Origin of the sequence: Photobacterium sanguinicancri (assembly GCF_024346675.1) — a bacterium.
Classification (GTDB): domain Bacteria; phylum Pseudomonadota; class Gammaproteobacteria; order Enterobacterales; family Vibrionaceae; genus Photobacterium; species Photobacterium sanguinicancri.
Window position 1 is genome coordinate 1,038,088 of the sequence record NZ_AP024850.1, and the last position, 57,671, is coordinate 1,095,758.

General features: G+C 43.7%; 58 protein-coding genes, 2 tRNA genes, 1 riboswitch and 1 other annotated feature (2 of these 62 only partly in view). Of the genes, 31 read left to right on the forward strand and 29 right to left on the reverse strand.

Going from position 1 to position 57,671, the window contains the following annotated elements; genetic code table 11:
• The 11 genes from hisIE to OCU87_RS05175 form a co-directional block, all read right to left on the reverse strand.
• Positions 1-64 carry the 5' portion of a bifunctional phosphoribosyl-AMP cyclohydrolase/phosphoribosyl-ATP diphosphatase HisIE gene (gene hisIE, locus OCU87_RS05125; RefSeq protein WP_062689955.1) on the reverse strand. Its footprint begins 578 nt before the window's first position, so the window shows 64 of its 642 coding nt (coding positions 1-64); its start codon is at positions 62-64; its stop codon lies beyond the left edge, outside the window.
• The gene (gene hisF, locus OCU87_RS05130) at positions 61-834 is read right to left on the reverse strand and encodes an imidazole glycerol phosphate synthase subunit HisF (protein WP_062689957.1); all 774 of its coding nucleotides are present in this window, start codon (positions 832-834) and stop codon (positions 61-63) included. Before hisF ends, hisIE begins: the two co-directional genes overlap by 4 nt.
• Positions 835-849: 15 nt before the next feature.
• Positions 850-1,584: a 1-(5-phosphoribosyl)-5-[(5-phosphoribosylamino)methylideneamino]imidazole-4-carboxamide isomerase gene (hisA, locus tag OCU87_RS05135; protein WP_062689959.1), complete on the reverse strand. Its 735-nt coding sequence runs from the start codon at positions 1,582-1,584 to the stop codon at positions 850-852.
• A 41-nt stretch (positions 1,585-1,625) separates the two neighbouring features.
• Positions 1,626-2,258 carry an imidazole glycerol phosphate synthase subunit HisH gene (gene hisH, locus OCU87_RS05140; protein ID WP_062689960.1) on the reverse strand — a complete coding sequence of 211 codons (633 nt, stop codon included), beginning with the start codon at positions 2,256-2,258 and terminating at the stop codon, positions 1,626-1,628.
• Entirely contained in the window at positions 2,258-3,343 is a 1,086-nt protein-coding gene (gene hisB, locus OCU87_RS05145) for a bifunctional histidinol-phosphatase/imidazoleglycerol-phosphate dehydratase HisB (protein WP_261857939.1), read from the reverse strand. The genes hisH and hisB overlap by 1 nt, the downstream gene beginning before the upstream one ends.
• Positions 3,344-3,357: 14 nt before the next feature.
• Positions 3,358-4,413, reverse strand: coding sequence for a histidinol-phosphate transaminase (gene hisC, locus OCU87_RS05150; protein WP_261857940.1), 1,056 nt, complete (start codon positions 4,411-4,413; stop codon positions 3,358-3,360).
• Complete coding sequence (gene hisD, locus OCU87_RS05155) at positions 4,410-5,747, reverse strand: histidinol dehydrogenase (protein ID WP_261857941.1); 1,338 nt, start codon at positions 5,745-5,747, stop codon at positions 4,410-4,412. Before hisD ends, hisC begins: the two co-directional genes overlap by 4 nt.
• Positions 5,748-5,752: 5 nt before the next feature.
• On the reverse strand, positions 5,753-6,649 hold the full coding sequence (gene hisG / locus OCU87_RS05160; protein ID WP_261857942.1) for an ATP phosphoribosyltransferase: 897 nt from the start codon (positions 6,647-6,649) through the stop codon (positions 5,753-5,755).
• Between the two features lie 62 nt (positions 6,650-6,711).
• Positions 6,712-6,849 (reverse strand) — a sequence feature (His leader region).
• 175 nt (positions 6,850-7,024) lie between these two features.
• Complete coding sequence (locus OCU87_RS05165; protein ID WP_062689964.1) at positions 7,025-7,210, reverse strand: hypothetical protein; 186 nt, start codon at positions 7,208-7,210, stop codon at positions 7,025-7,027.
• A gap of 185 nt (positions 7,211-7,395) precedes the next feature.
• The gene (locus OCU87_RS05170; RefSeq protein ID WP_261857943.1) at positions 7,396-7,932 is read right to left on the reverse strand and encodes a YchJ family metal-binding protein; all 537 of its coding nucleotides are present in this window, start codon (positions 7,930-7,932) and stop codon (positions 7,396-7,398) included.
• Positions 7,925-9,154, reverse strand: coding sequence for an EAL and HDOD domain-containing protein (locus OCU87_RS05175; protein WP_062689966.1), 1,230 nt, complete (start codon positions 9,152-9,154; stop codon positions 7,925-7,927). The genes OCU87_RS05170 and OCU87_RS05175 overlap by 8 nt, the downstream gene beginning before the upstream one ends.
• A gap of 208 nt (positions 9,155-9,362) precedes the next feature.
• Here OCU87_RS05175 and OCU87_RS05180 point away from each other — a divergent pair, with 208 nt between their 5' ends.
• The gene (locus OCU87_RS05180) at positions 9,363-10,244 is read left to right on the forward strand and encodes a sulfite exporter TauE/SafE family protein (RefSeq protein WP_062689967.1); all 882 of its coding nucleotides are present in this window, start codon (positions 9,363-9,365) and stop codon (positions 10,242-10,244) included.
• A 114-nt stretch (positions 10,245-10,358) separates the two neighbouring features.
• Here the strand turns inward: OCU87_RS05180 and lpxH are convergent, their stop codons facing one another.
• The gene (gene lpxH, locus OCU87_RS05185; protein WP_261857944.1) at positions 10,359-11,084 is read right to left on the reverse strand and encodes a UDP-2,3-diacylglucosamine diphosphatase; all 726 of its coding nucleotides are present in this window, start codon (positions 11,082-11,084) and stop codon (positions 10,359-10,361) included.
• A 41-nt stretch (positions 11,085-11,125) separates the two neighbouring features.
• Positions 11,126-11,623: a peptidylprolyl isomerase gene (locus tag OCU87_RS05190; protein WP_062689970.1), complete on the reverse strand. Its 498-nt coding sequence runs from the start codon at positions 11,621-11,623 to the stop codon at positions 11,126-11,128.
• A 393-nt stretch (positions 11,624-12,016) separates the two neighbouring features.
• On the opposite strand from OCU87_RS05190, the gene cysS reads away from it, so the two are divergent.
• Both cysS and glpQ read left to right on the forward strand, forming a co-directional pair.
• Positions 12,017-13,399, forward strand: coding sequence for a cysteine--tRNA ligase (gene cysS / locus OCU87_RS05195; RefSeq protein WP_062689972.1), 1,383 nt, complete (start codon positions 12,017-12,019; stop codon positions 13,397-13,399).
• Positions 13,400-13,706: 307 nt separating this feature from the next.
• Positions 13,707-14,780: a glycerophosphodiester phosphodiesterase gene (gene glpQ, locus OCU87_RS05200; protein ID WP_261857945.1), complete on the forward strand. Its 1,074-nt coding sequence runs from the start codon at positions 13,707-13,709 to the stop codon at positions 14,778-14,780.
• Positions 14,781-14,931: 151 nt separating this feature from the next.
• On the opposite strand, the gene OCU87_RS05205 is transcribed toward glpQ, so the two are convergent.
• Positions 14,932-15,750, reverse strand: coding sequence for an ion transporter (locus OCU87_RS05205; RefSeq protein ID WP_062689976.1), 819 nt, complete (start codon positions 15,748-15,750; stop codon positions 14,932-14,934).
• Between the two features lie 251 nt (positions 15,751-16,001).
• Positions 16,002-16,643, reverse strand: a complete 642-nt coding sequence (locus tag OCU87_RS05210) for a YchE family NAAT transporter (RefSeq protein ID WP_062689978.1) — start codon at positions 16,641-16,643, stop codon at positions 16,002-16,004.
• Positions 16,644-17,342: 699 nt separating this feature from the next.
• Between OCU87_RS05210 and adhE the strand changes: the two genes are divergently transcribed.
• Complete coding sequence (gene adhE / locus OCU87_RS05215) at positions 17,343-20,054, forward strand: bifunctional acetaldehyde-CoA/alcohol dehydrogenase (protein ID WP_261857946.1); 2,712 nt, start codon at positions 17,343-17,345, stop codon at positions 20,052-20,054.
• 106 nt (positions 20,055-20,160) lie between these two features.
• On the opposite strand, the gene OCU87_RS05220 is transcribed toward adhE, so the two are convergent.
• The 9 genes from OCU87_RS05220 to OCU87_RS05260 form a co-directional block, all read right to left on the reverse strand.
• A complete protein-coding gene (locus tag OCU87_RS05220; protein WP_261857947.1) occupies positions 20,161-20,853 on the reverse strand; it encodes an SDR family oxidoreductase in 693 nt (230 codons plus the stop codon).
• A 310-nt stretch (positions 20,854-21,163) separates the two neighbouring features.
• On the reverse strand, positions 21,164-21,673 hold the full coding sequence (locus tag OCU87_RS05225) for a VC2046/SO_2500 family protein (RefSeq protein ID WP_062689982.1): 510 nt from the start codon (positions 21,671-21,673) through the stop codon (positions 21,164-21,166).
• Positions 21,674-21,775: 102 nt separating this feature from the next.
• Entirely contained in the window at positions 21,776-22,942 is a 1,167-nt protein-coding gene (locus tag OCU87_RS05230; protein ID WP_261857948.1) for a MalY/PatB family protein, read from the reverse strand.
• Between the two features lie 112 nt (positions 22,943-23,054).
• A complete protein-coding gene (locus OCU87_RS05235) occupies positions 23,055-24,032 on the reverse strand; it encodes an alpha-L-glutamate ligase-like protein (RefSeq protein ID WP_062689984.1) in 978 nt (325 codons plus the stop codon).
• Positions 24,033-24,035: 3 nt separating this feature from the next.
• Positions 24,036-25,541 carry an inactive transglutaminase family protein gene (locus OCU87_RS05240; RefSeq protein ID WP_261857949.1) on the reverse strand — a complete coding sequence of 502 codons (1,506 nt, stop codon included), beginning with the start codon at positions 25,539-25,541 and terminating at the stop codon, positions 24,036-24,038.
• Positions 25,542-25,554: 13 nt separating this feature from the next.
• Positions 25,555-26,325: an ATP-dependent zinc protease family protein gene (locus OCU87_RS05245; RefSeq protein WP_261858345.1), complete on the reverse strand. Its 771-nt coding sequence runs from the start codon at positions 26,323-26,325 to the stop codon at positions 25,555-25,557.
• 168 nt (positions 26,326-26,493) lie between these two features.
• Entirely contained in the window at positions 26,494-27,468 is a 975-nt protein-coding gene (gene cmoB, locus OCU87_RS05250; protein WP_062689988.1) for a tRNA 5-methoxyuridine(34)/uridine 5-oxyacetic acid(34) synthase CmoB, read from the reverse strand.
• 14 nt (positions 27,469-27,482) lie between these two features.
• Positions 27,483-28,211 (reverse strand): carboxy-S-adenosyl-L-methionine synthase CmoA, encoded by a 729-nt coding sequence (cmoA, locus tag OCU87_RS05255; protein WP_062689990.1) that lies wholly within the window; start codon positions 28,209-28,211, stop codon positions 27,483-27,485.
• A gap of 253 nt (positions 28,212-28,464) precedes the next feature.
• Positions 28,465-29,310 carry a DUF72 domain-containing protein gene (locus OCU87_RS05260; protein ID WP_261857950.1) on the reverse strand — a complete coding sequence of 282 codons (846 nt, stop codon included), beginning with the start codon at positions 29,308-29,310 and terminating at the stop codon, positions 28,465-28,467.
• Positions 29,311-29,696: 386 nt separating this feature from the next.
• Here OCU87_RS05260 and aspS point away from each other — a divergent pair, with 386 nt between their 5' ends.
• From aspS to OCU87_RS05355, 19 genes are all read left to right on the forward strand, one after another.
• Positions 29,697-31,493 (forward strand): aspartate--tRNA ligase, encoded by a 1,797-nt coding sequence (aspS, locus tag OCU87_RS05265; protein WP_261857951.1) that lies wholly within the window; start codon positions 29,697-29,699, stop codon positions 31,491-31,493.
• Between the two features lie 123 nt (positions 31,494-31,616).
• Positions 31,617-32,360, forward strand: a complete 744-nt coding sequence (locus OCU87_RS05270) for a YebC/PmpR family DNA-binding transcriptional regulator (protein WP_261857952.1) — start codon at positions 31,617-31,619, stop codon at positions 32,358-32,360.
• A gap of 22 nt (positions 32,361-32,382) precedes the next feature.
• Positions 32,383-32,904 carry a crossover junction endodeoxyribonuclease RuvC gene (ruvC, locus tag OCU87_RS05275; RefSeq protein ID WP_062689998.1) on the forward strand — a complete coding sequence of 174 codons (522 nt, stop codon included), beginning with the start codon at positions 32,383-32,385 and terminating at the stop codon, positions 32,902-32,904.
• Positions 32,905-33,028: 124 nt separating this feature from the next.
• Complete coding sequence (locus OCU87_RS05280; protein ID WP_261857953.1) at positions 33,029-34,102, forward strand: glycosyltransferase family 4 protein; 1,074 nt, start codon at positions 33,029-33,031, stop codon at positions 34,100-34,102.
• 110 nt (positions 34,103-34,212) lie between these two features.
• A complete protein-coding gene (gene ruvA / locus OCU87_RS05285; protein ID WP_062690004.1) occupies positions 34,213-34,830 on the forward strand; it encodes a Holliday junction branch migration protein RuvA in 618 nt (205 codons plus the stop codon).
• Positions 34,831-34,849: 19 nt separating this feature from the next.
• Positions 34,850-35,863 (forward strand): Holliday junction branch migration DNA helicase RuvB, encoded by a 1,014-nt coding sequence (ruvB, locus tag OCU87_RS05290; protein WP_062690006.1) that lies wholly within the window; start codon positions 34,850-34,852, stop codon positions 35,861-35,863.
• Between the two features lie 1,067 nt (positions 35,864-36,930).
• Positions 36,931-38,517, forward strand: coding sequence for a cytochrome ubiquinol oxidase subunit I (gene cydA, locus OCU87_RS05295; RefSeq protein ID WP_062690008.1), 1,587 nt, complete (start codon positions 36,931-36,933; stop codon positions 38,515-38,517).
• A 15-nt stretch (positions 38,518-38,532) separates the two neighbouring features.
• Positions 38,533-39,669 (forward strand): cytochrome d ubiquinol oxidase subunit II, encoded by a 1,137-nt coding sequence (gene cydB / locus OCU87_RS05300; protein ID WP_261857954.1) that lies wholly within the window; start codon positions 38,533-38,535, stop codon positions 39,667-39,669.
• 12 nt (positions 39,670-39,681) lie between these two features.
• Entirely contained in the window at positions 39,682-39,789 is a 108-nt protein-coding gene (gene cydX / locus OCU87_RS05305; RefSeq protein ID WP_048898756.1) for a cytochrome bd-I oxidase subunit CydX, read from the forward strand.
• Complete coding sequence (locus tag OCU87_RS05310; protein WP_239928898.1) at positions 39,773-40,084, forward strand: cyd operon YbgE family protein; 312 nt, start codon at positions 39,773-39,775, stop codon at positions 40,082-40,084. The genes cydX and OCU87_RS05310 overlap by 17 nt, the downstream gene beginning before the upstream one ends.
• Positions 40,085-40,331: 247 nt before the next feature.
• A complete protein-coding gene (gene ybgC / locus OCU87_RS05315; RefSeq protein ID WP_094957341.1) occupies positions 40,332-40,745 on the forward strand; it encodes a tol-pal system-associated acyl-CoA thioesterase in 414 nt (137 codons plus the stop codon).
• Complete coding sequence (gene tolQ, locus OCU87_RS05320; RefSeq protein WP_062690013.1) at positions 40,735-41,424, forward strand: protein TolQ; 690 nt, start codon at positions 40,735-40,737, stop codon at positions 41,422-41,424. The genes ybgC and tolQ overlap by 11 nt, the downstream gene beginning before the upstream one ends.
• A gap of 3 nt (positions 41,425-41,427) precedes the next feature.
• Positions 41,428-41,871: a protein TolR gene (tolR, locus tag OCU87_RS05325; protein WP_062690015.1), complete on the forward strand. Its 444-nt coding sequence runs from the start codon at positions 41,428-41,430 to the stop codon at positions 41,869-41,871.
• Between the two features lie 14 nt (positions 41,872-41,885).
• Positions 41,886-42,908, forward strand: coding sequence for a cell envelope integrity protein TolA (tolA, locus tag OCU87_RS05330; protein ID WP_261857955.1), 1,023 nt, complete (start codon positions 41,886-41,888; stop codon positions 42,906-42,908).
• A gap of 8 nt (positions 42,909-42,916) precedes the next feature.
• Entirely contained in the window at positions 42,917-44,266 is a 1,350-nt protein-coding gene (gene tolB, locus OCU87_RS05335) for a Tol-Pal system beta propeller repeat protein TolB (RefSeq protein WP_062690016.1), read from the forward strand.
• A 32-nt stretch (positions 44,267-44,298) separates the two neighbouring features.
• On the forward strand, positions 44,299-44,826 hold the full coding sequence (pal, locus tag OCU87_RS05340; RefSeq protein ID WP_094957344.1) for a peptidoglycan-associated lipoprotein Pal: 528 nt from the start codon (positions 44,299-44,301) through the stop codon (positions 44,824-44,826).
• Between the two features lie 12 nt (positions 44,827-44,838).
• Positions 44,839-45,591 carry a tol-pal system protein YbgF gene (gene ybgF / locus OCU87_RS05345; RefSeq protein WP_261857956.1) on the forward strand — a complete coding sequence of 251 codons (753 nt, stop codon included), beginning with the start codon at positions 44,839-44,841 and terminating at the stop codon, positions 45,589-45,591.
• Between the two features lie 173 nt (positions 45,592-45,764).
• The gene (gene nadA, locus OCU87_RS05350; protein ID WP_261857957.1) at positions 45,765-46,826 is read left to right on the forward strand and encodes a quinolinate synthase NadA; all 1,062 of its coding nucleotides are present in this window, start codon (positions 45,765-45,767) and stop codon (positions 46,824-46,826) included.
• A gap of 138 nt (positions 46,827-46,964) precedes the next feature.
• A complete protein-coding gene (locus tag OCU87_RS05355) occupies positions 46,965-47,822 on the forward strand; it encodes a bile acid:sodium symporter family protein (protein WP_261857958.1) in 858 nt (285 codons plus the stop codon).
• 131 nt (positions 47,823-47,953) lie between these two features.
• Here OCU87_RS05355 and OCU87_RS05360 read toward each other — a convergent pair whose 3' ends face one another.
• A complete protein-coding gene (locus tag OCU87_RS05360) occupies positions 47,954-48,526 on the reverse strand; it encodes a UPF0149 family protein (protein ID WP_062690022.1) in 573 nt (190 codons plus the stop codon).
• Positions 48,527-48,764: 238 nt separating this feature from the next.
• On the opposite strand from OCU87_RS05360, the gene OCU87_RS05365 reads away from it, so the two are divergent.
• The 3 genes from OCU87_RS05365 to OCU87_RS05375 all read left to right on the forward strand — a co-directional run bounded on the left by OCU87_RS05365 (position 48,765) and on the right by OCU87_RS05375 (position 49,686).
• Positions 48,765-48,852 (forward strand) — tRNA-Ser (locus OCU87_RS05365).
• A gap of 24 nt (positions 48,853-48,876) precedes the next feature.
• Positions 48,877-48,966, forward strand: a tRNA-Ser gene (locus tag OCU87_RS05370).
• A 489-nt stretch (positions 48,967-49,455) separates the two neighbouring features.
• Positions 49,456-49,686, forward strand: coding sequence for a DUF6500 family protein (locus OCU87_RS05375; protein ID WP_261857959.1), 231 nt, complete (start codon positions 49,456-49,458; stop codon positions 49,684-49,686).
• On the opposite strand, the gene OCU87_RS05380 is transcribed toward OCU87_RS05375, so the two are convergent.
• Positions 49,673-50,179: a M48 metallopeptidase family protein gene (locus OCU87_RS05380; RefSeq protein ID WP_062688464.1), complete on the reverse strand. Its 507-nt coding sequence runs from the start codon at positions 50,177-50,179 to the stop codon at positions 49,673-49,675. The two genes, OCU87_RS05375 and OCU87_RS05380, sit on opposite strands and share 14 nt — an antisense overlap.
• A 513-nt stretch (positions 50,180-50,692) precedes the next feature.
• Between OCU87_RS05380 and OCU87_RS05385 the strand changes: the two genes are divergently transcribed.
• From OCU87_RS05385 to OCU87_RS05400, 4 genes are all read left to right on the forward strand, one after another.
• Positions 50,693-50,935 carry a hypothetical protein gene (locus tag OCU87_RS05385; protein ID WP_062688466.1) on the forward strand — a complete coding sequence of 81 codons (243 nt, stop codon included), beginning with the start codon at positions 50,693-50,695 and terminating at the stop codon, positions 50,933-50,935.
• On the forward strand, positions 50,928-52,943 hold the full coding sequence (gene uvrB, locus OCU87_RS05390) for an excinuclease ABC subunit UvrB (protein ID WP_062688468.1): 2,016 nt from the start codon (positions 50,928-50,930) through the stop codon (positions 52,941-52,943). The genes OCU87_RS05385 and uvrB overlap by 8 nt, the downstream gene beginning before the upstream one ends.
• Positions 52,944-53,420: 477 nt before the next feature.
• A complete protein-coding gene (luxO, locus tag OCU87_RS05395; RefSeq protein ID WP_439126486.1) occupies positions 53,421-54,818 on the forward strand; it encodes a quorum-sensing sigma-54 dependent transcriptional regulator LuxO in 1,398 nt (465 codons plus the stop codon).
• Between the two features lie 10 nt (positions 54,819-54,828).
• The gene (locus tag OCU87_RS05400; RefSeq protein ID WP_062688472.1) at positions 54,829-55,188 is read left to right on the forward strand and encodes an Hpt domain-containing protein; all 360 of its coding nucleotides are present in this window, start codon (positions 54,829-54,831) and stop codon (positions 55,186-55,188) included.
• On the opposite strand, the gene yvcK is transcribed toward OCU87_RS05400, so the two are convergent.
• The 3 genes from yvcK to OCU87_RS05415 all read right to left on the reverse strand — a co-directional run bounded on the left by yvcK (position 55,150) and on the right by OCU87_RS05415 (position 57,232).
• Positions 55,150-56,049, reverse strand: coding sequence for a uridine diphosphate-N-acetylglucosamine-binding protein YvcK (gene yvcK, locus OCU87_RS05405; RefSeq protein ID WP_062688845.1), 900 nt, complete (start codon positions 56,047-56,049; stop codon positions 55,150-55,152). The two genes, OCU87_RS05400 and yvcK, sit on opposite strands and share 39 nt — an antisense overlap.
• Before the next feature lie 211 nt (positions 56,050-56,260).
• Positions 56,261-56,836 carry an LON peptidase substrate-binding domain-containing protein gene (locus tag OCU87_RS05410; RefSeq protein WP_062688474.1) on the reverse strand — a complete coding sequence of 192 codons (576 nt, stop codon included), beginning with the start codon at positions 56,834-56,836 and terminating at the stop codon, positions 56,261-56,263.
• 168 nt (positions 56,837-57,004) lie between these two features.
• Positions 57,005-57,232, reverse strand: a complete 228-nt coding sequence (locus OCU87_RS05415) for a hypothetical protein (RefSeq protein ID WP_062688476.1) — start codon at positions 57,230-57,232, stop codon at positions 57,005-57,007.
• A gap of 202 nt (positions 57,233-57,434) precedes the next feature.
• Positions 57,435-57,606, forward strand: a riboswitch (molybdenum cofactor riboswitch).
• Between OCU87_RS05415 and moaA the strand changes: the two genes are divergently transcribed.
• Positions 57,596-57,671, forward strand: partial view of a GTP 3',8-cyclase MoaA gene (gene moaA / locus OCU87_RS05420; protein ID WP_062688478.1) — the 5' portion only. The gene runs 914 nt beyond the window's last position; only the first 76 of its 990 coding nucleotides appear in the window; its start codon is at positions 57,596-57,598; its stop codon lies off the right edge, out of view. Its footprint overlaps the riboswitch before it by 11 nt.

A 57,671-nucleotide genomic window follows, 5' to 3' on the forward strand; every position in this document is an offset into this window, starting at 1 on the left:
TTAAGCCGTCTACTTTTTCCCAGTTAATTTCGGTATTTAAATCTAAAGTCGGGGCTGCACTCATAGTCGGATCTCCACATTTTGCTCTTTAAGGTACTGCTTTAGTTCACCAATATTGATGATTTGTTTGTGGAAGACAGAAGCAGCAAGCGCACCGTCCACATTAGCTTGTTGAAATGCATCGGCAAAGTGCACCATTTCACCTGCGCCACCAGAGGCGATTAATGGAACATGACAAACCTCACGCACCATGTTGAGTTGGGTAAGGTCGTAGCCATTACGTACGCCATCTTGGTTCATCATATTAAGCACGATTTCACCCGCGCCTCGGCGTTGTACTTCTTGCACCCAATCACGTGTTTCCCATTGGGTTGCTTGGGTTCGGTTTTCATCCCCAGTGAATTGATAGACTTGGTATTTACCTGTTTCAGCGTCAAAGTAGGAGTCAATCCCGACGACAATGCACTGCACGCCAAATTTATCGGCAAGCTCAGTGATCAATTCTGGCTTGGCAAGTGCAGGGGAGTTAATCGATACTTTATCAGCACCGAATTGTAAGATACGACTCGCATCGTCAGCAGATTTAATCCCGCCGGCGACACAGAAAGGAATGTCGATCACTTCGGCAACACGCGCTACCCAACTTTTGTCGACCACTCGACCGTCACTGGATGCGGTAATATCATAAAAGACTAATTCATCTGCGCCTTCTTCAGCGTAGCGTTTGGCGAGAGGGACAATATCGCCAATAATCTCGTGATTACGAAATTGCACCCCTTTCACCACTTGGCCATCTCGTACATCTAAACAAGGCACAATACGTCTTGCTAACATGTTTTTACTCCTTGCTTAGTTTGCCCAGCATTGAAAGGCGTCATCTGCCGTGAATTTACCATCTAGTAATGCGCGGCCAACAATGACACCAGCAACCCCACTGCCTTTTAAGGCGGCGATATCATCAAGGTTGCCAATACCACCTGAAGATTGAAATTTCACTTGAGGGTACTGGGCGCATAAATCTATATACAGATCGACGTTAGATCCTGTCAAAGTGCCATCACGCGAAATATCCGTGCACAATACATGCTGTAAGCCTACTGTTAAAAAATCAGTGAGTAATGCTTCAATACTGATGCCAGAATCTTCTTGCCAACCAGAAACAGCAACATGACGGTTACCTGCCGCGTCTATGTTTACATCCAGTGCTAAAACGATGTGTTCGGCACCGTATTTTTCAATCCAGCTTTTTACCAATTCGGGGTGTTTAACGGCAGTCGATCCAATAACCACACGCTCAGCACCTGCGTTCAGTAAATCTGCTACATCTTGTTCCGTGCGAACACCACCGCCGATTTGTACTTTGGCTGGGGTGCTTGCCAGCAGGCGACTAATTAAATCTAATTGACGTGACGAAGTGTCTTTAGCCCCTGTTAAATCAACAAGGTGAAGCCAATTTGCGCCTGCTTGGTGGTAAAGATCAAATTGCTCTGCAGGGTCGACGTTGTATTCTGTTACTTGGCCATAGTCGCCTTGAAACAGACGGACGACTTGGCCATTAATTAAATCGAGAGCGGGAATAATCATCCTAAATCCTTTTATAATTTTTTTGCTGGCAGTGGACGCAGTTATGCTGACATTTCTAAAAAGTTCTTAATTAATTGAGCGCCAGCTTTACTTGAGCGCTCAGGGTGGAATTGGACACCGTAATAATTCCCGCTTTGAATTGCTGCACTAAAAGGTTGACCGTATTCGCACTGCGCAATTGTGTAACTGGCATCATTAACTGGCATGGCGTAACTATGAACAAAATAAAAATAGCTACCAGATGGAATGTCTTTAAATAACGGATGACCTTCACTAGGCGTTATGGTGTTCCACCCCATGTGTGGCAATGGAAAATCACCAGTTTCCAGCTTTTTAATTGGCGCATCACACAGGCCAAGGCAATTAACTAATGATTGACCACTTTGTCCCTGTTCTTCAGAGACGGCCCCAAGTAACTGCATTCCTAAACAGATGCCCAATAACGGCTGATCAACCTGCTTAACCAGCGATACGAGATCTCGTTCATGCAGGTTTTTCATCGCTTCACTTGCGGTTCCTACACCAGGTAAAAATAGCTTATCTGCCCCAAGTACGACATCGCTATCTTTACTCACGGTAACGCTATACCCGAGTCTTTCAATGGCAAAGCGCACCGAAGAAACATTTGCACAGCCTGTATCAATAATGACGATTTTCTGATTGGTATACGCCATTACAACACTCCTTTACTGCTTGGTAATTCGCTGCCATTCACTGCGATAGCCTGTCGCAAGGTGCGGCCAAAAGCTTTAAATAGGCTTTCGACAATGTGGTGATCATTTGCACCTGTAGATGACAGGTGTAAGGTGCACGCTAAGGTATCGGTTAATGATCTGAAAAAGTGTGACACCATCTCGGTAGACAGATCGCCCACTTGCTCACGACTGAACTCTGCATCGAATTTAAGGTATGGACGGCCAGATAAATCCAGCGCACATTGTGCTAAACATTCATCCATTGGCAAACTAAAACCAAAGCGGCCAATACCACGTTTGTCACCCAGTGCATCTTTTAGTGCTTGTCCAAGGGCTAACGCGGCATCTTCAACACTGTGGTGATCGTCGATGTGTAAATCACCTTCTACGTTCAGCTGCATCTGAAAGCCGCCGTGGGTCGCAATCTGATCTAGCATGTGGTCAAAAAAGCCAAGCCCAGTATGAATACTGTTGCCACCGGTTTCATCTAAGTTCACACGAACACGGATATCCGTTTCTTTAGTTGTTCTCACAACTTCGGCGATCCTTGGGCTTGTCGTGAGATCTTTAACGATCTGTTGCCAATTTAGTGTGGTGCTATCTGATGGTGCGGGATTGTATTGAATGCCGCGAATAGCCATATTCTCAGCCAGTTGAAGATCTGTTTCACGATCCCCAATAACTGCAGATGTTGCGAAATCTACCCGACCTTGCTGAAGATAAGCTTTAACTAACCCTAATTTTGGCTTACGGCAGCTGCAGTTCGCACTATCAAAGTGCGGGCAGATCAGTACATCAGCAAACTTGACGCCCTGCGATTCGAAAATTTCCATCATCATATCGTGTGGGGCATCAAAATCTGCTTGTGGATAGGCATCTGTGCCCAAGCCATCTTGGTTAGTCACCATAACTAAGGTGTAACCTGCATCTTGCAGTTTCAATAATGCTGGAATGACAAAAGGTTCTAGCTTGAGTTTATCTAGACGATCAACTTGAAAGTCTACTGGTGGCTCTACAATTAAGGTGCCATCACGGTCGATAAATAAAATCTTTTCCTTGCTCACAGTGCTGTCCTTAATTATCTGGTTTGTACTAATTGTTCACGAATAAAGGCGAGGGTCTTTTCGCATTCATCACGGTTACCAACACTGATTCGAATACAGTTTGGTACAGGAGAGCGGCGCAGAATGATCCCGTTCTCCCACAGTGCTTGGAACAGTCGGTCTGCATCTTGGAACTCAACTAAGAGATAATTACCGTAACCGTCATAGACTTTTACGCCTTCAAGCATGCCAAGACCGGCTTGAAGGTAAGCGCGGTTTGCGCTCAAATCTAAAACTTGAAACTTCGTTCTTGCTAATCCACCAGGTGACAGTGCTTGCAGGGCAATGTCGGCAACAGGAATAGGTACAGGGTAGGGGGCAATCACTTTTAATAGCAGCTCGATAATTTCAGGGTTGGCTAACGTAAAGCCACAGCGTAAACCCGCAAGTGCAAAAGCTTTTGATAAGGTGCGTAGAATCACTAGATTCGGGTAATCAGCGAGTAAATCCACGGTAGAGGCTTCAGGGCAAAAATCGATATACGCTTCGTCCATCACCACTATTGCACGGTTCGCTGTCATTGCGAGTAGACGCTCAATATCAGTGCGATCAATCAGGTTCCCCGTTGGGTTGTTTGGGCTACAAACAAACACGACTTTGACGGTATCAAGGTTAGCTTCTATCGCATTAAGGTCGAGCTGCCAATCTGCTGTTAACGGTACAATTTTATTGCCAATATCAAATGTTTCTGCGCTGATGCCATACATACCATAAGTGGGTGGGCAATATAGAATACTGTCTTTATTTGGCTCGCAGAAGGTACGGATCAGCAATTCAATACCTTCATCTGCACCACGGCTGGTTAACACTTGTTCTTTTTTTACGCCTGCATAATCGGCATAAGCTTGGAGTAATGCTTCAGGCTGACAGCTGCTATAACGGTTTAATCGATTGCAGCTAATGCTGTAATCGTTGGCGAAAGGGGATTCATTAGCGTTGAGCCAAATATCGCCGCAGCCACCAAGGCGGCGTGCCGATTGGTAAGGCGTCAGTGCCTGAACCGTTTTTCTAGCCAGCTTGGTAATGGTCATGATATTTCCTTTGTTGTTTCGTCTGTGTTATTTGCTGCTTTAAGTGCGGCATTCAGTTTTTCGATCCGAATAGTTACAGCGCGTTTATGGGCATCTAAACCCTCTGCTTCTGCGATTGTTGTAACCGTCGGTGCCAGTTGTTGTAGCCCTGTTGCACTCAATTCTTGTACAGTCATGCGTTTACTAAAATCCGCAAAGCCAAGGCTTGAGTAGGTACGGGTATAGCCGTAGGTCGGTAGTACGTGATTAGTGCCCGACGCGTAATCACCGACAGATTCGGGTGACCAATCACCTAAGAAAATAGATCCCGCATTGTCTAGCAATGGGACTAAATCACGTGGATTACGTGTTTGAACAATTAAGTGCTCAGGCCCGTAGTGGTTAGAAATGGCGATGCACTGCGTCAGTGTTTCAGCCACGATCAGCAGACTCGATCCTAGCGCTTGGCGTGCGATATCAGCACGAGATAATAGCGCTAATTGTTGCTGAATAGCATCCGCTGTTCGGTCGGCTAAACTCGGGTCAGGTGTCACTAAAATAACTTGTGAATCAGGGCCATGCTCAGCTTGGCTTAACAAATCTGCCGCGATGAAGTCTGGATCGGCGGTTTCATCTGCAATCACTAATACTTCAGAAGGACCTGCAGGCATATCTATCGCCGCACCACGAAAATCATTGCTTACTTGGCGCTTCGCTTCCGTCACATAGGCATTGCCCGGACCAAAGATTTTATCAACCTTACAGATACTCTCTGTGCCATAAGCCATCGCAGCTACGGCTTGTGCCCCACCAGCGTTATACACCTCAGTTATCCCACACAGCTTTGCAACGTAGAGAATTTCGTCTGCAATCGGCGGCGGTGAACAGAGTACAACGTGGCGACACCCTGCAATTTGTGCAGGAATACCGAGCATTAAAACGGTTGATGGTAGCGGTGCGCTACCGCCGGGAATATATAAACCAACAGAGTTAATTGGGCGTGTCACTTGCTCGCAGACTACACCTGGCTGGGTTTCTACTCGCAGCGTTTTCGGTTTTTGCGCCTGATGAAAACAACGGATATTATCGTAAGCCTGCTGAAGCGCTTGTTTCATTTCTGGGCTTAGTCGATCACTTGCTGCATTGATTTTATCTTGTTCAACCTGAATAGATTCAGGACGAATCTGATCAAATTTTTCGGTTAACTCTGTTAATGCTTCATCGCCACGCTGACGAATATCTGCAATCACCTGAGCAACTGTCGCGGTGATGTTAGCGCCTTCCGTAATCGCAGGGCGTTGCAATAACCCTTCTTGTTGCGATTCGCTCAATGTTTGCCAAACTAAGGTTTTCATGATGATTACTCCATCATTTTTTCAATTGGCAGTACCAGAATAGAGCTAGCGCCGAGTTCTTTTAGCTGTTCCATCGTTTCCCAGAATAAGTTTTCAGAGCTAACAAGGTGAACAGCCACACGGTTGTTGTCTTGAGATAGTGGCAACACTGTTGGGTCTTCTGCACCAGGTAATAGTGCTTTGATTTGGTCAAGGCGTTCAGTGGGGGCGTGCAGCATAATGTATTTCGATTCTTTGGCTTGAATAACACCTTGCATACGAGTGAGAAGGCGATTGATGAGTGCTTGTTTTTCATCGCTAAGCGCGCTGGTACACTGAATAAGAACGGCTTTTGAGCGTAAGATAACTTCCGCTTCTTTTAGGCCGTTGGCTTCAAGTGTTGCGCCTGTAGAGACTAAATCGCAGATGGCATCGGCAAGACCTGCACGAGGAGCGACTTCAACCGAACCGTTGAGCATACAAGTGCTAAATTTCACGCCTTGTTGATCCATATAGCGCTTAACGAGTTGTGGGTAAGTGGTAGCAATGCGTTTGCCTTGTAAATCTTGTGGGCCTTGGTATTCGTCATCTTTGTTGATAGCGATAGATAGGCGGCAACCCCCAAAGTCTAAACGACGCAGTTTTACATAGTCATTGGGTTCATTGCGCGCAGCACGCTCAAGAGCAACTTCTTCGAGTTCATTTTCACCAATGACGCCCAAGTCAACAACGCCATCCATAATTAGTCCTGGGATGTCATCGTCACGAACCAGTAACAAATCAATGGGCATATTTTCTGCGTGAACGACTAAACGTTCACCAACCATATTGAATTTAACGCCACAGCGTTTAAGTAGGTCTTGGCACTCTTTGCTTAAGCGGCCTTTCTTTTGAATTGCGATACGAAGTCGTTGTGTTTGCATGCTGCTATCCCTATTTCTTTAAGCTGGTGCTTATTAATTTTGAGCTAATCCATTGTGCTAAAACGAAAAAACCCTTGGAAACTTTGGCTTCCAAGGGTCTTGAATTCTGTATTCTTATTGACCACTGGAAGAGGTGTTCTTCGTCTTCCAGAGTGAGGCGTATCCTCCCGAAAGACTAATCAGGATGGTGATGATGATGTAGGTTAATCATTTCGATACGCATAATTATGAACTCTGAATAAATTGCTATTTAATTTTCGCTTGTCATTTACACTAACGAAGCTCATCAGAATTTGCAACATGGTTTTTAAATAAAAATTGATTATTTCGCTAATAATCTAGAAGCCTTGGTAAAACAGTAAGTTAAAAATGCGTCTAAACATAAATATCTAGCAACCCTTTATGGTGGGGCTTTTTTCGGGGAGGGTGTTCTTGTTCGTTTTTTTGTTGCTTTTCATGGTTTTTAACGCGTTGTTTGCGCTCATCAAGTGCGGCTGATTTTTCAGTTTTCTCCAGCGGGTGGCGAGTAGGGTAAGGCAGATGATTATTCGGATTGATCATAGCATTGTCTCTACATCAGAATAGATGCTTACTTTATCGACAATGCTTGTGTCTTTATTGAGCGATTTTTCAACGTGAGGTAATAAATTGGAGGTTTTATCACGAAAGGTTGAAACAGAGTGAAATCAATTGATTGAGTTCACTCGCTGTCAGGAGGGGCTGGAAGTCAGTATTTAGTGTGGGTGTTAGCCGCAGCACTTTTTGTATTTTTTACCGCTACCGCAGACACAAGGATCATTACGGCCAATTTTATCTGGATTAGCGATAGGCTGCTGAGGGGCAGCGTTTGGTATTAATTCAGGATCAAGCTCGTTTTCTTGCTTTGGGTATTCACCGTCAATGTAATACCACTGCGTAACACCGTCGGTTGTCTCTTTAAGAAAGCGTGAACGCTCAGCTAAGCAAAATTGTTCATTATCATCTTGATAGAAGGCCTCGAATTCAACAAACCCTTCACCGGAATCAGCTATTTCGCTATGGATAACGTTTAAGCCTAACCAGTGTGAATTCACCGAATCTGCAATTGCATCACGGTAATCTTCAGCATGGCAACTTGGATGATAGGTCGCGACCACATAATCAACCAGTCCAAGTACGTGTGCACTGTATCGAGAGCGCATGAGCTGCTCTGGGTGAATAGCAAGGGCTGGGTTTTGGTGAATAGGCTGGCAACAGTGAGATAAAGGTTGTTGGCTACCACAAGGGCATAGAGTATTAGACATCTGGTTTCGTCATTGTCCTTTCAAAAGCAGTCGCCCATTTTACCGAACTCATATAAGCATCGGCAACATCGCTTTCTTTTAATTTTAATGCCGAAGTACACTGGTTTACGCTATCCCAATCCGCAGTATCGTAAGCCATCGCTAATTTAAGTAGCATGCCCAGTGAACCTGTGTGATCTAACAGCGCTTCTTTTATTTCGCTACTGAGTGGTAATAACAGCAACAATTCATTTAGTGGTTGATCAAGCAGTGAATCCAATAATGAAAATAACCCCATTAAGAAAGCTTGATTACTTGAAATGTTGAGCGGTGATCGGGCACCTAGACGCTCACAAAACTGTGCGCGTTGCAGTGAAAGGTTATAGAGTGATTGTGGTTTATTTTCTAATGCATGCGATGTTGCAACAAACGTAATGAACCGACGTAGTCGTTCTTCGCCTAAATAGACCAGAGCTTGTTTGAATGATGAAATCGGCTTCGCGCGAATAACAAACATGCCGTTAACGTGACGTAGTAATTTATACGAAAGTGATACGTCAGTAGCGATAATCTCTTCAATCTTATTGTAATCGACTTCTGATTGACAAATTTCTTGATACAAACGGAGTGTCGTTAAACTCGATGGGCTTAATGATTTACGTTGAAGCATTTCAGGCTTACTAAAAAAATACCCTTGGAAAAAATCAAATCCGGCATCCTTTGCACGAACGAATTCTTCGTAAGTTTCTACTTTTTCAGCAAGATATTTAATTTTATTTGTTTTATGCAAGCGAATAAAAAGCATGCACTTTTCAATAGGAGTAACTCTAATATCAAACTTAATGATATGGATATAGGGAATGAAGCGCTTCCACTCAGGAGAGGGAATAAAGTCATCCAATGCTAACGTATATCCTTTTTGGTTCAGTTCAATAACCGCTTCTAACAATTCATCATTAGGCTCACAGGTTTCCAAAATTTCGATAATAAAACTTTTCTTCGGAAAGAGCAGCGGTACACGTTGAATTAAACTCGCATGGGGGAAGTTTACGAAGCCTCGCTTGCCGCCAGTAACCTGATTGCTTCCAGATGAGAAAAAATTATCAATAAGCAAACGATTGGTTGCGGTTTCATCACAGATATTAGGGAAGCTGTTTTCAGGACCATCGCGAAAAAGTAACTCATAACCAATAGTCACTTTGTCTTTATTAAGTATCGGTTGTCGAGCGAGGTATGAATACATGGAAAGTATCTGGTAAACACGGCTGAGAATTTGCAAAATTATAGCGAAAAAAACCTATTACGCCTAGCGTTTATCATTCTTTTAGTGAATACATGACTGTAAAACGTGAGTTCGTATCACTCAAGGTAATGATAAATTTGATATTAAGCATAGCGAGTCATTTTATTATGATGAATAATGCTTTTTTGTATTAGTAACCGTATTAAATATGTCTCTCTTAACTATGATACAAGCTGGATTGCTTGTAGGTGGTGCGGTTTTTATCGTTATGCTTTTTAATTCATGGCGCAAAAACCGAAAGCAGGAAGCTGAAACGAAAATATTACCAATTGCCTTTATTGGTGGCTTCGCAAACTTTTGCGACACACTAGGTGTGGGTAGTTTTGCAATAAAAACGGCAGGATATAAACAGTTTAAGTTAATTGATGACAAGTTATTACCAGGAACATTAAATTGCCAAGCTGTATTAGCAACAGTGGCGCAATCGCTTATATTTTTAACCGCAGTACAAGTTGATTCGATTACATTGGTGAGTTTAGTGGTTGCAGCTTGCTTAGGGGCTACAATTGGTGCACGCATTGTTTCGAATTGGGATCGGCAAGTTATTCGGTTAGTTATGGGCTGTGCATTAATGGTGGTTGCCACATTAATGCTGGCTGGGCAGCTTAAATTATTCCCTTTAGGTGGATTGGAACTTGGGCTTAGTGGCTGGAAGTTAGCGATTGCTATTGCAGGTAATTTCTTATTCGGAGCCCTAATGACCGTCGGTATTGGTTTATATGCGCCTTGTATGACGATGATTTATTTACTAGGTATGCATCCACTAGCAGCTTTTCCTATCATGATGTGCTCTTGTGCATTCTTGACGTTCTTTTCTGCGGGAAGCTTTCTTCGTATGGATAGGGTGAATTCACGTGCTGCTGTTGCTGTAGCCATCTCTGGCCCTATTGCTGTAATTATTGCTGCGTATTTAGTGAAGTCGTTGGATTTACATCTTTTAGCATGGCTCGTTATCGGCGTTGTTTTGTATACATCCGTTACTATGTTCCGCTCTTGGTTACAGGGGCGACAAACGTTCGCGACAGCATAAAGTGGAGCTGTTGGCTTTAGTTTTGTTATATCGATATATTTAACAAGAGTTATTGGGTCGAGAATTTAAAAGGTACGCGATGCGTACCTTTTTTGTGTCTGATTTTTATAGCAATTAACCAAACTGACGAGTTTGTAATTCGCTACTTTCTGGTGTAATCACTAATACAGAGCCGTGATCATACCAATCACCAAGTACAGTACGTGTTGCCGCTTGACCGTTTACATCTAATTGATGGACGTTAGGGCGGTGGGTATGACCATGAATCATATGGTTGACTTGGTAAGCTTGCAGCATGTCTAACACTGCAGTTGCATCAACATCCATGATATCAGCATCTTTTCGTTGGTTGTTCTCGCTGCTACTACCGCGCATTTTTGCGCCAATTTTTAAGCGTCGATTGAGTGGTAAACACATGAACAACCATTGAATAAAACGGTTATGAACTTTTTTGCGATAGCGTTGGTAATCAATATCTTGTATGCACAACGTGTCGCCATGCAAAATGAGTGTCGGGGTGCCATATAGGTCGATCACCGTATGCTCATTTAATAACTGAACGCCTGTTTCCTGACTGAATCTTTTTCCAATTAAGAAATCGCGATTGCCATGAATGAAAAAGCAGGGGGTGCCGCTATCGGTTAGTTGCTTGAAAGCATGTTTGATTTGTTGGTGAAAAGGGGAGTTGTCGTCATCGCCTATCCACATTTCAAAAAGATCACCGAGCACATACAAGGCATCAATGTCCGCTGTTTCATTTGCCATAAATTGCAAGAAACAGTTCGTGATGTCAGGGCGGTCGGCACTAAGGTGAAGATCTGCAATAAAAAGAGTTGTCATAAATAAAAGCAAGGGTGGCTAAAGCCACCCCTGATAGAAGATTACTCTTCGATAGTCACGTCGTTGATCAGTACTTCTTCAACTGGTACGTCTTGGTGTACGTAGCCCCAGTTGCCAGTAGAAACCGCTTTGATTTTGTTTACTACGTCCATACCTTCAACAACTTCAGCGAATACACAGTAACCCCAACCGTCAGGCGTTTCTGATTTGAAATCTAGGAATTTGTTGTCGTTCACGTTAATGAAGAACTGAGAGCTAGCTGAATGCGGCTCCATTGTACGTGCCATAGCAAGTGTACCCACTTTGTTGCTTAGGCCGTTGTTTGCTTCATTTTTGATTGTTGCGCGAGACTCTTTTTCTTCCATGCCAGATGCCATACCGCCACCTTGAACCATGAAACCATCGATTACACGGTGGAAGATAGTGCCATTGTAGAAACCGTCACGGCAGTACTGCATGAAGTTTGCACATGTTTCTGGTGCTTGTTCTTCGTTTAGTTGAATTTTGATGTCACCAAAAGTTGTGTGAAGCGTTACCATGAGATTGTCCTTTAACTGGATGTTTGTACGTTAAGTATTGAATTTTATCGTACTAAGGGATGCCGTCAATATCATTTAACTATAGGTGATAATACCGTCAAAAGTATTACCTACCAATGTCGTGTGAATTCTAAACAATCTTGGTCACATGAGCGGTAATTGACACCAGAAAAGAAGAGTGTCTAATCGACGGTTGGATATATTTAATACTATGATGATTCTAAATTGCGTAAAAAATGTTAATGATTTTAATTAGATAGCGTCAAATAAAGTGCGTTAGGTAGTAACTTGGCGCTCGAACGAATATGAAGGCTTATTTTTCCTTGCCTTAATAAGTCATAAAAGGTGTAATTGCTATAAATCTGTAACCCCTAACATGAGCAATGACAAGACATGCTAAAGATCTATAACTCACTCTCACGACAAAAAGAAGAATTTACACCAATTCAGCCTGGCAAAGTAGGCATGTACGTTTGTGGGGTGACCATTTACGATTTGTGTCACATTGGTCATGGCCGTACGTTTGTTTCTTTTGATGTTGTATCTCGTTACTTACGCTACTCTGGTTACGATCTAACATTTGTTCGTAATATCACTGATATTGATGATAAAATCATCAAGCGTGCAGCAGAAAACGGTGAAAGCTGTGATTCACTGACTGAGCGCTTAATCGGTGAAATGTACGCTGACTTTGACGCACTTGGTATGAAACGCCCAGACGTTGAGCCACGTGCGACACAATTTATTGCTGAAATCATCACGCTGTGTGAACGTTTGATCGAACGTGGCTTTGCTTACGTTGCAGACAATGGCGATGTTATGTTTGAAGTTAGCAAGTACGATGCTTATGGTCAGCTATCTAAGCAAGACCTTGACCAACTCCAGGCTGGTGCGCGTGTTGATATTGAATCAGCAAAACGTAGCCCACTTGATTTCGTATTATGGAAAATGTCTAAGCCAGGTGAACCTACGTGGGAATCACCATGGGGTGAAGGTCGTCCGGGTTGGCACATCGAATGTTCAGCAATGAACTCGGCAATTCTTGGCGATCACTTTGATATTCACGGTGGCGGTTCAGATCTACAATTCCCACACCACGAAAACGAAATTGCACAATCATGCTGTGCGACAGGCTCTAAGTATGTAAATACTTGGATGCATAGCGGTATGGTGATGATCGATCGCGAAAAAATGTCAAAATCGCTAAATAACTTCTTCACTATCCGTGATGTATTAGCGCACTACGATCGTGAAACTGTTCGTTACTTCCTAATGTCTGGTCACTACCGTAGCCAATTGAACTATAGCGAAGATAATCTAAAGCAGGCACGTTCTGCTCTTGAGCGTCTATATACGTCATTGCGTGGTTTAGACACTGATGCTGTTGCCGCTGGTGGCGAAGAGTTCGTTGCTCGCTTTAAAGCCGCGATGGATGACGATTTCAATACACCAGAAGCGTACTCAGTACTGTTTGACATGGCGCGTGAAGTAAACCGTCTTAAAGCCGACGATTTAGCGGCGGCCTCTGTACTTGGTGCTCGTATGTGTGAACTGGCTGATGTACTTGGTTTGCTTTCTCAAGATCCTGAAGCTTTCCTTCAAGGTGGCGCGGCAGGTCAAGACGATGTCGCTGAAATTGAAGCACTGATTCAGCAGCGTTTAGATGCGCGTGCTGCAAAAGATTGGACTGCAGCTGATGAAGCGCGTGACAAGTTGCTCGCAATGAACATCATTCTAGAAGACGGCGCGCAAGGTACAACGTGGCGTCGTAAATAAGCAGTTAAATATACTGAGAAAGTTTGACTGAACCGCTCTTCATGAGCGGTTTTTTTTCGCCTTTTTTTTGTAGCTACTTTTTGAGGCTTAGCATGCTTGTCTAGGTGTTGGGCGTAACTAGGCTGTTGAATTAAGTCATAAAGTTTGATCTTGTGTCATTAATCGAAACTATTATGAGCAATATCGAGCGAATTTGGTCACACAAACAAAATATTCACCAAATTTAATATCGGTTACACATTATTATGTTGTTGTTTGTTTCTAACGAACATTTAAATCCAATAACAAAAGGTTAAGGACAATAATAATGAAAAAGATGTGTCTTGTTGCAGCCGTGAGTTGTGCTCTTATTTCCCCTTTTACAGTGGCGCAAACTGATTCCGATAAAATTGTTGTGGCTCACCGTGGTGCTTCAGGTTATTTACCTGAACATACTCTGCCTGCCAAAGCGATGGCGTATGCGATGAAACCTGACTTCATCGAGCAAGATGTTGTAATGACCAAAGATGATCAGTTGGTAGTTTTACATGATCACTATTTGGATCGAGTTACGAATGTAGCCCAAGTTTTCCCTAAGCGTGCACGAGATGATGGTCGCTACTATGCGATTGATTTTACGTTGGCTGAAATCAAGCAATTAAGTGTAACTGAAGGCTTTAATGTAAAAGACGGTAAGCAAGTTCAAGGCTTCCCTGAGCGTTACCCTATGTGGAAATCGGACTTTAAAGTACCGACTTTCCAACAAGAAATTGAAATGATCCAAGGGCTAAACATGACACTGGGTTACGATATTGGCCTGTACCCTGAAATTAAAGCCCCTTGGTTCCACCGCCATGAAGGTAAAGACATCAGTAAAGCTGTGCTCAAAGTATTAAAAGAGTACGGCTATACCGACAAAGACAGCAACGTATATCTACAGACGTTTGATTTCAATGAGCTAAAACGTATTCATGATGATCTGATGCCAGCGATGAACATGGATCTAAAATTGGTTCAGTTAATGGCTTATACCGATTGGAATGAAACTATGGTCTATGACGCCAAAGGTAAAGCACAGCCGTACGATTATGACTGGATGTTTGAAAAGGGCGGAATGAAAACGCTTGGTAAGTATGCTGACGGCATTGGTCCATGGAAACCTATGGTTGTTTCAGACGCATCAACTAAGGGTAATATTAAGCTGACAGGCTTAGTGAAAGCGGCGCACGCAGAAAGCATGGCTGTTCACCCATACACTTTCCGTAAAGATGAAGGTCGTATACCGGCTTACGCGGAAAACTTTGAAGATATGCTTGATATTTTCTACAACACAGCCAACGTCGATGGGGTGTTTACTGACTTTCCTGATATCGCTGTAGAGTTTATTTCGAAGCATGAATAAAAGCACAATTGAGACAAGCAACGATTAAGCTATTGGCTAGGTTTATCGTTTTTTGATTCATAAAAGGGAAATACGCATTGCTGATGTTAAGCAATCTGCGTATTCCCTTTTTTTATTGTTACTGTTTCATCGAGTAATACTGATACAACAGCTACACGTTTTCGGGCAGGTGAGTACCACACTCTTTACAATAATGAGCATCGGTTTCATGGCCGCTGGTGGCACAGTTAGGGCAGCGAATAAGCTCTCGACTAACACGCATTTCTTGGTTTAACTCAGCTGTAATAATACCGGTTGGTACAGCCAAAATTGAGTAGCCCAATAACATCGTCAGAGAGGCGACAAATTTCCCTAATACAGTATGAGGTACTAAGTCGCCGTAACCCACCGTTGTGATTGTGACAATCGCCCAGTAAATGCTTTGCGGAATACTGGTGAAGCCATTATCTGGCCCTTCGATAACGAACATCAAGGAGCCAAACACTGTGACTAAAATAGACACAGAGCTGAAGAACACAAATATTTTCCGCTGAGCATGCTTGAGCGAGCGCAGTAATATATTGGAATCACGTAGGTATCTAACTAACTTAAGTACTCTAAATATCCGCAATACACGTATTAAACGAATAATCAGCAGGTAGTTTGCTCCCGGCACAAAGAAAGCAATATAAGCGGGAATGATAGCGATTAAGTCAACAAGGCCATAAAAGCTGCGTGCGTAGGCAAGAGGCTTTGGAGAGCAGTATAAGCGTAGTATGTACTCAATCGTAAAGAGTAATGTAAAGCCAAACTCAATGTAGAGTAGTGCAGTACTAAAGCGGGCTTCAAAACTGGCAACTGATGACAAAATCAGAACGATTTCAGAGCTGATGATGGCGATGATTAACGCGATATCAAAGCGCTGACCGCCTTTGCTTTGCGTCCCGAAAATAATGTCGTAGAGCTTCGTTCTTAATGGTGATGTAGACATAACGCACTTCTAATTATGTGGCCAATGATTTCTTTAAATGGGTATTTCTGACTATTGAGAGTAGTTTAAAACTGGATTGGTATTAGCCAGCTCCATCATTATATTGCAGGTATGAAATATAATGATTTGGCTTAATGTTGGCAAAGGCTTAATCAAAGGATGATCGATAAATTGCGTTGGGTCGATAGCACAAAAAAAGGAAACCATTCTGCATGATCTCCTTTTGGTGAAGATGAGTTTTCGAGATGTGGTTAGCCACTTAACCCAGGGAAAAGGGAGCGTAAGCCTGTTGCAATAAACTCAACACCAAGCGCTCCAAGGATTAACCCCATTATACGAGTAATAACGTTGATGCCGGTTTGGCCTAAGAAACGCACTATGATCGGAGCGCTTCTGAAAAGTAGCCAACAACTAAATGCAAACACAGCAATGGTAACCGCGATACCAATCGTACTGGTGAAACCTGGGTAGCGAGCTCCATAAACGATGGTCGAACTTATTGCACCAGGCCCCGCCATTAGTGGCATAGCTAGAGGAACAACGCCAATTTGTTCACGGCTGACAGATTCTGACTTCTCTTGTTTATTTTGCTTATCCTCACCAAGCTTACCGCTCATCATTGAAAATGCGATGCTCATCAATAACAAGCCACCCGCAACGCGGAAGGAATCGAGTGAGATACTGAACATATCCAGTAAGAATTGCCCTGCTAACAACGACACTGTCAAAATCACCGTGACAGCGATGTTGGCAGTATAAGCTGTTTTATTGCGCTCTTCTGGACCCATATGAGCGGTTAAAGATACGAACACAGGCATGATACCAATAGGGTTTACAGCCGCGATCAGACCGACAAAGAATTGGAGGTAAATAGCAAATTCAATGGGTTGCATAGGTTAATCATCATTCGAGAGTAAGAACTACTGGAGCGGTTTCACCATGAAGGTGAGGTGGCGAATCCAACGTGATCAATCTGCCTAAAAAATGCAAGTTCATGCATATGTTAAATGGCATGAAATAGAACAAAGCAGCGAATTGTCGATATTTTAAGCCAAACTATTGTTAATCACCAATAAAATAAAAGTAATTTTGAGCAATAACAGGAATTAATTACGTATGCCTGTTATGCCATTGTTAATCGAGTTTTGACGCATTACTCTTTAGTGGTGAATTACGTGCTAGTCACTTATGAAACAAAGTTTGAGCGAAGTGGCGTTTTTTTTGTGATTGCAATCACAAATGACGTTGATATGTGTAAAATTTGTAGGAATATTACGTAATATTTCATTCTGTAGAGAGTGAAGCTTTTTATGAATAGGTTGTAAAAGATAGCGACTTGGTCGCAAAAACTACGATTAACCTATTGTTTTTACATGACGTAAATCTGATTTTGACAATTCATACCTCAAATGGGTTACAAGTGATCTAAATCAAATTATTTCGGAGTGTGAAATAATATAATCAGTTTTGAAAGCAATTTACTAAGTATGGGTGTTGCTGTGATGTAACGTAATTTCGTTATTGCTGCAGCTCAATAGGATTTGAAACCTATCCTTACTAAAAAGTTTTCAATATTAAGTTAGGAGTTAACTATGCCTGTAACAAATATGGCTGAACTAGATGCAATGGTTGCACGTGTTAAAGCGGCTCAGAAAGAGTTTGCGACTTTCTCTCAAGAGAAAGTAGATGCAATCTTCCGTGCAGCTTCCCTAGCGGCAAATAATGCGCGTATCCCTCTAGCTCAACAGGCTGTTGCTGAATCTGGTATGGGTATTGTTGAAGATAAGGTTATTAAAAACCACTTCGCTTCAGAATTTATCTATAACAAATACAAAGACGAAAAAACATGTGGTGTTTTGGAAGAGAACAAAGAGTTCGGCACCATGACTATCGCAGAACCAGTTGGGATCATTTGTGGTATCGTACCAACAACCAACCCAACATCTACAGCAATCTTCAAATCTCTAATCTCTCTTAAAACACGTAACGCGATCATCTTCTCGCCACACCCTCGTGCTAAAAACTCAACAAATGATGCTGCTAAGCTAGTACTTGACGCTGCAATCGCTGCTGGTGCACCAAAAGATATCATCGGTTGGATTGATCAGCCTTCAGTTGAGCTTTCAAATGCACTAATGAAGCATGATGACATCAACCTTATCCTTGCGACTGGTGGTCCAGGTATGGTTAAAGCAGCTTACTCTTCAGGTAAACCAGCTATCGGTGTGGGTGCCGGTAACGTTCCTGTTGTTATTGATGAAACTGCAGACGTTAAGCGTGCGGTAGCATCTGTACTTATGTCTAAAACATTCGATAACGGTGTAGTGTGTGCTTCTGAGCAGGCAGTTATCGTTATGGATGAAGTATATGACGAAGTGAAAGAGCGTTTTGCTTCTCACAACGGCTACGTACTGACTAAATCTGAAGCTGAGAAAGTGCGTAAAGTACTGCTTATTAATGGCAACCTAAACGCAGACATCGTTGGTCAGCCAGCAACTAAGATTGCTGAAATGGCAGGCGTTAAGGTACCAGCAGATACTAAAATTCTTATCGGTGAAGGCGAAGAAGTATGTGTTGAAGATGAATTCGCACATGAAAAACTGTCTCCAACACTGGGTATGTTCCGCGCGTCTTCTTTTGAAAACGCTGTAGAGCAAGCGGTTAAAATGGTTGAGCTTGGCGGTATCGGTCACACATCTGGCCTATACACGAACCAAGACGTTAACGCTGACCGTATTCGTTACTTCGGTGACAAACTAAAAACTGCACGTATTCTTGTAAATATCCCGACGACTCACGGTGGTATCGGTGACCTTTACAACTTCAACGTAGCGCCTTCTCTAACTCTTGGTTGTGGTTCATGGGGTGGTAACTCTATCTCTGAGAACGTAGGTCCTAAGCACCTTATCAACAAGAAGACAGTAGCGAAGCGAGCTGAAAATATGTTGTGGCACAAACTACCTAAATCAATCTACTTCCGCCGTGGTAGCCTTCCAATCGCTTTAGGCGACCTTGAAGATAAAAAACGTGCATTCTTAGTAACTGACCGTTTCCTATTTAATAACGGTTACGCAGATGAAATCGTAGCACTACTTAAAGCACAAGGTATCGAAGTTCAAACTTTCTTCGATGTAGAAGCGGATCCAACGCTATCTATTGTTGAAAAAGGCGCTGAAGCAATGAAGAGCTTCCAGCCTGACGTTATCCTTGCTCTTGGTGGTGGTTCACCAATGGATGCTGCGAAAATCATGTGGGTTATGTACGAGCACCCAGAAACAGAGTTTGCTGACTTGGCAATGCGCTTTATGGATATCCGTAAGCGTATCTACAAGTTCCCTAAAATGGGTAAGAAAGCTGAGCTTGTATGTATCACAACTACATCAGGTACTGGTTCTGAAGTTACACCTTTCGCGGTTGTTACTGACGACAAAACTGGCGCTAAATACCCACTAGCTGATTACGAACTAACGCCTCAAATGGCTATCGTTGATGCGAACTTAGTAATGAACATGCCTAAGTCGCTAACAGCATTCGGTGGTTACGATGCCGTCACTCACGCACTAGAAGCATACGTATCTGTTCTTGCGAACGAATACTCAGATGGTCAAGCACTTCAAGCACTTAAGATGCTAAAAGAGTACCTACCATCAAGCTATGCAAACGGTGCTAATGACCCAATCGCTCGTGAGAAAGTACACAATGCGGCGACTATCGCGGGTATCGCATTTGCTAACGCATTCCTGGGTGTGTGTCACTCAATGGCGCACAAGATTGGTAATGCATTCCACTTACCACACGGTCTTGCTAACGCATTACTTATCTCTGACGTAGTACGTTTTAACGCTAACGATAACCCAACTAAGCAAACTGCATTTTCTCAGTACGACCGCCCACAAGCTCGTCGTCGTTACGCAGAAGTTTCTGACCACCTAGGCCTATCTCACGAAGGTGACCGTACAGCTCAGAAAATTGAGCGTCTACTTGCATGGCTAGAAGAGCTGAAAGGCGATTTGGATATTCCACTATCTATCCAAGCTGCAGGTGTTCCAGAAGCTGACTTCTTTGCACAAATTGATACGCTATCTGTGGATGCGTTCGATGACCAATGTACAGGTGCGAACCCTCGCTACCCACTAATCAGCGAGCTGAAAGATGTATTAACAGCATCTTACTACGGTAAAGCATACGTTGAAGGTGAGACGTTTGAAGGTACAACTGTAATCAAGAAGTCTGAAAAGAACGCGCCAGTTACTGAAAAGCTAGCTAAAGCGCCAAAAGCAAAAAAAGAAAAAGCTGACGCTTAATCTTTATTGCTAGCACACTCTAATGTTTAAACCCGCCATTTGGCGGGTTTTTTTATGTCTGAAGTTTATTCATCAATTCTTTTATTGATAATAGCTAAGCCACAACCTAAACCTCTGCCTCTAACATCCTGCCATTGAAGTAGTCATTGGTGACAATGTACTCAGCACTTCGAACAATTTCATACTGTAAATGCTGGTTGATCGCATTATTTGTGGTGCAATCACTACAGTCACAGCCTAATGTGATCGGCGCAACGCCACCCACTCTGATATTAAAGTCTGATAGTTCTTTCGCCCAACTCTGGGTTAATCCAGAGACGATGGCTTTTGTACTATCAAAGTTTTGGTGTTGTTCGTTGTCTTGCGGCTGAGTGATAAGGTTGACTATCACGCCTTGTCGATTGGTGCTACGCATGTAATGTGCCGCTTGCTTACCAAAGGCAAAAAAAGTGGTGGTGAGTTCAAGCATTGAATGGCTAAATCTATCGACCGACGAAGGAGAAAATAAAGCAGGCAATTCAGCCCCTAGCGTGTAGTTGATGAGTACGTCAATCGAGCCGAGTTGTTGATCAACAGAGTCAAATACATATTTGATGCCCCCTTCATCCTGTTTGGCAAGATGATATGCTTCGCATTGAGCTCCAACGGCTTTACAAGCTCGATACGTTTGGTCAAGTTGTGCTTTGTCGATATCGAGAAGTGCGAGTTTGGCGCCAAGTGACGCAAAATGCAGTGAGATGGCTTTGCCTATTGGGCTACCTGCGGCAGTGATGAGAATGACAGATTGCACAATTTCCATGGCGACCATCCGTATTTATTTAGATTGGTATGATTTAGTAAACTTCTTTTTATACCGTTTTAGTCGTTGAAGTGATCACTGCGCGAAGCGAACTGAATGTCGCGCCGGAAGTGAACGTTGTCTTGGCTAAACACTGGTTATTGACCGCCTGAATTGAAAGCTGAATTTACTGCACCTTTTACGGCACTTTGATTCAAGAGGGTCATGCTCAAATGTTAGTAAATTGTATCGGCGTTAAACGAGGCTAACTACAAAGGTATGATTAGGGTCACTAAAGATGATGTCATTCAGGATGGATGTTTGAGGGGGGTCACGCTGCGTGGTGCATCTCGGCAAATCGCTTGGCGTGTATCAGCGATAAATAGAGATCTTGGGGTGACACTTTCAGCTTGGCTTCTTCCGCTGGCGGTAGGCGGCGTCGCTCATGGCCAGACAAGTTATGATATAACTCTTCTGGCATGCCTTTGGTTCCTTGCGGTGGGAATGTTAAGGCCGCGGGCTGTAACTCATGCAAGAATTGTGAGCTGCGTAAACCACCACGGTGAAAAGCATCGGCTTGTGAAGCTGCGCGCTCATAGCAGTGCTCAGTACTCGTTAGTGGTTGTGGGCGTGCTAGCTCAAAATATTCACGCAGTTCTTCTTCTGTTTTCCCTTCCGCAGGTGGGATCTCGGTTGGGGTTTTCTCCAGATAGTCCGGTGATAGCATCGCAAGCATTAACGCAAAGTCAGATCGGCGACCCGTTTCAACCGCATGGTTGAGTTGGCTGCCTAGCTGTACTTCGTTTATCAGCTGTGCTTTGTCTAACGTATGGATTTGCATCTGAATAAAAGAGGCTCTGTTGTGTGATACCTCTTTTATCGGGTGATGGGTTGAATTCTTTAGCGTTTTTTAGAAAAAGCTTATTCTTTTCTTTTTTCTATACTAATCCGCCGAACTTTCAAGCTGCGCGATTGCTGTTTCCATTCGTGTTATGGCTTCTGCAAGTATTGTACGGCTGCATGCAAAGTTAAGCCGTATGAATTGCTTGTTGCCAAAATCTGCACCGGGCGACATACCGACGCCTGCTCGTTCAAAAAAAGTATGTGGGTTTTGAACGGGTAGGGCAGATGCATCAATCCATGCGAGGTACGTCGCTTCGATTGGGTGCAGTTTGAGATACGGCATCGCATTGATTGCCGCAGTAAGTAAATCTCGGTTTTCTCGGAGGTATTCTGTTTGATGCGCCAACCAAGTTTCACCATGTTCATAAGCTGCTTGTGCGGCAGTGTAAGCAAGGGCGTTTACATCTGGGACTATGCCTAATTTGGTCTTAATAAATCGACGGCGCAATTCCAGATTGGGAATGATGGCCATAGATGCACCAAGGCCCGCGATATTAAAGGTTTTACTTGGTGCAATTAGGGTAACTGAACGCTGAGCGGCTTGTTCATTTAAGCTGGCAAAGGGAATATGAACTGCGCTGTCATCTAAAATCAAATCACTGTGGATCTCATCTGCGCATACCAAAAGGTCATGCTGTTCTGCAAATGCGAGAGTTTGCTCTAATTCTTGCTGACGATACACAGTACCGCCAGGGTTGAGCGGATTACAAAGCAGCATCAACTTTGTGTTTACCGCTAGTTCGGTGCGTTGTAAATCAGGTAGCCAACGCTGGTTTTGAAGTGTCACGGGGATGGTCGATAGTGTACGTTTCGCGAGTTTGATTGATGACATAAAAGGGGGATAAATCGGTTTTGGCGTGACGACACCTTGGTCATCATCAGTGAATGCACGGACGCATAAGTTAATTCCACAAACTAATCCCGGTAAGTACACAACCCATTCTGGCTCAATTTGCCAATTAAAGCGGGTTGCCATGCGCTCTACAATAAGTTGGGTGAGTCGCTCGGGTGCATGGCTATAACCAAAAATACCATGTTCAACCCGCTGATGAAGTGCATCTGTAATTTCAGTTGGCACTTTAAAGTCGCTATCGGCAATCCACATTGGCAATATGTCTTGGTTGGTATACTTACTCCATTTAATGCTGCCTGATTGACGACGATCTATTATGGCGTCGAAAAGAGAGTTGTGTGGATGTACAGACATAATCAGGCGCTTCTGAAAAAGGGAGAGTAATTGCAGTATAAGGAAATTGACACATAAAAAAACAGCCCTGATTGTCATCAGAGCTGTTTAGGTCACATTGCGAATAAGTGACTTATTTACTGGTTGTTTTCACCCCAAACTGATCGGCGGCGTAAGCGACACGTTCGGCTGGCGTTGGGATCTCATTCGGTGTTCCCATGTGTTCAATATGCTGTAAGCGAGGTAATAAACCACAGCCATTAGCAATTTGAATCGCTAAACCTGGACGAGCATTAAGCTCTAGCACCATAGGGCCTTTGGTTTTATCTAATACCATATCGGTACCCATATAACCAAGTCCTGCCATTTCCCAAGCACTTGCAGCTAATGTCAGCAAGCGATCCCATTCAGGAACCGCAAGTTCACTGAGTAAACGGCCAGTATCTGGGTGGCGTTCGATTGGATGGTTGAACTGGACGGCACGAATAGCTTTGCCTGTGGCAATATCAATCCCGACCCCAACAGCACCTTGGTGTAAGTTCGCTTTACCATCTGATGCCGCTGTTGAACAGCGCATCATCGCCATAACTGGATAGCCTTTAAAAACGATAACCCGTACATCGGGCACGCCTTCGTAACTAAAGCCATCAAACACATCATCAAACTGAATCAGGTTCTCAACCATCGCAACATCATTTTTACCCCCTAGCGAGAACAATCCCGCTAAGGTGTTGGTGATATGGCGTTCGACATCTTGTTTTGATATCTCAGCACCTGATGGCTTGGTATAGACACCGTCTTTATGTTTAACAATAACGAGGATACCTTTCCCACCCGAGCCCTGTGCGGGCTTAATAACAAAGCCCGGCCAGTCTTTTACCATGTCGTGCACACGACGCACATAGACTTGGCTATCGATAATGCCGATCAGCTCGGGAACGGTAGCGCCCGCTTGTTGAGCGATTTTTTTTGTTTTTAGCTTGTCATCCACAAGTGGGTACAAGCTACGGTCATTATAGCGACCAATGTAACTATGATTACGCTTATTCATGCCCATGATGCCACGGTCACGAAGCCTAAACGGTGAGGTAAACTGTGACAGTAAAGACATAGCTTAATCCTCCGTTAGGGGCTTAAAGCGGCGTAGTTCACTTAAACGGTAGCCAGTGTAGTTACCAAGCATCAGTATGACCGCTAAGATGATGAGCTGCACACCGATAAAGTTGAACGTTAAGTGACGAACCACTTCATTGGTCATCGCAAGATAAACCAAAACTGCCGTTAGTAGCGAGCCACCACCTTGAATGAAGACCTCTTTAGCCCCTTCTTCTTCCCATAGGATCGACATACGTTCGATAGTCCATGACAAGATAATCATAGGGAAGAAGGTAATGGTTAAACCTTCGACTAAGCCAATCTTAAAGGCGACAACCGTAAAGACGGAGATAATCATTATTACAGTGATGATGACCGCGGATATTCGGGCAACGAGCAGTAGATTGAGCTTCGAGAGGTAACTTCGAATGATCAAACCCGTGCCGACAATTAACAAGAACCCGACAATACCGGTCACCAGCTGAGTTTGCACAAAGGCAACAGCGATCAGTACAGGCATGAAAGTACCTGAGGTTTTCAAGCCAATAATAACGCGGAGGAATACTACGATAAGCGCACCAATCGGCACCAGCATAATGGTTTTGAACATGGCTTGTTCTTCAACCGGTAGACTGTGAATCGAGAAGTTCAGCAGATCTTCCGCTTTTACTTTTTCGCTGGTCGCGCGCTGCGGTGTGATGTCTTGTGCAATGATCGAAAAACTTACGTTCGAATTTCGACCGCCGACAACATCAAGCATGGAGTGACCTTTTTGGTTCCATACCAAGACATCTTCAGGTTTGCCTTCTTCACCTGTTTGCGGATCAAACAGTAACCATTGTTCACCGTTCCACACTTCAACTAGCGGGTTGATGCTTTGACGGCGGCGGCCATCTTCAAGCACTAATCCGCCCACCATACGAGCATGAACGCCTTCCAATGATAGCAAGCTAATAATGGCATCTTCACGGCTTAAGCTATTGAGCAGTAGCGATGAATTTTGGTTTTGCTTATCGTTGAATTGTTTAATGAGCTCACGCGTTAGCGTTAGATTATCAGAAGAGAGGGAGCGAGCTTGATCAAGCAGTGCTGTTGCAGCAGTTTGCTGTGGGTTATCTAAACTGACTGCCAGCGTTTCACCTTTAGGAGGTGATTGGTCAAACTGGGCTTGGTCATCAACCAACATTTGTGTTTTGTAATAGAGGATTTGCTTACCAATCGCTTCACGAATGGACCACTCAGCTCTACGGCCTTTATCGGTATCGATCAGCGCAACACCATAGCCTGGTGAAGAGGTACTTTCATCGATAAGTGTAAAGCCCTTTTGCGTTTCTGGCGCAGCCATTGATACTTTGACAGGGTCGCCAATCGCATCGAATTCTACACGCGCTTCAAGCTCCCAAAGGTCTCGTTTTTCTCCTGGTGTCCATGGAACACCATACACATCATGGCGATATTGGCTAAGGCCAACACCTGCAATGATGAGCAAAGTGACGAGAAAATAAAAAGGTATTCTTGATGTCATGACATCCTCATCATTATCGTAGAGTTAGTTGTTCTGGTTCGTCCTTGCCTTGAACATATTTTTTACCGACATCAACAAGAGCGATATCTTTAAAGAATTCACGCCCTAGTAATACTGGGTAGGTCATTTGTGTTCGGTCTGCAAGCGTAAATTGCGCTTTTTCATGTAAAGAGCCTAATTGAACCCATGCTTCGATGACTGGTCGACGAACCGCTTCTTGGCTCGTGGACTGGCGAATTTTCACCCAGCGTAGTATAGGCGCTTCGAAAATTTCAGGTTCTTCGATTACATCAGTTAGCTGGTGGTTCAAATTAAAGCGTACCCATTCTTTACCATTACGCTCAAAAACTTGAAGGTCAACTGCATTCAGTGACGATGTTGTTGCGCCAGTATCAATTCGCGCTTTGAAGTGCGACTTGACTGAATCTAACCATACCCATTCTTCTTCACCTAAAATTGCTTTACCGTGAGCAAGCTTAGGGTTTGGCGTTTCCACTATAACCGGTATTACTTTAGTTGGCTTTTCTGCAATTAGTTGGGGTTGAATAATGGTACGAACAGGTGCGTTATGCACACCCTCTGATAATGATAATAGCTCTTTTTCTAGATTTGCAATATGTTCATTTTGTTGATCTATTTGATCAGACATTGTTAAGAGCTGGCCATTAACGTTGGTTTCCATTGCATTAATAGCTTGTAGTGTTTTTTGATGCTGTTCAGGCTGGTTTAGCGCACATCCAGAAAGCAAGGCGAGAGCCAATAAGGGAAAACTACGGCGAAGCATCATATCTCCGGTAAATAATTGTTGTTTTTATATAAACGACGCTAGTTTAGCGCACAAAACAAAGGGCGAATAGCACCCCATGTCAGGGGGAAGTCATCTTTTTATGATTTTGTTATTAATGCGAAGGTAGATAAGTAACAAACCACAAAAAAATGACTCAACACAGTGTTAATCTGGGTTTCGAGCCACTAATACTGCACGGCGTGGTGCAGGGTAGCCTTCTACTGTTTTACTTGGATCGTTTTGGTCCAAGTACTCAGGTAATGAGTTATTGGTCATCCAGTCAGTCGAGCGCTGCTCGTCAGTGGTTGTGACATTTTCATCAACAATGCGTACATCAACAAAACCACATTTCTCCATCCACACTTTTAATGCTTTTGCGGATGGGAAAAAGTAGACATTGTGCATTTGGGCATAACGGTGAGTCGGTACTAGTACCGTGTTTTCATCGCCTTCGATAACTAAAGTTTCAAGGATAACCTCACCATCTTTACGAAGTTGATTTTTTAACTGCATGATGTGATCAAGCGGTGAGCGACGGTGATAAAGCACGCCCATGCTAAATACGGTGTCGAATGCTTTAAGTTCTGGCAGTTCTTCAATACCAAGTGGTAGCAAGAATGCGCGCTCATCGTTACCCATTAGGCGACGAATGGCTTCGAACTGCACTAAAAATAGGTTTGATGGGTCGATACCAACTGTTAGCTTGGCCCCTTCACCTAGCATGCGCCACATGTGGTAGCCATTGCCACAACCTACATCAAGTACGGTGCGGTTCTTCAAGGGTGAAATATGCGGTAAAACGCGATCCCATTTCCAATCTGAGCGCCATTCTGTATCAATGTCGATACCGTGGACATGGTATGGCCCTTTGCGCCATGGATGTAACAATCGCAGTAGGCTTTCTAGGCGTTTTTGTTCGCCATTAGCAATACCATCTTCGTACGCGATGCTAACGGCATTTTTGATGTCGATAGAATCGGGCTTATCGGTCGGGAATTTTTGTAAAGCACGGGTCCAGCGCCCCATATCACCATGCTGTGCACGCTCCCAGTCATCAAGTTGCTTAGGGAGTGTGTTAAGCCAAGGGCGTAGCGTCTCGTGTTGTGCGATCAGCTGGTAAAATTCTGAAAAACTAAACATGTAAAACTTAAACCTTATTTAATCGCAAACATAGAACCAAAATTGAAGCACTGGAACCAGACTTCAGAGCTGCTAAAACCAATGTTTGCAAGACGTTCGCGGTGAGTATCGATACTGTCTGGACGCATCACATTTTCAATAGCACTGCGTTTTTGGCTGATTTCCAATTCGCTGTACCCATTGGCACGTTTAAAATCGTGGTGAAGGTCTATCAATAACTCGTTCGCACTTTCGTCTTCAAAAATGTATTTCTCTGAAAGAATCAAAATACCGCCTGGACGAAGCCCTGCGTAGATCTTTTCAAGTAATTGTTGACGGTCATTTGGTGATAGAAACTGCAACGTGAAGTTCAGAACCACAACCGATGCATCAGTGATTTCAATTTCACGGATATCGGCTTCAATCACAGTGACAGGGGTGTCTGAACGGTACGCATCAAGATGTAAGCGGCAGCGCTCAACCATCGCAGAAGAATTATCTACGGCGATAATGGCACAACCTTCTTGTTGAATATGACGACGCATTGATAGGGTTGCAGCCCCTAGCGAACAACCAAGGTCGTAAATATTGGAATGTGGCTTTGCAAAACGTTCAGCGAGCATGCCAATCGCAGATATGATGTTGCTGTAACCTGGTACAGATCGTTGAATCATATCAGGAAAAACTTCAGCTACGCGTGCGTCAAACGTGAAGTCACCCATTTTTTCAATCGGTGCTGCGAATATATTGTCGTGGCCAGCCATTCTCACGAACCTCTTAACTTTAGGAAATGGTATGCATAATGCAGTTTGCCTGTGTAAAAACAGGCACGAGGCATGATCCATCATCCTCTAAAAAGGCGCGTATTGTAGAAAAAATGTGGCCGTTTGTCTTTAATGAAATGTATTTTGGTTATAAGGGCATTTAGGTGCGGTTAGGCCTTGTATAATTGCTGTTAATGAATGTTTGCACGACTAGGCATTTTTTCTACGCTAAGCCTTTATGGCATCGATGAAACTACAATAAATCAATTTGTGGGTTTGTTTCGGCTGCAGGCAATTGAACATCGGGTAAATTGGTTTGTTGTTGCGAACATTTTTGTTGAAGCAATGCGTAGAGGCGAGTCGCAAGCTCGGGGGCATGATTATTATCTGGCGTATGAATAAAGAGGTAAGGGGTTTTACCGTCTTTGATCCACTTGGGTAATCGACATAACCAATTAGCAAAGAAAGGGTCGTTGCTTAAATCTTCAGGGTGGCCAATAAAGCGCACCATAGGTGAGTCACTGGTGGCAATGGCATGCACGGGGACTTTGGGTTTTTTCTGGTGTGCATCAATCACAGCTTCTGTGATAGGTGGTGCAGAAAACACCGGGCGGCTGTCCATAATAATACGGTTCGCATTGTGCGTGATGAGCAATTGGTTGAGTGCTTTCTCTTCTTCGCCTTTAGCAAAAAAGGCCGCATGACGAACTTCGACACCAATAGGAAAATGCTTCGGTAGTCGCCTTAAGAAAGCATCTAAAGCGGGTAGCGAGTGTGGTCCAAATTGTGCGGGCAATTGAATTTTCCACAAACCTACTTTGTGTTCGAGCGGTGCCATGACGTTAAAAAAGTCAGCGATCAGTTGATCGCAGTGCTGCAGTTGTTGCTGATGAGTAATCGTGGACGGTAATTTAAAGGTAAAGCGAAAATCATCGGGTGTAGCATCGTGCCATTTTTTTGCTGTTGTGCTTGCGGGCGTTGCATAAAAGGTGGTGTTGCCTTCAACCGTAGAGAACACTTGCGCATAACGCGCTAACCGTTCGCTATTTTTACAGCCACTGCCATATAGAGAAGATTGCCATTGATTGTGTGACCACATGGCCAATCCTAGTCTGATGGGAAGGGGATGTATGGTTTTCGACGCTAACATAACGGATCCTTTTTTGCTTACTTTGTCGGCGAAATACACATCGCTTGGTAATCATACGAAGTTTTTCTACGTAAGTACGCATCAAAATATGTGAACCAAACTTGCTGAACACGCTTTGTTTGTGTTTTTTTACTTGATTTCGACCGTCCTCTTTTCCTACATTAAAACTTTTGCTTTATAATAACGCGTTATTTTTGTCTCTCGACCACACCTAATCATCAGTTTTGGATGAATTTTGAGCGATTTGCGGTCGGGATGAGTCAACCTGTGCAAGCGATATAAGCCGCTTGCTGTAATCGCTCACAGGATTTAAGTAAACAGATCGGGAATTTCTTATGCGCACCCAATATTGTGGTCACCTGAACAAGTCCCTAGCAGGGCAAACAGTAGAGTTATGCGGCTGGGTTAACCGTCGCCGTGATTTAGGCGGTCTAATTTTCGTTGATATGCGAGATCGTGAAGGTATTGTTCAGGTAGTCGTTGATCCGGATATGAAAGATGTATTCGAAGTCGCGAACCAGCTGCGCAACGAATTCTGTATTCGCTTCACAGGTGAAGTACGCGTTCGCCCTGAAAGCCAAGTGAATAAAGACATGGCAACAGGTGAAGTGGAAGTATTTGCAACGGGTCTTGAGATCATCAACCGTTCAGAAGCGCTACCTTTAGATTTCAACCAAACGAACTCTGAAGAGCAACGCTTAAAGTACCGTTACATTGATCTTCGTCGTCCAGAAATGAGCGATCGCATCAAGCTACGTGCAAAAGCATCAAGCTTTGTTCGTCGTTTCCTTGATGACAATCTATTCCTAGATATCGAGACACCAGTACTAACAAAAGCAACGCCTGAAGGCGCACGTGATTACCTAGTACCTAGCCGTGTTCATAAAGGTAGCTTCTACGCACTACCACAATCACCACAGCTATTTAAGCAGCTGCTAATGATGTCTGGTTTTGACCGTTACTACCAAATCGTTAAATGTTTCCGTGATGAAGATTTACGTGCTGACCGTCAACCTGAATTTACTCAAATCGATATCGAAACTTCTTTCCTTAGTGCATCACAAGTGCGCGAAGTGACTGAGCGTATGATCACTGAAATGTGGAAAGAGCTACTAAGCGTAGATCTTGGCGCATTCCCAATCATGAAGTTCGAAGAAGCGATGCATCGTTTTGGTTCTGATAAGCCAGATCTACGTAACCCACTAGAACTTGTTGATGTTGCTGACATCCTGAAAGATGTTGAGTTTAAAGTATTCTCTGGCCCTGCAAACGATGAAAAAGGCCGCGTAGCGGTTATTCGTGTACCAGGCGGTGCTTCTCTTTCCCGTAAGCAAATCGACGAATACACTAAGTTCGTAGGTATCTACGGTGCGAAAGGTTTAGCATGGATGAAAGTGAACGACCGTGCTGCGGGCCTTGAAGGTGTTCAATCTCCAGTTGCTAAGTTCTTAAACGAAGAAGTGGTTACTTCTATTCTTGAGCGTACTCAAGCAGAAACTGGCGATATCATCCTATTTGGTGCTGACAGTAAGCGTGTTGTGACTGAAGCTATGGGTGCTCTTCGTCTTAAACTGGGTGAAGACCTTGAACTGACTGATAAGTCAGCATGGAAACCACTATGGGTTATCGACTTCCCTATGTTTGAAGAAGATGACGAAGGTAACCTACATGCGATGCACCACCCGTTCACATCGCCACTAGGTATGACACCTACTGAACTTGCTGAAAACCCAGCAACTGCAAACTCGAATGCTTACGATATGGTTATCAATGGCTACGAAGTGGGCGGTGGTTCTGTACGTATTCACAACGCAGAAATGCAATCAGCGGTATTTAGCATTCTAGGTATTGAAGCTGAAGAGCAAAAAGCGAAGTTCGGTTTCCTACTTGAAGCATTGAAGTACGGTACACCACCACATGCGGGCCTAGCTTTCGGTCTTGACCGCCTAGTGATGCTGCTTTGTGGTACAGATAACATCCGTGATGTTATTGCGTTCCCGAAAACAACGGCAGCATCTTGCCTACTGACTGATGCACCAAGCCTAGCTAACCCAGCGTCGCTTGAAGAGCTATCAATTGCTGTAGCGATTGCTAAAAAAGAAGAGAAAAAAGACCAAGCTAACAACGCTTAATCTTTTTTGATGAGCTGATCAGATCGCCCAGATCTGATCAGCTTTTTTTTTGGAATAACGTTTTCAACGTTACCCAGAGGGAGCAAGTAGCGCTTACTCATTGGGACTAATTCGGAGTAGATCATGGCTGGACACAGTAAATTCGCCAATATCAAACACCGTAAAGCGGCACAGGATGCCAAGCGCGGTAAAATTTTTACTAAGTTAATTCGTGAAATTGTTGTTGCAACAAAAGAGGGGGGCGCTGAAGTCGAAAATAACCCTCGTCTTAGAGCAGCAGTTGATAAAGCACTTTCGAACAACATGACACGCGACACTATTAACCGCGCTGTAAGCCGTGGTGCTGGTGGCGAAGGTGATGATGGTGTTGAAACCGTTATTTATGAAGGTTATGGCCCTGCGGGTACTGCCGTTATGGTTGAGTGTATGACAGACAACCGTAACCGTACGGTTTCAGGTGTGCGCCATGCATTTAGTAAATCAGGCGGTAATCTTGGTACCGATGGTAGTGTTAGCTACTTGTTTGATAAGAAAGGTGTTATTTCTTATGCGCCGGGCTTAGATGAAGATGCGATCATGGAAGCGGCGCTAGAAGGCGGTGCTGATGATGTTGAAACCAATGACGATGGCTCTATCGATGTTTACACCACACCGGCTGAATTTGGTGCAGTAAAAGATGCACTTGACGGTGCAGGCTTTGAAGCGGTAAACGCAGAAGTGACACTCGTACCTTCAACGAAAGCCGAGCTTGATATTACTACAGCGCCAAAACTACTTCGCTTGATTGATGTATTAGAAGATCTTGATGATGTTCAAGAAGTTTACCATAACGGTGAAATTTCAGATGAGGTTGCAGAGCAGCTATAAGCTGTCTGTATAAAGGCGAACTATGTCCATCATTTTGGGTATCGACCCTGGTTCTCGTATTACAGGGTATGGTGTTATCCGGCAGCAAGGTCGACACCTTGAGTACCTTGGAAGTGGCTGTATTCGAACTTCTTGTGAGGATATTCCTGGTAGATTAAAGCAGATCTATGCAGGGGTGTCAGAGGTGATTACTCAGTTTCAGCCCGATGCCTTTGCGATTGAAGAGGTTTTCATGGGCAAGAATGCGAGCTCAGCCTTAAAGTTGGGCCAAGCGCGTGGAAGCGCAATTGTTGCCGCTGTTAATGCTGATCTCCCTGTTAGTGAGTACGCTGCCCGTTTAATTAAGCAAGCTGTTGTTGGAACTGGGGCTGCAGATAAATCTCAGGTGCAACACATGGTTTGTTCGGTATTAAAATTACCCGGTAAACCCCAAGCCGATGCTGCAGATGCATTGGCTGTTGCTATTTGCCATGCCCATACACATAAAACGCTAATCGCAATGGCTGGGCGTGCAACTGGCGCCCGCCGAGGACGTTATCGTTAAATGGCGTTGTTATAAAAGCAGCTTCGGCTGCTTTTTTGTGCATGCTGCAAGCCGATAAACATGTGCTTTGGCAAAGCTGTGTACTAGATTTAACAGTGATCACCTGTAAAGGATTACTGTGGGTATGAAAGTTTTATTGGTTATTCATGGGCTCAATGGTGTTGGCGGTACCGAGCGAGTCACAACTCATATTGCTAATTTATTGGCTGAAAATGGCAATCAAGTTTCGGTTTTAAGCCTGACATCCGTTGGGTCATCACCCGCATTTACACTCAATGACGACGTGACACTGCTACAGCCTAAGCGCACTTACTCTTCTCTACTCAAACACCTTCACCAAATATGGCAAGTTATTCAATTGCGTAAGCAGTTCGATGTTGTGATCGCCTCTGATACTCAGCTCTGTTTATATGTCTGGCCATTAACGTTGTTATCAAAAGCAAAAATTGTTGCATGGGAGCATTTTAACTCACAGGTGGTTACTCGGTTTGGCAGTCGTTGGTTTGGACGGAAAATCGCAGCAAAATTGTTTGATAAAATTGTGGTGCTGACCCAGCAAGATAAAGCCTCTTGGCTAGACAGGTATCAACCTCATTCCCCTGTGTCTGTTATTCCTAATCCTTGCGCTATGGCAGTGCTTCCTACAAGAGAAGAAACGCCAATTAAAAAAGTCGTGTCGGTTGGACGGTTTACTTCGCAAAAAGGTTTTGATTTTCTGGTGCGAGCTTGGTCACTCATTCCCACTGCAACGCGTGCCCAGTGGCAGTTGCAAATAGTTGGCCCCTCTGGGAGTGCGAGCAAGGAAATCGAACAGTTAATTGTCACGTTGCAGCTAGAAGACCAAGTGATTATTGGCGGGGCGAGCCATAATATGGAGCAAGTCTATGACAGTGCTTCTATTTACGTGATGAGTTCGCGCTATGAAGGTTTTGGCATGACATTGGTTGAAGCCATGGCAAGAGGTCTGGCTGTTGTGGCTTATAATTGTCCTATGGGGCCAAAAGAAATAATTAAGGATAAGTTCGGGATTATTGTGCCAGCTGAATCGGTCGAACGATTGGCTGACTCTCTGTCTGAGTTGATGGAAGATAACCAGCTACGCCTTTATTACCAACAGCAATCTTTAATCGGGGTAAAACGTTATGAGCCCGCTAAGATTGTTGAGCGCTGGCAACACGAAATTCGCACTTTTCCGTAATGGTGATATGAAGGGGAATCTTGAGGTATAGGTACCACAAATAGCTGGATGTCCATCCAGTATTTGACTATCCTAGAGCCAATTATTGATTCAAAGATAGAGATGAAGCTGTGATTGGTCGTCTACGTGGAACCGTACTTGAAAAACAACCACCTGAAGTATTGCTTGAAGTTGGTGGTGTGGGCTATGAAATTCAAATGCCAATGAGCTGTTTTTATGAGCTGCCAGAAAAAGGCCAAGAAGCGGTTATCTTTACACACTTTGTTGTGCGCGAAGATGCACAATTACTCTATGGTTTTAATAAAAAAAGCGAGCGTGAATTATTCCGCGAAGTGATTAAAGCCAATGGAGTCGGGCCTAAACTGGGCCTAGCGATTCTCTCTGCGATGACAGCAAGTCAATTTGTGCTGAGTGTTGAAAACGAAGATGTGACAACACTGGTGAAAATTCCAGGCGTAGGTAAGAAAACGGCTGAACGTTTGGTTATTGAAATGCGTGACCGCCTGAAAGGATGGGGCGAAGGGGATCTATTTACACCGGCGCAAGATACTGCTGCTTCTCAAGCTATAGGGGCACAGTTAGCTGCACGCGCTGAAGATGAAGCTGTGAGTGCATTGGTTGCACTTGGCTATAAACCGCAACAAGCGTCGAAAGTCGTATCTCAAGTTGCTCAGCCTGATATGACAAGTGAAGCGATAATTCGTGATGCACTGCGTTCGATGGTTTAATGAAGGTTGTACGTAAATAATGATTGAAGCGGATCGCCTTATCTCGAATAACTTTGAACCATCACGTGATGAAGATGTGATAGACAGAGCTATTCGCCCTAAATTGCTGCAAGACTACCAAGGGCAAGACCATGTGCGTAGTCAGATGGAAATATTCATTAAAGCAGCGCAACTTCGTAACGAGGCACTGGATCACCTGCTGATCTTTGGGCCTCCAGGTTTAGGTAAAACAACATTGGCAAACATTGTTGCTAATGAAATGGGTGTGAGTATCCGTACGACCTCAGGCCCTGTTTTGGAGAAAGCTGGCGATCTAGCTGCACTTCTAACAAACCTTGAAGAAAATGATGTCTTGTTTATTGATGAAATCCACCGTTTAAGCCCTCAAGTTGAAGAGGTGCTATACCCTGCGATGGAAGATTACCAGCTCGACATCATGATTGGCGAGGGCCCTGCCGCTCGTTCAATTAAAATCGACTTGCCACCATTTACCCTAATAGGTGCGACAACGCGTGCGGGTTCTCTAACCTCGCCATTGCGTGATCGTTTTGGTATCACGCAGCGTTTAGAGTATTACAAAGTTGAAGATCTGAAAGACATTGTACAGCGTAGTGCCAATTGCCTAGAGCTGTCGATGGAAGAAGAAGGGGCGATGGAAGTCGCTGTGCGCGCTCGTGGTACACCGCGTATTGCTAACCGCTTACTCCGCCGAGTTCGAGATTACGCCGAAGTGATGGCAGATGGCCATATCAGCCATGATGTCGCTGCAAAAGCGCTTGATATGTTAGATGTCGACAGTAGCGGCTTTGATTACATGGATCGTAAGCTATTAATGGCGATCATTGATAAGTTCATGGGAGGCCCTGTGGGGCTCGATAACCTAGCGGCGGCGATTGGTGAAGAGAAAGACACGATTGAAGATGTGTTAGAGCCTTACTTGATTCAGCAAGGTTACTTGCAACGTACGCCAAGAGGGCGAATAGCGACACACCGCGCGTATCTACACTTTGGGTTGGATTTACCTGAAAGCTAATACAGTTAACATTGTATGGGCTTGGGTGAAATAACCAAGATAAAAGCGTAATTTTACTTTTTATCTGCAAAAATAGTAAACCAAATGTAAAAAAAGCGAGGCTATCTAGCCTCGCTTTTTTGATCACTCAATAAAAACTACCAATGAAGTAGTTGATAACAGTGCAATAAACAGGTTTTTTATTTACATCTTTATGACAAAGTCGCCCGTGGTTATGGCTGCAACATGGAAAATGCTGCATTTATGACGCATTTAAAATCTGTTTTAGTAAGCGCGTTTATACAGTTCAGAGAAACTTGGTTGGTATAAAGCGATAATCTTTTCAAAAATTAGTGCCATAACGACGACCTTAATCAATTTAATAGTGAAAGGTAAAGCTGAGCAGGATTCATAAAAAGGACTGCTTTTACAGCTTGGGGGAAGCATCTATCTTCTGAGGCTGATTATAGGTTTTTTTCTAAATAGGAAAAGCGAGTAAAATTTAAAATTAGGATTAATTTAACTAATGCGAAAATCTCCATCTCAGATAATTGCATGCTAACTTACTGATGTTATTGACTGCTTTGTTGGCAAGCTTTAGAGGGGGTTTAATGTGCTTACTTATCCTTCTTTTTTCTAACTTAAAATTATTTTTGTGTGACGAATTAAAAATAGATTGTGTCTAAGTGTTAACTAGCGTTAAACCTCCCGAAAAATCTTATCTTTTAGTGCCTTAATAAGTCACATATCAAACTTGTAAAAACATGATCTATATCAATGGAATATTGAACGCTCAAAAAGTGAGCGGTATTTATTGATTTCCATCAAAGCAAATTTTGCGACAAATCCTTTGAAGCTGAACTCAATTACCAGTAATATTAGCAATGACTTTATTAGCTGTAGCTTAACAATAAAGTAACTAATTAGGTACATAGTCGCAACATAAAAAGGAATGCCATGAAATCAGTGGTAATCAGGAAGATTTATGAGTTGTGATGCGTTGTTAGCTACATTTCGCTAAGCCCAATAATCGGTACACTTTTACGAAGTACTGTCACCAGTCAGCCTGGTGAAAAAAGGAGTTCACAATGTTCACTGATATCGTCGAACTATCGCGGTTACAGTTCGCATTAACTGCGATGTATCACTTTTTGTTCGTCCCATTGACTCTCGGTATGGCTTTCCTACTAGCCATCATGGAGTCTGTTTACGTAATGACTGGAAAGCAAATCTACAAGGACATGACTAAGTTCTGGGGTAAGCTTTTTGGTATTAACTTTGCTCTAGGTGTGGCAACAGGCCTATCCATGGAGTTCCAGTTTGGTACAAACTGGGCTTACTATTCCCACTACGTTGGTGACATCTTCGGTGCCCCACTAGCGATTGAAGCGCTGGTCGCGTTCTTCTTAGAATCCACTTTTGTTGGTCTGTTCTTCTTTGGTTGGGATCGCCTATCAAAGCGTCAGCACTTAACTGTAACTTGGTTAGTTGCGTTAGGTTCTAACTTCTCTGCGCTTTGGATTCTTATTGCAAATGGCTGGATGCAAAACCCAGTAGGTGCTGAGTTCAACTTCGAAACTATGCGTATGGAAATGGTGAGCTTCGCTGAAGTTATCCTTAACCCAGTTGCACAGGTGAAGTTTGTTCACACAGTAGCATCGGGTTACGTATGTGGCGCAATGTTCGTGATGGGTATCAGTGCATACTACTTGCTGAAAGGCCGTGATATTCCATTTGCACGTCGTTCTTTCGCAATTGCATCTTCATTCGGCATGGCAGCAATCATTTCTGTCATTATCCTTGGCGATGAGTCAGGCTACGAGCTAGGTGATGTTCAAAAAACTAAACTAGCAGCAATCGAAGCTGAATGGCATACAGAAGAAGCTCCGGCAGCCTTTACTGCATTTGGTATTCCAAACCAAGAAACAATGGAAACGGATTACGCGATTAAAATTCCTTACCTAATGGGTATTATCGCGACACGTTCATTGGATACTGAAGTAACGGGTCTACGTGACCTGAAAGTTGAACACGAAGAACGTATTCGTAACGGTATGGTTGCATACGGTCTACTAGAAAAACTGCGTGCGGGTGACAAAACACCTGAGAACATCGCAGCGTTCGATGAAGTGAAAAAAGACTTGGGTTACGGCTTCTTGCTTAAGCCTTATGCTGACAACGTTGTTGATGCAACAGAAGAGCACATTGCTCAAGCTGCTGACGATTCAATTCCGACAGTATGGCCGCTATTTTGGAGCTTCCGTATCATGGTTGCTGCTGGCTTTATCATGCTAGCGATCATTGGTGCTGCGTTTATCCAAACGTGTCGTCACAAGATCACTGAGAAGAAATGGCTACTTAAAGCATCACTTTACGCTATTCCACTTCCTTGGATTGCGATTGAAGCAGGTTGGTTCGTTGCAGAGTATGGTCGTCAACCATGGGCTGTAGGTGAAATCCTTCCGGTATCAATGGCTGCCTCTAATCTTGCCGCGTCTGAAATCCTTACGTCGTTAGCGATTATTATTAGCCTGTACACAGCATTCCTAATTGCTGAAATGTACTTGATGATCAAGTTTGCTCGTCTAGGTCCAAGTAGCCTGAAAACAGGTCGCTACCACTTTGAACAAAATGACGAACCGCAAAACGTGGTATCTCGTCAGGTTGAAGCGTAATAGGGAGATTTAGCAATGTTTGAATATGAAGTATTGCGATTCATCTGGTGGGTATTAATTGGTGTGCTTTGCATCGGTTTTGCGGTAACAGATGGTTTTGATATGGGTGTTGGCGCACTAGTACCTGTTATTGGTAAAACCGATAGCGAACGCCGTGTAATGATCAACTCGATTGCCCCACACTGGGATGGTAACCAAGTTTGGCTTATCACTGCAGGTGGCGCACTGTTTGCAGCGTGGCCTTTGGTTTACGCAACGGCATTCTCGGGTTTCTACTTAGCAATGATGCTAACGCTTGCAACACTATGGCTACGCCCAATCGGTTTTGACTACCGTTCTAAGCTGCCTAACGAACAATGGCGTGGCACATGGGATAAAGCGATCTTCGTTGGTAGCTTTGTACCACCTGTGATTTTCGGTGTGGCTTTCGGTAACCTACTTCAAGGTGTTCCGTTTGAGCTGAATGAATTTCTAGTACCAACGTACAAAGGTTCATTCTTTGGCCTACTAAACCCATTCGCACTTGTTTGTGGTCTAGTTAGCTCAATGATGATCATCACGCAAGGCGCAACCTACCTACAAATGAAAACGACGGGTGAACTTCACACTCGTGCACGTAATGTGACTGTTATTACAGCGATTGCGACAGCGGTATTGTTTGTTATTGCAGGTGTATGGGCACAAAGCATTGAAGGTTTCGTGATTACATCTGAAATCGTAACGAATGCACCGTCGAACCCATTGACGAAAGAAGTAGCACGCCTATCTGGTGCACTATTTGCTAACTACGATGCATACCCACTACTTTGGATTGCACCAGTATTAGCTGTTGTGATGCCACTGCTTACTGTTCTTGCAACAAAAGCTGACCGTGGTGCATTTGCGTTCCTAACATCAAGCCTAACTATGGCTGGCGTTATTCTGACATTCGGTTTCGCATTGTTCCCATTCATCATGCCTTCAAGCTTGATCCCTGGCCACAGCTTAACAGTATGGGATGCGACGTCTTCTGAGCTAACGTTAAACATTATGACTGGTGTAGCGTTCGTGATGGTGCCAATTATCTTGGCTTACACTATCTGGACTTACTACAAAATGTTTGGCCGTCTTGATGACAAGTTCATCGAAGAAAATAAAAACTCACTGTACTAAGGAGACGACACCATGTGGTATTTTGCTTGGATTTTAGGTGTTCTACTTGCGTGTTCATTCGGCATTATTAATGCACTTTGGTTAGAAGCAACCGAAAACTTGGATGAGTCTGGTGAGTAAGATAGATATGTGGGTTAAAGCAGTACACAAGCATTTAGACTTCGGGGTATTACGCCTTGTTGCTATGCTGGCAGGACTTGGGCTTACGGCCCTAGTTGTTTGGGACCCAACACTATTTGCGCAAGCAATTGGTGGTTTTGGCCCAGTCATTTCGCCTGCACTGATTTGGTCGATTTGTACAACAATGATTTACGGTGTTGGCTTTGTTCCCCGTAACTGGTATTGGCAAGTATTCTTCACGCCATATATATCATTGCCTGTATTAACCTACATCTACTGGCTGCGTTTTTACTGATCGCACTCAGCATAACAACGGCCTATTGTGGAAACACAATAGGCCGTTTTTTTATATTAATAATCTAAAACTAGCCCCAATTTATGCACTAGTCATGAGGATCGTTATCGCGGTTGGCTTCTTTATCAACGTATAGACGAACTTATTTACAATTCATCGTATTCTCGCATCAAATTTATGCAGCTAAATTTCATAAAACTCATTAAGTTAGGTATAGTAAAGTTCACCGTTTAATATGAGAAAAACCATGGAAGCAGCCCAAGCCTTTAATTGGCCCATCACTGTTTATTATGAAGATACTGATGCGGGTGGGGTGGTTTATCATTCCAATTACCTAAAGTACTTCGAACGAGCAAGAACTGAACTCTTGCGAAATAGTGGTGTCAGTCAACAAGCACTGCTTGAACGTGATTTAGGATTTGTTGTTCGCCACCTTGCGATTGACTATATCAAAGGTGCTAAGTTGGATGATCAGCTGATTGTTCGTACAAAAATCAGCGAATTACGCCGTGCATCTATCGAATTTTGTCAGGATTTAGTTAACAATGATGGCCAAATCTTGTGTAAAGCCGTGGTTAAGGTAGCCTGTATCCACTCAAGCTCCATGAAGCCAACAGCCATTCCAGAAAATATTAAGTCGGAGATATCTAGTGACTGCTGAATTATCAATTCTAGACCTGTTTTTACAGGCCAGCCTGTTGGTAAAAATCGTAATGCTCATTCTATTAGGCATGTCGGTGGTCTCGTGGGCAATGATCATAAAACGCTCACAAGTATTATCAGAAGCAAGTTCAAAAGCGGCTCGCTTTGAAGATCGCTTCTGGTCTGCAAATGATTTGTCACAGCTATACCAAGAAGTACAAGCCCGTAAAGATAGCCTGATTGGTACAGAACAGATCTTTTACTCGGGTTTTAAAGAATTTGCACGTTTGCACCGCAGTAATGGCAAAGTGCCAGAGGCCGTAATGGAAGGGACAGGCCGTGCCATGCGTGTTTCGCTATCGCGCGAAGTAGATGGTCTAGAAACTAATTTACCTTTTCTTGCAACGGTTGGCTCAATCAGTCCGTACATTGGTTTGTTTGGTACCGTATGGGGCATCATGCATGCATTCATCGCGCTGGGGGCTGTAAAGCAAGCAACCCTAGCGATGGTTGCACCGGGTATTGCTGAAGCACTTGTCGCAACAGCTATGGGTCTGTTTGCCGCGATCCCTGCCGTTATGTTCTATAACAAGCTGACCAACCAAGTAACGAAACTAGAGCACACTTACGCGACATTTATGGAAGAGTTCTCTAGCATTTTGCACCGCCAAGCTTTCGCTGGTAATCAGGAGCAATAAGCCATGGCTTACCAACCTAAGAAACGTAAGATGACGGCAGAAATTAATGTCGTACCTTACATCGATGTCATGTTGGTACTGCTTATCATCTTTATGGTGACAGCGCCTTTTGTTACCCAAGGGGTTGATGTTGAGTTACCCGGTACCTCTACAGCCAAAACGGTAGCCGAACTCTCTAAAGATGACAGTGGTGCGCCGATTATCATTGAAGTTGACCAGCATGGTAATTTAGGAATTAGCGTGAATAATGAAGATGTTATTCGTGGCCTTGATATGAATACTATGCTGACGCGAGTGCGTGCAGAATTACAGTTGAATCCTAAATCGACCGTATTAGTTGGTGGTGATAGTCGCGCGCAGTATGCGTATATCATCGAAACGCTAGATGCGTTAAATCGTGCGGGTGTGGCTTCGGTAGGTCTAATGACTGAACCGTTAGAGCAGTAGGAGTCATAAAGCGGATGAGAAATAATAACTACAGCACTGCTGTCATCGTTTCGTTATTACTTCATGCTTTACTACTAGTTGCGTTGCTTTGGGGAACGGATTTCTCCATGTCGAAACCGAAGCAATCTGGCAATACGATTCAAGCTGTAGTGGTTGACCCTGCTTTAGTGAATCAGCAAGCACAGCGAATTCGTCAAGAACGTGAAAGTGCAAAACAAGCTGAACGTGATCGTCTTCGTCGTTTAGAGCAACAAGCAGAAGCGTTAGAGAAACAACGTCAAGCTGAAGAAAAGCGCATACGTGAATTGAAAGCCAATAAGCTTAAAGCGGAAAAAGAAGCGCGTGTTGCGGAAAAAGAACGCAAGCGTGTTGCTGCTGAACAGCAAAAAGTAGCCGAAGAAAAACGCAAAGCTGATGCTGCCGCTAAAGTGGCGAAAGCACAAGCAGCTAAAGCGGAAGCCGAGCGTAAAGTGAAACAAGAAGCGGCGAAAAAGGCAGAACAAGAACGTGTACGTAAAGTAGAGCAGCAGCGTCAAGCAGAAGAAGCGACACGTAAAGCAGAAGAAGCACGCAAAGCGAAAGTTGCGGAGCAAAAGCGTGCAGAAGCGGCAGCCAAAAAAGCTGAAAAAGCACGAGTAGAAGCAGAACGTAAAGCCGCAGAGGCTAAAGCATTACAGCGTCAGCAAGAAGCGGCTCTTAATGATATGTTCGCCGGGCTTGAAGCAGAAACCGAACAACGTGGTGGTGCGAGAGGTCAGTTTGTGAGTGATGAAGTGGCACGATACAGTGCGATCTTTACTCAAATGATCCAGCAAAACCTCTTGGTTGATCAAAGCTTTTCAGGCAAAGAGTGTGTAATTCGCATGCGCTTGTCGGCGAATGGTTTATTGTTAGATGCAACAGAGGATGGCGGTGAAAGAACACTTTGTCGCGCTGCTAAAGCGGCGGTGGTAAAAGTGAGTCAGTTCCCAATGCCTGAAGATCCTGAAGTGATAGAGAAACTACGCGCAATCCGCCTAACAGTAAGCCCAGAGTAAAAGGATAAATTATGAAACGTTGGATTATAGGGCTATGTCTTGCTTTCCTTGGCTTTAGCCAGTTAGCACATGCAGAGCTCGAACTTGTCATTACCGAAGGGGTTAACTCTGCTCGCCCAATTGGCGTCGTACCTTTCAAATGGGACGGTGACGGCAAATTGCCTGCAGACATTTCAAGTGTTATTGCATCTGACTTGCAGCGAAGCGGCAAATTCAGCCCAATAGCAGCCAGTAAAATGCCACAAACCCCATATGATGAATCGCAAGTGGATTACGATGCTTGGACGTCGATGGGTGTTGATGCGTTAGTCACAGGTAAAGTCAGCCAAGATGTTGATGGCAACTATGTCGTCGAATATCAACTTGTTGATGTCGTGCGCGGCCAGTTAACCAGTGGCCAAAGCCGTGGTTTAAGCGGTGGCGAGTTGGTACTGACTAAAGACCATTTACTCGTGAATAATCGTGCGAAGATTGAAGGTAAACGTATGCGCCATTACGCGCATCGTATCTCTGATTTAGTGTATGAAAAGCTGACGGGTGAACGAGGTGCATTCTTAACACGCATAGCTTACGTGGTCATCGACGACAAAGCGAAATACCCATACCAACTTCGTGTGGCTGATTATGATGGTTTTAACGAGCGCTTAGTGCTGAAATCCCAACAGCCGCTAATGTCACCATCTTGGTCGCCAGATGGTAGCAAACTTGCGTATGTGAGCTTTGAAAATGATCAAGCGCAGATCTTCATGATGGACATCTATAAAGGTACGCGTGAAATGGTGACGTCTTTCCCACGTCATAACGGTTCGCCGCGTTTTTCACCTGACGGTAAGAAGTTAGCTATCGTACTATCTAAAAGTGGTAGCTTGCAGATCTATGTGAAAGATCTCGAAACAAAGGCACTGACTCAGATCACTCGCGGTCGTGCTAATAACACGGAAGCATTTTGGGATCCTGATGGGCAGTCTTTGGTATTTACCTCAGACAGAGGTGGTAAACCTCAGATATATCGAGTAAATTTAGCTGACGGAAAAACCCAGCGTTTGACTTGGCAGGGAAGTCAAAACCTTGGTGGTCAGCTAACACCTGATGGTCGTTACTTAGTAATGGTGCACAGATCTGATTCTGGCTACAACATTGCTAAGCAAGATCTAAAGTCTGGAGCTCTTCAAATTTTAACCAAAACATTTTTGGATGAGTCTCCAAGCATTGCACCGAATGGCGGCATGGTGATCTACAGTTCAGTGAATAATAAATCAAACGAACTGTCGTTAGTGTCGATTGACGGGCGCTTTAAAGCACGTTTACCTGCGACGAACGGGCGAGTGCGAGCACCTTCTTGGGGACCGTATCTTTAACGTTCACGTAATTAGCAAATAAGGAAAATAAAATGCAACTTAATAAAGTTTTAAAGGGGCTGGCAATTGCGCTGCCAATGATGACTCTTGCGGCTTGTAGCTCAACTGAAGGTACTGAAACTTCTGCTTCTGATACAACAAATAAAGCAGCAGAAGAAACTGTAGTAGCAACACCAGTAGAGAACACGACTCCTGTTCTTTCTGAGCAAGAACTACGCAGCCAAGAATTGCGTCAAGAGCAAACTATTTACTTCAAGTTTGATAACGCAGAAATCCAACCAGATTACCAAGCGATGCTAGAAGCACACGCAGAATACCTACGTAACAACGCAGGTCAGAACGTGATCGTTGAAGGCCACGCTGATGAGCGCGGTACACCTGAGTACAACATCGCACTAGGCGAGCGTCGTGCTAACGCTGTAGCTAAATACCTACAAGCATTGGGCGTATCTGCATCTCAACTTGAAATCGTTAGCTACGGTGAAGAGAAGCCATTAGTGCTTGGTCACACTGCAGCAGATTACGCTAAGAACCGTCGTTCGGTTCTAGTGTACAAGTAATAGGCTATGACTATGAACAGTAACAAGATGCGCATTGCCGCATTGGCGTTGCTGGTTGGTGCGGCGACCCAAGTGGTCGCCGCTCCTGCTCCCGTTACTGAGCTAAACAGTAGCAGTGCTCAGGGAAATAGCCTTGAGCGATTGGAGCGGATGCTTGAGGCAAGAAACCAAATTCAGATTGACATGCAACGTCAGCTTGAACAATTGGCTTCCGAAATGGATGAACTTCGTGGTGTTGTTGAACGTAACTCATATGATCTGAGTCAGATGTTAGAACGTCAACGTGAACTATACCGTGAAGTGGATGCACTTAGCCGCCAACCGCAAAAAGCAGCACCAGAGACAGCGGATAGCAAACCAAAATCGACAGAAACGTATACAAGTAATGTTAGCGAGAACGCTGATTACGAAAAAGCGGTAAACCTGATCTTAAAAGAAAAGGATTACAATGGCGCAGTTAAAGCGTTTGAAGGCTTTTTAGTCGCGTATCCTCAATCGGCTTATAAACCGAATGCCCATTATTGGTTGGGGCAACTTTACTTTACCAAGAATCAGCTAAAGCAAGCCGGTGAGCAGTTTAAAGCCGTTGCGGATTACAGTGATTCGAACAAGCGCGCCGACGCCTTACTTAAACTCGGTGTGATTGCAGAGCGCAGTAACAATGTTGATGAAGCGAAGAAAATGTATCAAGAGGTCGTAAAAACGTACCCTGATTCAACCAGCTCTCGACAAGCGCAAGCAAGCTTGAATAAACTCGGAAAATAAACCGTGTCAGACATCTAGAGGCCAGCACTATGCTGGCCTTTTGTTTATCTATCAGTAACTTTCGCTAGCTATCGCTAATGGCACGCTCAGTCACGGTAAGAAAAGAGGGAAAATAGCACGGTGCTGTGTATAATGACCGAACAGTAAGGACTAGCTGATAGAGCAAGTGAGTAATGAGCTTAACATTCGATCCGTCAGAAACAATTTACCCATTTCCGCCAAAACCTGTGCCATTGAACGACAGTGAAAAGCAGGAATACATCGCAAAAATTAAAGCCCTTCTTGAGGAAAAAGATGCGGTTTTAGTTGCCCACTATTACACCGACCCAGAAATTCAGGCCCTAGCTGAAAATACAGGTGGTTTTGTTGGCGACTCCCTCGAAATGGCCCGTTTCGGTAATCAACACCCTGCAAAAACCTTGATTATCTGTGGCGTGCGCTTTATGGGGGAATCTGCAAAAATCCTGACTCCAGAAAAGAACGTATTAATGCCGACACTCGACGCTGAGTGTTCACTTGATCTGGGCTGTCCTGCAGATAAATTTACCGAGTTTTGTGATGCTCACCCTGACCATACAGTGGTGGTGTATGCTAATACCTCTGCAGCGGTAAAAGCACGAGCTGATTGGGTGGTAACGTCTAGTATCGCCCTTGAAATCGTTGAGCACCTTGATAGCGAAGATAAGAAAATTATTTGGGGGCCGGACCGCCACTTAGGTTCATATATTGCGAATCAAACTGGCGCGGAAATGTTGCTGTGGCAAGGTGAGTGTGTTGTGCATGACGAGTTTTCAGCCAAAGCACTGCGCGACATGAAACATCTATACCCTGAAGCCGCGATTCTTGTTCATCCAGAATCCCCAGCAAGTGTGGTGGAATTAGCGGATGCTGTCGGTTCAACAAGCCAGTTGATCAAGGCTGCAAAAGAGTTGCCAAATCAGAAACTGATAGTTGCGACTGATAAAGGCATTTTCTTCAAAATGCAGCAACTTGTACCTGAGAAAGAGCTGGTTGAAGCACCAACAGCCGGCGCAGGTGCAACTTGTCGTAGCTGTGCGCACTGTCCGTGGATGGCAATGAATGGCCTGAAAGCGATTGAGCAAGCGCTACGCGATGGCGGTAGTGAGCACGAGATTTTTGTTGATGAAGCATTACGTGAGAAGTCACTTATCCCGTTAAATCGCATGCTGGATTTTGCTGCTGAGCTGCAATTGAAAGTAAAAGGTAACGCATAAATAAAGTGTCACGAATCAGAGAAATAGCGATCTTAGGGTCGCTATTTTTTTTGCTATAGTCATTCCTCTGCCTGCGACTCATCGTAAATACAAACAAAGCCACTATTGATAAATAAAAATAACTGCTAAGGATACAGCATGAGCCAAATTCTACTGACAGTCGCATTGCCAATGGCACTTGCGTGGATGATGCTTTGCGTCGGCATGACACTCAGTGTCTTTGATTTTAAACGGGTATCTCAGTATCCATTTAAAGTGATTGCAGCATTGTTGGCACAACTTGTTGGGTTACCATTGCTGGCTTATGCCATTATAACGTTATTGGGATTACCAGAGCCGATTGCTGTTGGCCTGTGGTTGCTAGCACTTGCGCCCGGTGGGGCATCATCGAATGCGATTACTCACCTCAGTGGGGGAGACTCTGCACTATCTATCACTATCACCGCGATAAGCAGTGTTGTTATACCTTTTACGATGCCTTTATTATTAACCCTGTTCATGCCTGAACTTTCATTGGTTATTCCACTAAAAACGGCTATCTTGCAGTTAACCGCAGTAACGCTTTTACCTGTACTCGTTGGGATGGCATTACGTCATTACACGGATGAATCATGGTTTACCCCTTTTGCTGAAAAAGCGGGAAAGAGTGCGCTATGGGCATTGTTTTTCACCGTCATCATTACCGTATCGGCAAATACTGAAGTGTTCCATTTATTTGCATCAAAAGCGGCAGTTGCTGTCATTGCGCTGTGTGTTACAGGTATGGTGATGGGGGCCTTGATTGCTCGAATCATGGGTGAAAAGTCTGCGGTAGTAAAAACATTTGCCATTGAAGTCGGCGTGCAAAATGCAGGTACTGCAATTTTTGCTGCTGTGATCTTATTGGGGCGCCCTGAGTTCGCAATTACCCCTTTGCTTTATGGAATTTTGATGAACATCCCTGCATTTGGGCTAATTTACTTTTATCGCGCGCGCCAGCGTAAGGTATTAGCGTAAAGCGTCGATCTACATACGTGTTTTGCTGATTCAAAGCACGTGTAGATAGCATCAGATAATAAAAAAACGGCAGTCTCACGCGAGGCTGCCGTTTTTCGTTATAGCTCTTTACGATGTAAGCTACTAGATGGTTAGTTACTAGTTAAGGCATGTGCTCGTTGGGATAGGCCACATAGCATCAGAGGAACTGATTTAAATATCTCTTCAAACTGTGCAAGGCCGTCAGCACCTTCTTCTGATAGTGCTTGCATCGCATTTTCTGGATCATACAGTAGGCTGATAGACAGCAATACACCGCCTAGCAAAGCACTGTCTTCTGTATCTTCTGGCATGATGGTTTCCCAATCATCACGCGCCAATTGCCAGCCTTGTAGCAAGCCTTCAGAAAAATCGCGTGTTGCTTCTGTCACAAGCTCTTTATCATCGAGTGCACAGTCTTCAGGCCAAGACCAAGTATTTAGCAATAGTGACTCACGCGTTTCATTCCACAGGTTGATAATGGCGTTCGCATAAGATTCTAGATCTTCTTGGGTAGTAAATGGTGATACTTCCTCACCACCCCATAAGAAAGCGAGCCATTCAGCTGGGTCTAATACATGCGGTGCCGCTGCCATGGCGGTAACAAAACCGCGTGTTTGTGCTTCTGGTAGCAATTGTTCCGCTAGTTCTGGATTTTCGAGGATCACACTTAATTGTGAAGACATAATTCACTCTCAATAGTTAGTAGATAGCGGATACTATCGCCGCACCTTCTTTATATATGTTTCATTGTATCAGTAGCCCTAAATGCTATCAGCAGTAATACCATCATAAATTCATTAATATAGCGCTATTGTTGTAATTTTGAACGTTCAATAAGTTAATCGATATTTTTCATTGACCCGATAAAGGCTTAGCACTATAGTAGCCGTCCTGTTGAGCGACAAGCTTAATAGGCAATGTGGTGAGGTGTCCGAGTGGCTGAAGGAGCACGCCTGGAAAGCGTGTATACGGCAACGTATCGAGGGTTCGAATCCCTCCCTCACCGCCATCATCTTTTAAGATGATAAAATACGGAGAGATGGCTGAGTGGTCGAAAGCACCGGTCTTGAAAACCGGCGGCGGTTTATCCCGTCCTAGGGTTCAAATCCCTATCTCTCCGCCACATTCAAGAAAACCGCTGAAATTTCAGCGGTTTTTTTTCGCCTATTTTTTGTGATTAGAGATAGGGTGCGGAACCCTAGGTCAGGGTTCACCTGAGCGAAGCGAAAGCACATTGCCCGTGCCGAAGGCGCGAAAAGGCAATAGCCCGAAGGGCGCGAGCTTGCGAGCAGTAAATCCCTATCTCTCCGCCACATTTAGAGAAAGCCCAGCAGAAATGCTGGGCTTTTTCGTATGCGTTGAAAGTAGTGAAAGGGATTAGTGCCAAATCCGCTAGACTCAAAGCGCTCCGCCATATTAAAGAAAACCGCTGAAAATTCAGCGGTTTTTTTTCGCCTGTATATTATGTAATCGATAATGCTTAACGGGATTTATGTGTCTATTCGCTTAATTAGTGATATGTGTATTTATACAGCCTGTGTAAATAGTCAGTATTCTGTGGACGTTTAAATAATGAAGCGGTAGGATAATGCGCGTGATAAGGAGGAACTGCATGAGAGCGTTATTGAGAGATAAAATACTTCAGGTTTGCTATAAGAAAATTGAGCAAAAAGGCGATAACGTTGGTGTGTCGTTTTACGCTTTTTTTGCCAACAAAAACGATAATTCTGCTTTATTAATGGAAGCGGCGACATGGTGGATAGAGACACACCAGCTCGATCACTTTGAGAAAGCAAAGAAAATCATCGAGCTAGTTAAAAAAGAAGAACTTAGTTGTAAATAGATCCAAAGGTATCTAGCTGAGTTAGGTATAAGCGCATATCAAACTCAAGCTGGTGATAGTTTGGTTCCATATGACAGCAAAGTTGGTAAAAGGCCTTGTTGTGTTCTTTTTCTCGTAAGTGTGCAAGCTCGTGCACCACGATCATTCGAAGAAAGTCTTCTGGGGCTGATTTGAAAATTGCCGCAATACGTATTTCGTGTTTTGCTTTTAACTTGCCGCCTTGAACTCGAGATATAAAGGTATGTAGACCTAATGCATGGTGAATGACATTGATTTTATTATCAAAGGCTACTTTGCTGATCGGCGCTGATTTTTTTAGGTACTGATTTTTAATGCCTACCACGTAATCGTAAAGTGCTTTTTCAGTTGTGACAGCATGTGGAGTAGGGTATTTCTTCAGTAGCAGCTTAGCGAGTTGCTCTTTCTCAATTAGCTGGTGGACCTGTTCTGTTAAGTGAGCAGGGTAGCCTTGTAGATACTTCAATGTTTGCATGTGATTTATGAACTAAGAATATATAGCCGAATAGTAACGGTAACTTTTCATTGGTGCAATTTAGCGTGCTAATAATTGCAACTTGATTGTTTTTTGCTCACAGTGTTTCAGAGTAGAGCAATCCTATTTCAATGCTTTATGCCGTGATCAAAGTGTCAAAAAAAAATCTTGATTTCCGCGAGGCCAGATGTAGCAAGGGTTTACATGACTTACCCACAAAAACTGTGGATAAGTGTGTTGATGGATGTTTAGGAAGTCGGAAAAAGCGCGCGTTTGTTTCGGTTAGGTTGTTTTTTGTACGATCTTGAATGGAGCTCTAATCCGCTGATATCACTTATGATAGAGGAATCAACCTGGTTTTTAATTCACAGTTTAGTGAGTATGAGCTAGCAGGAAAAATATTGAAAAGATACGTGTGAATTGATTTACATCAAAAGTTGAATAAACTGTGGATTAATAACGTTATCTCACAAATTATCAGGATAAAATTTGTGACTCATTAGTGGATGACTAATGATGATTGTACTACTTGGGGAAGGCACTTTATCTGATGAGTTTCATCATCAGGGGCGAGAAATTTACGCGATCAGCAATATAAAGTCAATCCTTCAAGTATGCTTATTTTTATGTGTAATTAGTTGCGTTACAGCCATGCAGGAAACTGAGCCGAGTATTGGCCTTCAATACATTGACTTCGATAGCCTAGCACGGACAATGTCTTTCATTAATTTACGTTCGAGTAGTCTAGATGAGTAAACTGTTTAAGCTTTCGTCACCCTTTTCACCTGCGGGTGATCAACCAACGGCTATCAATCAATTATTGGACGGACTTGACTCTGGTCTTGCTCATCAAACGTTACTCGGGGTTACAGGTTCTGGTAAAACTTTCACTATCGCGAATGTTATCGCCGAAACTAATCGACCAACGTTGATTTTGGCGCCGAACAAAACTCTTGCCGCCCAGCTCTACGGTGAAATGAAAGAGTTCTTCCCTGAAAATGCGGTTGAGTATTTTGTTTCGTATTACGATTATTATCAACCAGAAGCCTACGTACCCACGACGGATACTTTTATTGAAAAAGATGCCTCAGTAAATGCGCACATTGAGCAGATGCGTTTATCTGCAACAAAAGCGTTATTGGAGCGTCGTGATGTTGTCATTATTGCGTCTGTATCTGCTATTTATGGTTTGGGTGATCCAGATTCTTACTTAAAAATGATGCTACATGTTCGTCGTGGTGATGTGCTGGATCAGCGTGAGGTGTTAACTCGATTAGCTGAGCTGCAATATAAGCGTAATGATATGGCGTTTGAGCGCGGAACTTTCCGTGTCCGTGGTGAAGTGATTGATGTTTTTCCAGCAGAATCTGAGAAAGATGCCATCCGAATCGAACTCTTTGATGATGAAGTGGACTGTATTAGCTCTTTCGACCCTCTCACGGGAGCGATCATTCAACGCGACCTGCCGCGCTGTACTATTTACCCTAAAACGCACTACGTGACGCCACGTGAGCGTATTCTTGAAGCGATTGAAAGTATAAAAGTAGAGTTAGTTGATCGTCGCAAGCAGTTGACTGAAAACAATAAACTCGTAGAAGAGCAGCGCATTTCTCAGCGGACACAATTTGATATTGAAATGATGAACGAGCTAGGCTTTTGTTCTGGTATTGAAAACTATTCACGCTACTTGAGTGGTCGAGCAGAAGGCGAGCCACCTCCAACTTTGTTTGATTATTTACCAGGTGATGGCTTGTTAATCATTGATGAGTCACACGTCACTGTCTCTCAAATTGGAGCCATGTATCGAGGCGATCGATCACGTAAAGAGAACTTAGTGGAATACGGTTTCCGTTTACCCTCGGCGCTAGATAATCGCCCGATGAAATTTGATGAGTTTGAGGCACTAGCACCGCAGACTATTTACGTGTCGGCAACCCCCGGTAATTATGAACTTGAGAAGTGTGATTCAGATATCGCAGAGCAAGTTGTACGACCGACAGGCTTACTCGATCCTGAAATTGAAGTTCGACCTGTCACCACACAGGTGGATGATCTACTTTCTGAAATTCGGCTTCGTGAAGTAAAAGGGGAACGTGTGCTGGTCACCACCCTAACTAAGCGAATGGCAGAAGATCTGACCGAGTACTTAGCAGAGCATGGTGTAAAAGTGCGTTACTTACACTCAGATATTGATACCGTCGAGCGGGTTGAAATTATTCGCGATCTTCGATTGGGTGAATTTGATGTGCTGGTAGGGATAAACCTATTACGCGAAGGGCTTGATATACCTGAGGTGTCGCTAGTCGCGATATTAGATGCTGATAAAGAAGGCTTTTTACGCTCAGAGCGGTCATTGATTCAGACTATGGGCCGTGCAGCACGTAACTTAGAAGGTAAAGCGATCTTATATGCTGATCGTATTACGGGTTCAATGGAACGGGCGATGGGAGAAACAAACCGCCGCCGTGAAAAGCAGAAAATCTATAATGAAAAAAATGGCATAGTACCGAAAGCATTAAACAAAAAAGTGGGCGATATTCTTGAACTTGGTAAAAGTAAAACAGCGAATAAAGCGGCTAAATTGCATCAAGTGGCGGAGCAAAAAGGGAACTATTCCTCGTTATCTCCTCAAGAGTTGGATGCTAAAATTAAAGTACTCGAGACTGAAATGTACGATTATGCTCAGAACTTAGAGTTTGAAAAAGCTGCTGAAACGCGTGATAAAATTCACACATTGCGTCAGCAATTTATCGCTAACAGCTAACAGCTAACAGCTACAAACTAGCTCGCTAGTCATGATTATTAGTGGGCTTAGTTACTTTCTCCGCAACAGCACCTATCTGTATATCAGTACTTTTTCACCAGTATTTCTTAACTAGCAGGCAAAAAAAAGCCAACCGTAATGAATTCGGTTGGCGTCATTGTTTTAGTGAAAGTATTCACAAACAACGTCAGTTGGCTAGGTTGACTCATACGAGTCACTTTATCTATTGCAGTCTCTGTGCCAACTTTTTTGTGGACGTATAAATGTACTTTTTTCAGGGTCTTTGTAATGTTTTTAGCCTAATTTTATTCTACACTGAGAAAGGAATTTGCATTTTGCGAACCGAATTGCAAACTGAAATGAGAATAATAGAAAGCAAAAAATTTATAGCCATTGTTTTTGGGTTTTGATTACACTTAATTTAAGGATGTTTAGGAGGTCGCAATGGAAAGCAAAAGTAAACAGCGCCAGGTGCTTATGGTTGAAGATACAGCATCTGTTGCAGCGCTGTATAAATCATATCTTAATCCACTTGGCCTTCAGGTTGATATTGTCGGTACAGGGCAGGAAGCACTGGACATGATCGCATTAGCGGTGCCGGATCTTATTTTACTCGATCTTCGCTTACCCGATATGACGGGTATGGCAGTACTTGAGTCTGTACGGCGCGATTATGGCAATGTTCCAGTGGTGATCATGACTGCTCATGGTTCTATTGATGTCGCTGTAGAAGCGATGCGTTATGGCGCGCAAGATTTTTTGATTAAGCCATGTGAAGCCGATCGACTACGTATCACGGTGAACAATGCACTTAAGCAAGAGCAAAAAACAAGTAAAAGCACCGAGTCTAAGCAGGGGGGCGCGCAGTACCAAGGTTTTATTGGCAATAGTTTACCGATGCAAGCAGTCTACCGAGTGATTGAGTCTGCGGCTTCAAGTAAAGCGACGGTTTTTATTACCGGTGAAAGTGGTACAGGTAAAGAAGTCTGCGCTGAGGCTGTTCATGCGGCCAGTCCACGTAATGACAAGCCGTTTATTGCCTTAAATTGTGCCGCTATTCCGAAAGAGCTTATTGAAAGTGAATTGTTTGGGCATATGAAAGGGGCATTTACAGGGGCCTCTACCGAACGACAAGGTGCTGTTGAGCTTGCACATAAAGGGACTCTCTTCCTCGATGAGCTATGTGAAATGGATCTGGACTTACAAAGTAAGCTACTTCGCTTCATTCAAACGGGGACGTATCAAAAAGTGGGGTCGTCCAAGACGCAGGTGGTCGATGTTCGTTTTGTTTGTGCAACTAACCGAGATCCTTGGATGGAAGTACAAGAAGGGCGTTTTCGTGAGGATTTATACTATCGTCTTCATGTTATTCCCGTGACGTTACCGCCATTACGTGAACGGGGCGATGATGTTATAGAGATTGCGCATGCTTTGTTGGCTTTGATGTCGTTAGAAGAAACTAAAAACTTCAGTCGCTTTGAAGATCAAGTGATTAATTTTTTCAATCAATACAATTGGCCGGGTAATGTTCGTGAACTACAGAATGTTATTCGTAATATTGTCGTGCTTAATGACAGCGATGAAGTGTCATTAGCGATGTTGCCACCTCAGCTTAAATTGAGAAATGGCGTTGAAATTGCATCAGAGCAAGAAGCCGTTTCGCCAACACCGATGGCGAAACAACAATTAATGCCTGTGGGTGGTGATGAGCGGCAAATTATAGAACCACTATGGATTGTCGAAAAAAGGGCAATTGAAACTGCCATTGATGCCTGCAACGGCAATATCCCACGCGCAGCGGGTTTACTGGAAGTAAGTCCATCTACCATTTATCGAAAATTACAAACCTGGCAAGAAGTCGCGGGTAGTAAATAGGGAGCGAGTTATGGCGACAGCAATTAATGCAGATACAATTAAGCGACTAGCTGATGAAGTTGGTCATGAAACAGTCTCGCTCTTATTTAATGTGTTCAGTGACGAACTGCACCAATATTTACATCAACTTTCAGATAAACCGTCTGTAAATCAAGTGGGTGAAATTAGCCATGCCATAAAAAGCAGCGCTGCAAGTTTTGGGGCGGATGAATTAGCGGCAATGGCACAAGAATGTGAATCACGCGTCAAGCAAGGTCAAGATGAATGGATGACAAACCATTTGCCTGAATTCAGACAAATGGTGCAAGGTATGGCAAAAGAATATAAAGCCTTAGCGGCTGACGACCAGTTTATCGATCGCATTCTTTAGTTTTGTGCGGTCATGTCGCCAATTATGGTTGCTGGCCGCAAGATCTTCCACAAACTGTTCATAGCGTGGTGGAATGTTTGATAGGTTGGTTTCTGTGATAATACCATCAACATAACGACCACCCATTGCACGTTCGCACCAGTGCAGCATCGTTTCTAGGCTCATCATTCCTGCTGGGCCTTTTTCATTATCTAAGTTTGTAATAAAGATAATACGCGCAGAAGAGGCTTTAAGAGCTGCTGCAATTTCTTTTAGCAGTAATGGCGGCATAACACTGGTTAAAAAGCTACCAGGGCCAAGTAATATAAGGTCGGCATCTTCTATGGCTAGAACCGCTTCCTTTGTGGCGGGTACCGCTGGCTCAACATATAAACGTTGAGGCACTTCACTTAATTCATCTACGCTGGTTTCACCATGGATAATTTCACCCGTTGGTGTCATGGCTGATAAATCCGCAGGGTGCTCTGTCATTGGCACAATATGCGTTTCAACTTTTAGCATGTCACGAATAAGATTGATGGCATCTAAAGGGCGAATACTCATGTTATCTAATGCTGTTAGCATCAAGTTACCTAAGTTATGACCACTTAGCTCACCCGTTCCTTTGAAGCGATATTCAAAAATCATTGAGCCGACTGACGGCTCGGTGATCAATTGATTGATACAATTACGGGTATCACCCCATGCAATACCACCCTGACAAGCACGGATCCTGCCAGTAGAGCCGCCATTATCTGTGGTAGTAACAATACCAGTGACCTGAGAACCATAGTCTGACAACGCAGATAGCATACGGCCTAAACCATGGCCGCCACCAATGGCAACGATCTTAGTCGAATTTTTAGATGTGGAATTTGTCATATTGTTGCAGTTAATTGTGATCATAGACGTAAATCAGTGTACCTAATCCATCTACAGAATACACGCTGCTGTTTTCAATATGACAGTGCTGTCACTTTATGTGTTATTGGACGGATAAAAAAGTACAAAAAAATACCCCCATGAAGGGGGCTAGCAGAAAGGAAATTGGCAGTCGTTATAGAGCAGTAATCGCTGGTGGAGCAAAAGTAGGCTAATGTGGTTCTAGCATCATGCTCATCAGATAATCACAAGTATCTAAGCAATTAGGCGTATTGATCAATGCTTGTTTCTCTTGCGCCGGTACGGGCAATATTTCTAACCAGCGCTGACAGAGCCAGCTCAAGTTATTAAATTCTTTGTGTTGATGAAGACCAGCAAGTTCTGGGTATTTGTCAAACATGATTTGCAGTTTGTCCGCGAGCAGCTGTTGGTCATTTGCGATTTCCGTTTCAGGCCATTGTGGTAAAGACTTAAAATCTGCAAAAATTGCCCCATCTTCATCATGCTGTTCAAGTGATTTTATGCAGAAGTTTTCATGTGCATATAAGGTTGCGATTAAAGCGCCGTCGTTTTTGGATGTGTCAAAATCTTCCACGGTTACTCGTGTACCAATTTGGGTGTAATGCGATGAGTTATTGTCGTCAATCATACAAACACCAAAACCAATATCAGAGGTAAGAGCGTGCTTAAAGGATTCCATTTGCGATCCTGGAGCAACCCTCATTGGCATCTTCCCTTTAGGTAACACGTGACGTTTTTGGAATAATACTGGGATTAAATTAGCCATTGTCTGCTCCATTTTTGTTATTGATTCTAGATATTAAAGACAATGCATAAGTGATGCCGAAACTGCCAAAGGCTACATATATGTTGTTAGCTGTTATTTAGCGCATAAAAATCCCTTTCTATTCTCAACTTGCAATCGCAATTTACGAAAACCTATGCAAAATGCGAATTACTTAGTGTTGCAGATAGTTCGCATCGCACTATCACTGGGTAACAGCTCAAGGTGTCCAAGTTCATCAAAGTACCACCCCTTGATAAGGCCTTTCTCCATCATGTCATTAAAGTTGTCGATGACGCCTTGTGCCTCGCGATAAGCGGCTTGTGGCTCTATGCCATCTTCACGTTGCAAGTAGAGTGCTATGTCGTCCAGTGTTGCGGACTCAATAATATTGACCATAATAACCTCACATTTATTAAGAAAATTTACCGATATTCACTTTAGTAGTATTGTCGTGAATCACCATGAAAGGTAGAATGCAGCACGTTTTTTTCATTGATTTTGTCAATAATTCAAAATCTCTGATACTTTTAATAATAAGATTTAGCCGTTATCGCTCATTGTCGAAGCCCATTTTTGGTGTTTGTTCTTCACTCTGCGATAGCAGCCATAGCTCCGAGCCTTGATTGCTAAGTTGCTATTTGTTCTATGGATATCTTTATCTCTACGAACTGAATGCGATAAGTGATCAATGCCAGTGACTGATTGTCACCAGGGTCGTTTTAGAAATGAAACGGCCTCCCGTATTTGGAAAGGTGTCCAATGGCAATACAATTTGAAGATAGTTTTCAGCGTAAATTTTATTATTTACGCCTTTCTGTTACCGATGTGTGTAACT

Bases quoted from the DNA above. Each gene is read 5' to 3' on its own strand.
- hisF (WP_062689957.1), bottom strand. From the start codon at position 834: ATGTTAGCAAGACGTATTGTGCCTTGTTTAGATGTACGAGATGGCCAA.
- hisA (WP_062689959.1), bottom strand. From the start codon at position 1,584: ATGATTATTCCCGCTCTCGATTTAATTAATGGCCAAGTCGTCCGTCTG.
- hisH (WP_062689960.1), bottom strand. From the start codon at position 2,258: ATGGCGTATACCAATCAGAAAATCGTCATTATTGATACAGGCTGTGCA.
- hisC (WP_261857940.1), bottom strand. From the start codon at position 4,413: ATGACCATTACCAAGCTGGCTAGAAAAACGGTTCAGGCACTGACGCCT.
- hisD (WP_261857941.1), bottom strand. From the start codon at position 5,747: ATGAAAACCTTAGTTTGGCAAACATTGAGCGAATCGCAACAAGAAGGG.
- hisG (WP_261857942.1), bottom strand. From the start codon at position 6,649: ATGCAAACACAACGACTTCGTATCGCAATTCAAAAGAAAGGCCGCTTA.
- OCU87_RS05165 (WP_062689964.1), bottom strand. From the start codon at position 7,210: ATGATCAATCCGAATAATCATCTGCCTTACCCTACTCGCCACCCGCTG.
- OCU87_RS05170 (WP_261857943.1), bottom strand. From the start codon at position 7,932: ATGTCTAATACTCTATGCCCTTGTGGTAGCCAACAACCTTTATCTCAC.
- OCU87_RS05175 (WP_062689966.1), bottom strand. From the start codon at position 9,154: ATGTATTCATACCTCGCTCGACAACCGATACTTAATAAAGACAAAGTG.
- OCU87_RS05180 (WP_062689967.1), top strand. From the start codon at position 9,363: ATGTCTCTCTTAACTATGATACAAGCTGGATTGCTTGTAGGTGGTGCG.
- lpxH (WP_261857944.1), bottom strand. From the start codon at position 11,084: ATGACAACTCTTTTTATTGCAGATCTTCACCTTAGTGCCGACCGCCCT.
- OCU87_RS05190 (WP_062689970.1), bottom strand. From the start codon at position 11,623: ATGGTAACGCTTCACACAACTTTTGGTGACATCAAAATTCAACTAAAC.
- cysS (WP_062689972.1), top strand. From the start codon at position 12,017: ATGCTAAAGATCTATAACTCACTCTCACGACAAAAAGAAGAATTTACA.
- glpQ (WP_261857945.1), top strand. From the start codon at position 13,707: ATGAAAAAGATGTGTCTTGTTGCAGCCGTGAGTTGTGCTCTTATTTCC.
- OCU87_RS05205 (WP_062689976.1), bottom strand. From the start codon at position 15,750: ATGTCTACATCACCATTAAGAACGAAGCTCTACGACATTATTTTCGGG.
- OCU87_RS05210 (WP_062689978.1), bottom strand. From the start codon at position 16,643: ATGCAACCCATTGAATTTGCTATTTACCTCCAATTCTTTGTCGGTCTG.
- adhE (WP_261857946.1), top strand. From the start codon at position 17,343: ATGCCTGTAACAAATATGGCTGAACTAGATGCAATGGTTGCACGTGTT.
- OCU87_RS05220 (WP_261857947.1), bottom strand. From the start codon at position 20,853: ATGGAAATTGTGCAATCTGTCATTCTCATCACTGCCGCAGGTAGCCCA.
- OCU87_RS05225 (WP_062689982.1), bottom strand. From the start codon at position 21,673: ATGCAAATCCATACGTTAGACAAAGCACAGCTGATAAACGAAGTACAG.
- OCU87_RS05230 (WP_261857948.1), bottom strand. From the start codon at position 22,942: ATGTCTGTACATCCACACAACTCTCTTTTCGACGCCATAATAGATCGT.
- OCU87_RS05235 (WP_062689984.1), bottom strand. From the start codon at position 24,032: ATGTCTTTACTGTCACAGTTTACCTCACCGTTTAGGCTTCGTGACCGT.
- OCU87_RS05240 (WP_261857949.1), bottom strand. From the start codon at position 25,541: ATGACATCAAGAATACCTTTTTATTTTCTCGTCACTTTGCTCATCATT.
- OCU87_RS05245 (WP_261858345.1), bottom strand. From the start codon at position 26,325: ATGCTTCGCCGTAGTTTTCCCTTATTGGCTCTCGCCTTGCTTTCTGGA.
- cmoB (WP_062689988.1), bottom strand. From the start codon at position 27,468: ATGTTTAGTTTTTCAGAATTTTACCAGCTGATCGCACAACACGAGACG.
- cmoA (WP_062689990.1), bottom strand. From the start codon at position 28,211: ATGGCTGGCCACGACAATATATTCGCAGCACCGATTGAAAAAATGGGT.
- OCU87_RS05260 (WP_261857950.1), bottom strand. From the start codon at position 29,310: ATGTGGTCACACAATCAATGGCAATCTTCTCTATATGGCAGTGGCTGT.
- aspS (WP_261857951.1), top strand. From the start codon at position 29,697: ATGCGCACCCAATATTGTGGTCACCTGAACAAGTCCCTAGCAGGGCAA.
- OCU87_RS05270 (WP_261857952.1), top strand. From the start codon at position 31,617: ATGGCTGGACACAGTAAATTCGCCAATATCAAACACCGTAAAGCGGCA.
- ruvC (WP_062689998.1), top strand. From the start codon at position 32,383: ATGTCCATCATTTTGGGTATCGACCCTGGTTCTCGTATTACAGGGTAT.
- OCU87_RS05280 (WP_261857953.1), top strand. From the start codon at position 33,029: ATGAAAGTTTTATTGGTTATTCATGGGCTCAATGGTGTTGGCGGTACC.
- ruvB (WP_062690006.1), top strand. From the start codon at position 34,850: ATGATTGAAGCGGATCGCCTTATCTCGAATAACTTTGAACCATCACGT.
- cydA (WP_062690008.1), top strand. From the start codon at position 36,931: ATGTTCACTGATATCGTCGAACTATCGCGGTTACAGTTCGCATTAACT.
- cydB (WP_261857954.1), top strand. From the start codon at position 38,533: ATGTTTGAATATGAAGTATTGCGATTCATCTGGTGGGTATTAATTGGT.
- cydX (WP_048898756.1), top strand. From the start codon at position 39,682: ATGTGGTATTTTGCTTGGATTTTAGGTGTTCTACTTGCGTGTTCATTC.
- OCU87_RS05310 (WP_239928898.1), top strand. From the start codon at position 39,773: ATGAGTCTGGTGAGTAAGATAGATATGTGGGTTAAAGCAGTACACAAG.
- ybgC (WP_094957341.1), top strand. From the start codon at position 40,332: ATGGAAGCAGCCCAAGCCTTTAATTGGCCCATCACTGTTTATTATGAA.
- tolR (WP_062690015.1), top strand. From the start codon at position 41,428: ATGGCTTACCAACCTAAGAAACGTAAGATGACGGCAGAAATTAATGTC.
- tolA (WP_261857955.1), top strand. From the start codon at position 41,886: ATGAGAAATAATAACTACAGCACTGCTGTCATCGTTTCGTTATTACTT.
- pal (WP_094957344.1), top strand. From the start codon at position 44,299: ATGCAACTTAATAAAGTTTTAAAGGGGCTGGCAATTGCGCTGCCAATG.
- ybgF (WP_261857956.1), top strand. From the start codon at position 44,839: ATGAACAGTAACAAGATGCGCATTGCCGCATTGGCGTTGCTGGTTGGT.
- nadA (WP_261857957.1), top strand. From the start codon at position 45,765: ATGAGCTTAACATTCGATCCGTCAGAAACAATTTACCCATTTCCGCCA.
- OCU87_RS05355 (WP_261857958.1), top strand. From the start codon at position 46,965: ATGAGCCAAATTCTACTGACAGTCGCATTGCCAATGGCACTTGCGTGG.
- OCU87_RS05360 (WP_062690022.1), bottom strand. From the start codon at position 48,526: ATGTCTTCACAATTAAGTGTGATCCTCGAAAATCCAGAACTAGCGGAA.
- OCU87_RS05375 (WP_261857959.1), top strand. From the start codon at position 49,456: ATGAGAGCGTTATTGAGAGATAAAATACTTCAGGTTTGCTATAAGAAA.
- OCU87_RS05380 (WP_062688464.1), bottom strand. From the start codon at position 50,179: ATGCAAACATTGAAGTATCTACAAGGCTACCCTGCTCACTTAACAGAA.
- OCU87_RS05385 (WP_062688466.1), top strand. From the start codon at position 50,693: ATGATGATTGTACTACTTGGGGAAGGCACTTTATCTGATGAGTTTCAT.
- uvrB (WP_062688468.1), top strand. From the start codon at position 50,928: ATGAGTAAACTGTTTAAGCTTTCGTCACCCTTTTCACCTGCGGGTGAT.
- luxO (WP_439126486.1), top strand. From the start codon at position 53,421: ATGGTTGAAGATACAGCATCTGTTGCAGCGCTGTATAAATCATATCTT.
- OCU87_RS05400 (WP_062688472.1), top strand. From the start codon at position 54,829: ATGGCGACAGCAATTAATGCAGATACAATTAAGCGACTAGCTGATGAA.
- yvcK (WP_062688845.1), bottom strand. From the start codon at position 56,049: ATGACAAATTCCACATCTAAAAATTCGACTAAGATCGTTGCCATTGGT.
- OCU87_RS05410 (WP_062688474.1), bottom strand. From the start codon at position 56,836: ATGGCTAATTTAATCCCAGTATTATTCCAAAAACGTCACGTGTTACCT.
- OCU87_RS05415 (WP_062688476.1), bottom strand. From the start codon at position 57,232: ATGGTCAATATTATTGAGTCCGCAACACTGGACGACATAGCACTCTAC.